The organism is Roseomonas sp. AR75, from assembly GCF_005222815.1.
In the GTDB taxonomy this organism is placed as follows: domain Bacteria; phylum Pseudomonadota; class Alphaproteobacteria; order Acetobacterales; family Acetobacteraceae; genus Falsiroseomonas.
Window position 1 is genome coordinate 1 of sequence record NZ_STGB01000006.1, and the last position, 53,106, is coordinate 53,106.

General features: G+C 71.5%; 59 protein-coding genes (1 of these 59 only partly in view). 21 read left to right on the forward strand and 38 right to left on the reverse strand.

Going from position 1 to position 53,106, the window contains the following annotated elements; genetic code table 11:
• The first annotated feature begins 306 nt into the window (after nucleotides 1-306).
• From rbfA to rpsO, 5 genes are all read left to right on the forward strand, one after another.
• The gene (gene rbfA / locus E4T13_RS24600; protein WP_137181015.1) at nucleotides 307-738 is read left to right on the forward strand and encodes a 30S ribosome-binding factor RbfA; all 432 of its coding nucleotides are present in this window, start codon (nucleotides 307-309) and stop codon (nucleotides 736-738) included.
• Between the two features lie 44 nt (nucleotides 739-782).
• Nucleotides 783-1,055 carry a type II toxin-antitoxin system Phd/YefM family antitoxin gene (locus E4T13_RS24605; protein WP_137181016.1) on the forward strand — a complete coding sequence of 91 codons (273 nt, stop codon included), beginning with the start codon at nucleotides 783-785 and terminating at the stop codon, nucleotides 1,053-1,055.
• Nucleotides 1,056-1,058: 3 nt separating this feature from the next.
• Nucleotides 1,059-1,508, forward strand: coding sequence for a PIN domain-containing protein (locus E4T13_RS24610; protein WP_137181017.1), 450 nt, complete (start codon nucleotides 1,059-1,061; stop codon nucleotides 1,506-1,508).
• Between the two features lie 73 nt (nucleotides 1,509-1,581).
• On the forward strand, nucleotides 1,582-2,622 hold the full coding sequence (gene truB / locus E4T13_RS24615) for a tRNA pseudouridine(55) synthase TruB (protein WP_137181018.1): 1,041 nt from the start codon (nucleotides 1,582-1,584) through the stop codon (nucleotides 2,620-2,622).
• A 22-nt stretch (nucleotides 2,623-2,644) separates the two neighbouring features.
• Nucleotides 2,645-2,923 (forward strand): 30S ribosomal protein S15, encoded by a 279-nt coding sequence (gene rpsO, locus E4T13_RS24620; RefSeq protein ID WP_137181019.1) that lies wholly within the window; start codon nucleotides 2,645-2,647, stop codon nucleotides 2,921-2,923.
• Nucleotides 2,924-2,997: 74 nt separating this feature from the next.
• On the opposite strand, the gene E4T13_RS24625 is transcribed toward rpsO, so the two are convergent.
• The 8 genes from E4T13_RS24625 to E4T13_RS24660 all read right to left on the reverse strand — a co-directional run bounded on the left by E4T13_RS24625 (nucleotide 2,998) and on the right by E4T13_RS24660 (nucleotide 10,590).
• A complete protein-coding gene (locus tag E4T13_RS24625; protein WP_137181020.1) occupies nucleotides 2,998-3,192 on the reverse strand; it encodes a CsbD family protein in 195 nt (64 codons plus the stop codon).
• Nucleotides 3,193-3,332: 140 nt separating this feature from the next.
• Nucleotides 3,333-4,592 (reverse strand): hypothetical protein, encoded by a 1,260-nt coding sequence (locus tag E4T13_RS24630; protein ID WP_206030302.1) that lies wholly within the window; start codon nucleotides 4,590-4,592, stop codon nucleotides 3,333-3,335.
• Between the two features lie 123 nt (nucleotides 4,593-4,715).
• Nucleotides 4,716-6,059 (reverse strand): aspartate aminotransferase family protein, encoded by a 1,344-nt coding sequence (locus E4T13_RS24635; RefSeq protein WP_137181021.1) that lies wholly within the window; start codon nucleotides 6,057-6,059, stop codon nucleotides 4,716-4,718.
• Nucleotides 6,060-6,090: 31 nt separating this feature from the next.
• Nucleotides 6,091-6,471, reverse strand: coding sequence for a RidA family protein (locus tag E4T13_RS24640; RefSeq protein ID WP_170985229.1), 381 nt, complete (start codon nucleotides 6,469-6,471; stop codon nucleotides 6,091-6,093).
• A gap of 155 nt (nucleotides 6,472-6,626) precedes the next feature.
• Complete coding sequence (locus E4T13_RS24645) at nucleotides 6,627-7,871, reverse strand: nucleoside transporter C-terminal domain-containing protein (RefSeq protein ID WP_137181023.1); 1,245 nt, start codon at nucleotides 7,869-7,871, stop codon at nucleotides 6,627-6,629.
• Nucleotides 7,872-8,007: 136 nt separating this feature from the next.
• Nucleotides 8,008-9,033 (reverse strand): DNA recombination protein RmuC, encoded by a 1,026-nt coding sequence (locus E4T13_RS24650; protein ID WP_240791279.1) that lies wholly within the window; start codon nucleotides 9,031-9,033, stop codon nucleotides 8,008-8,010.
• Between the two features lie 43 nt (nucleotides 9,034-9,076).
• Nucleotides 9,077-9,688 carry a carbonic anhydrase gene (locus E4T13_RS24655; protein ID WP_137181025.1) on the reverse strand — a complete coding sequence of 204 codons (612 nt, stop codon included), beginning with the start codon at nucleotides 9,686-9,688 and terminating at the stop codon, nucleotides 9,077-9,079.
• A gap of 38 nt (nucleotides 9,689-9,726) precedes the next feature.
• Entirely contained in the window at nucleotides 9,727-10,590 is an 864-nt protein-coding gene (locus tag E4T13_RS24660) for a LysR family transcriptional regulator (protein WP_137181026.1), read from the reverse strand.
• A 100-nt stretch (nucleotides 10,591-10,690) separates the two neighbouring features.
• Here E4T13_RS24660 and E4T13_RS24665 point away from each other — a divergent pair, with 100 nt between their 5' ends.
• Together E4T13_RS24665 and E4T13_RS24670 are read left to right on the forward strand one after the other, a co-directional pair.
• Nucleotides 10,691-12,229, forward strand: a complete 1,539-nt coding sequence (locus tag E4T13_RS24665; RefSeq protein ID WP_137181027.1) for a proton-conducting transporter membrane subunit — start codon at nucleotides 10,691-10,693, stop codon at nucleotides 12,227-12,229.
• 17 nt (nucleotides 12,230-12,246) lie between these two features.
• A complete protein-coding gene (locus E4T13_RS24670) occupies nucleotides 12,247-14,625 on the forward strand; it encodes a YbcC family protein (protein ID WP_137181028.1) in 2,379 nt (792 codons plus the stop codon).
• Nucleotides 14,626-14,695: 70 nt separating this feature from the next.
• Here the strand turns inward: E4T13_RS24670 and purH are convergent, their stop codons facing one another.
• The 5 genes from purH to E4T13_RS24695 form a co-directional block, all read right to left on the reverse strand.
• Nucleotides 14,696-16,270 (reverse strand): bifunctional phosphoribosylaminoimidazolecarboxamide formyltransferase/IMP cyclohydrolase, encoded by a 1,575-nt coding sequence (gene purH / locus E4T13_RS24675; RefSeq protein WP_137181029.1) that lies wholly within the window; start codon nucleotides 16,268-16,270, stop codon nucleotides 14,696-14,698.
• A gap of 57 nt (nucleotides 16,271-16,327) precedes the next feature.
• A complete protein-coding gene (locus E4T13_RS24680) occupies nucleotides 16,328-17,440 on the reverse strand; it encodes a glycosyltransferase family 4 protein (RefSeq protein WP_137181030.1) in 1,113 nt (370 codons plus the stop codon).
• Nucleotides 17,441-17,576: 136 nt separating this feature from the next.
• On the reverse strand, nucleotides 17,577-19,235 hold the full coding sequence (locus E4T13_RS24685) for a heparinase II/III family protein (protein ID WP_170985230.1): 1,659 nt from the start codon (nucleotides 19,233-19,235) through the stop codon (nucleotides 17,577-17,579).
• Nucleotides 19,235-19,909 (reverse strand): ribulose-phosphate 3-epimerase, encoded by a 675-nt coding sequence (gene rpe, locus E4T13_RS24690; RefSeq protein ID WP_137181031.1) that lies wholly within the window; start codon nucleotides 19,907-19,909, stop codon nucleotides 19,235-19,237. The genes E4T13_RS24685 and rpe overlap by 1 nt, the downstream gene beginning before the upstream one ends.
• Nucleotides 19,910-20,003: 94 nt before the next feature.
• Complete coding sequence (locus E4T13_RS24695) at nucleotides 20,004-20,474, reverse strand: Lrp/AsnC family transcriptional regulator (RefSeq protein ID WP_137181032.1); 471 nt, start codon at nucleotides 20,472-20,474, stop codon at nucleotides 20,004-20,006.
• Nucleotides 20,475-20,563: 89 nt separating this feature from the next.
• On the opposite strand from E4T13_RS24695, the gene E4T13_RS24700 reads away from it, so the two are divergent.
• The 3 genes from E4T13_RS24700 to E4T13_RS24710 all read left to right on the forward strand — a co-directional run bounded on the left by E4T13_RS24700 (nucleotide 20,564) and on the right by E4T13_RS24710 (nucleotide 23,173).
• Nucleotides 20,564-21,559 (forward strand): tripartite tricarboxylate transporter substrate binding protein, encoded by a 996-nt coding sequence (locus E4T13_RS24700; RefSeq protein ID WP_137181033.1) that lies wholly within the window; start codon nucleotides 20,564-20,566, stop codon nucleotides 21,557-21,559.
• Between the two features lie 175 nt (nucleotides 21,560-21,734).
• Nucleotides 21,735-22,625 carry a LysR family transcriptional regulator gene (locus tag E4T13_RS24705; RefSeq protein WP_170985231.1) on the forward strand — a complete coding sequence of 297 codons (891 nt, stop codon included), beginning with the start codon at nucleotides 21,735-21,737 and terminating at the stop codon, nucleotides 22,623-22,625.
• Nucleotides 22,622-23,173 (forward strand): globin domain-containing protein, encoded by a 552-nt coding sequence (locus E4T13_RS24710; RefSeq protein WP_137181035.1) that lies wholly within the window; start codon nucleotides 22,622-22,624, stop codon nucleotides 23,171-23,173. The genes E4T13_RS24705 and E4T13_RS24710 overlap by 4 nt, the downstream gene beginning before the upstream one ends.
• Before the next feature lie 16 nt (nucleotides 23,174-23,189).
• Here E4T13_RS24710 and E4T13_RS24715 read toward each other — a convergent pair whose 3' ends face one another.
• From E4T13_RS24715 to E4T13_RS24725, 3 genes are all read right to left on the reverse strand, one after another.
• Complete coding sequence (locus tag E4T13_RS24715) at nucleotides 23,190-24,203, reverse strand: cytochrome d ubiquinol oxidase subunit II (protein WP_137181036.1); 1,014 nt, start codon at nucleotides 24,201-24,203, stop codon at nucleotides 23,190-23,192.
• A gap of 151 nt (nucleotides 24,204-24,354) precedes the next feature.
• A complete protein-coding gene (locus tag E4T13_RS24720) occupies nucleotides 24,355-25,692 on the reverse strand; it encodes a cytochrome ubiquinol oxidase subunit I (RefSeq protein WP_137181037.1) in 1,338 nt (445 codons plus the stop codon).
• Nucleotides 25,692-26,258 carry a GbsR/MarR family transcriptional regulator gene (locus tag E4T13_RS24725; RefSeq protein ID WP_137181038.1) on the reverse strand — a complete coding sequence of 189 codons (567 nt, stop codon included), beginning with the start codon at nucleotides 26,256-26,258 and terminating at the stop codon, nucleotides 25,692-25,694. The genes E4T13_RS24720 and E4T13_RS24725 overlap by 1 nt, the downstream gene beginning before the upstream one ends.
• 172 nt (nucleotides 26,259-26,430) lie before the next feature.
• Between E4T13_RS24725 and E4T13_RS24730 the strand changes: the two genes are divergently transcribed.
• On the forward strand, nucleotides 26,431-27,261 hold the full coding sequence (locus E4T13_RS24730) for a CoA ester lyase (RefSeq protein ID WP_137181039.1): 831 nt from the start codon (nucleotides 26,431-26,433) through the stop codon (nucleotides 27,259-27,261).
• 190 nt (nucleotides 27,262-27,451) lie between these two features.
• Here E4T13_RS24730 and E4T13_RS24735 read toward each other — a convergent pair whose 3' ends face one another.
• The 5 genes from E4T13_RS24735 to E4T13_RS24755 form a co-directional block, all read right to left on the reverse strand.
• Nucleotides 27,452-29,044 carry an ABC transporter substrate-binding protein gene (locus E4T13_RS24735; protein ID WP_170985232.1) on the reverse strand — a complete coding sequence of 531 codons (1,593 nt, stop codon included), beginning with the start codon at nucleotides 29,042-29,044 and terminating at the stop codon, nucleotides 27,452-27,454.
• A gap of 64 nt (nucleotides 29,045-29,108) precedes the next feature.
• Nucleotides 29,109-29,801, reverse strand: a complete 693-nt coding sequence (locus E4T13_RS24740; protein ID WP_137181041.1) for a glutathione S-transferase family protein — start codon at nucleotides 29,799-29,801, stop codon at nucleotides 29,109-29,111.
• Nucleotides 29,802-29,819: 18 nt separating this feature from the next.
• Nucleotides 29,820-30,401: a VOC family protein gene (locus E4T13_RS24745; protein WP_137181042.1), complete on the reverse strand. Its 582-nt coding sequence runs from the start codon at nucleotides 30,399-30,401 to the stop codon at nucleotides 29,820-29,822.
• Between the two features lie 64 nt (nucleotides 30,402-30,465).
• The gene (locus E4T13_RS24750; RefSeq protein ID WP_137181043.1) at nucleotides 30,466-30,831 is read right to left on the reverse strand and encodes a hypothetical protein; all 366 of its coding nucleotides are present in this window, start codon (nucleotides 30,829-30,831) and stop codon (nucleotides 30,466-30,468) included.
• A gap of 57 nt (nucleotides 30,832-30,888) precedes the next feature.
• Entirely contained in the window at nucleotides 30,889-31,683 is a 795-nt protein-coding gene (locus E4T13_RS24755) for an IclR family transcriptional regulator (protein WP_137181044.1), read from the reverse strand.
• A 73-nt stretch (nucleotides 31,684-31,756) separates the two neighbouring features.
• Between E4T13_RS24755 and E4T13_RS24760 the strand changes: the two genes are divergently transcribed.
• Nucleotides 31,757-32,710, forward strand: a complete 954-nt coding sequence (locus E4T13_RS24760; protein WP_137181045.1) for a cupin domain-containing protein — start codon at nucleotides 31,757-31,759, stop codon at nucleotides 32,708-32,710.
• 98 nt (nucleotides 32,711-32,808) lie between these two features.
• Here E4T13_RS24760 and E4T13_RS24765 read toward each other — a convergent pair whose 3' ends face one another.
• The 13 genes from E4T13_RS24765 to E4T13_RS24825 are packed head-to-tail and all read right to left on the reverse strand — an operon-like array spanning nucleotide 32,809 to nucleotide 44,160.
• On the reverse strand, nucleotides 32,809-33,165 hold the full coding sequence (locus tag E4T13_RS24765; protein ID WP_137181046.1) for a hypothetical protein: 357 nt from the start codon (nucleotides 33,163-33,165) through the stop codon (nucleotides 32,809-32,811).
• Nucleotides 33,165-34,115: a VOC family protein gene (locus tag E4T13_RS24770; protein ID WP_137181047.1), complete on the reverse strand. Its 951-nt coding sequence runs from the start codon at nucleotides 34,113-34,115 to the stop codon at nucleotides 33,165-33,167. The genes E4T13_RS24765 and E4T13_RS24770 overlap by 1 nt, the downstream gene beginning before the upstream one ends.
• Before the next feature lie 11 nt (nucleotides 34,116-34,126).
• Complete coding sequence (locus tag E4T13_RS24775) at nucleotides 34,127-35,095, reverse strand: tripartite tricarboxylate transporter substrate binding protein (protein ID WP_137181048.1); 969 nt, start codon at nucleotides 35,093-35,095, stop codon at nucleotides 34,127-34,129.
• Between the two features lies 1 nt (nucleotide 35,096).
• Nucleotides 35,097-36,263 (reverse strand): FAD-dependent monooxygenase, encoded by a 1,167-nt coding sequence (locus E4T13_RS24780; protein WP_137181049.1) that lies wholly within the window; start codon nucleotides 36,261-36,263, stop codon nucleotides 35,097-35,099.
• Nucleotides 36,260-37,327, reverse strand: coding sequence for an aromatic ring-hydroxylating dioxygenase subunit alpha (locus tag E4T13_RS24785; protein WP_137181050.1), 1,068 nt, complete (start codon nucleotides 37,325-37,327; stop codon nucleotides 36,260-36,262). Before E4T13_RS24785 ends, E4T13_RS24780 begins: the two co-directional genes overlap by 4 nt.
• Before the next feature lie 4 nt (nucleotides 37,328-37,331).
• On the reverse strand, nucleotides 37,332-37,559 hold the full coding sequence (locus E4T13_RS24790; RefSeq protein WP_137181051.1) for a recombinase-like helix-turn-helix domain-containing protein: 228 nt from the start codon (nucleotides 37,557-37,559) through the stop codon (nucleotides 37,332-37,334).
• A gap of 15 nt (nucleotides 37,560-37,574) precedes the next feature.
• A complete protein-coding gene (locus tag E4T13_RS24795) occupies nucleotides 37,575-38,549 on the reverse strand; it encodes a PDR/VanB family oxidoreductase (protein WP_170985233.1) in 975 nt (324 codons plus the stop codon).
• Nucleotides 38,549-39,364 carry an aspartate dehydrogenase gene (locus tag E4T13_RS24800; RefSeq protein ID WP_137181052.1) on the reverse strand — a complete coding sequence of 272 codons (816 nt, stop codon included), beginning with the start codon at nucleotides 39,362-39,364 and terminating at the stop codon, nucleotides 38,549-38,551. Before E4T13_RS24800 ends, E4T13_RS24795 begins: the two co-directional genes overlap by 1 nt.
• On the reverse strand, nucleotides 39,361-41,028 hold the full coding sequence (locus E4T13_RS24805) for a thiamine pyrophosphate-binding protein (RefSeq protein ID WP_137181053.1): 1,668 nt from the start codon (nucleotides 41,026-41,028) through the stop codon (nucleotides 39,361-39,363). Before E4T13_RS24805 ends, E4T13_RS24800 begins: the two co-directional genes overlap by 4 nt.
• 10 nt (nucleotides 41,029-41,038) lie before the next feature.
• Complete coding sequence (locus E4T13_RS24810) at nucleotides 41,039-41,821, reverse strand: SDR family oxidoreductase (protein WP_137181054.1); 783 nt, start codon at nucleotides 41,819-41,821, stop codon at nucleotides 41,039-41,041.
• Nucleotides 41,821-42,606 carry an IclR family transcriptional regulator gene (locus E4T13_RS24815; protein ID WP_137181055.1) on the reverse strand — a complete coding sequence of 262 codons (786 nt, stop codon included), beginning with the start codon at nucleotides 42,604-42,606 and terminating at the stop codon, nucleotides 41,821-41,823. Before E4T13_RS24815 ends, E4T13_RS24810 begins: the two co-directional genes overlap by 1 nt.
• Entirely contained in the window at nucleotides 42,599-43,378 is a 780-nt protein-coding gene (locus E4T13_RS24820; protein WP_137181056.1) for an alpha/beta fold hydrolase, read from the reverse strand. The genes E4T13_RS24815 and E4T13_RS24820 overlap by 8 nt, the downstream gene beginning before the upstream one ends.
• Nucleotides 43,375-44,160 carry an SDR family oxidoreductase gene (locus tag E4T13_RS24825; RefSeq protein WP_240791280.1) on the reverse strand — a complete coding sequence of 262 codons (786 nt, stop codon included), beginning with the start codon at nucleotides 44,158-44,160 and terminating at the stop codon, nucleotides 43,375-43,377. The genes E4T13_RS24820 and E4T13_RS24825 overlap by 4 nt, the downstream gene beginning before the upstream one ends.
• 251 nt (nucleotides 44,161-44,411) lie before the next feature.
• On the opposite strand from E4T13_RS24825, the gene E4T13_RS24830 reads away from it, so the two are divergent.
• Nucleotides 44,412-45,371, forward strand: a complete 960-nt coding sequence (locus tag E4T13_RS24830) for a tripartite tricarboxylate transporter substrate binding protein (RefSeq protein ID WP_137181057.1) — start codon at nucleotides 44,412-44,414, stop codon at nucleotides 45,369-45,371.
• A 77-nt stretch (nucleotides 45,372-45,448) separates the two neighbouring features.
• On the opposite strand, the gene E4T13_RS24835 is transcribed toward E4T13_RS24830, so the two are convergent.
• A complete protein-coding gene (locus E4T13_RS24835; protein ID WP_137181058.1) occupies nucleotides 45,449-46,141 on the reverse strand; it encodes a hypothetical protein in 693 nt (230 codons plus the stop codon).
• 264 nt (nucleotides 46,142-46,405) lie between these two features.
• On the opposite strand from E4T13_RS24835, the gene E4T13_RS24840 reads away from it, so the two are divergent.
• From E4T13_RS24840 to folE, 3 genes are all read left to right on the forward strand, one after another.
• Nucleotides 46,406-47,014: a LysE family translocator gene (locus tag E4T13_RS24840; RefSeq protein WP_137181059.1), complete on the forward strand. Its 609-nt coding sequence runs from the start codon at nucleotides 46,406-46,408 to the stop codon at nucleotides 47,012-47,014.
• A gap of 54 nt (nucleotides 47,015-47,068) precedes the next feature.
• The gene (gene apaG / locus E4T13_RS24845) at nucleotides 47,069-47,476 is read left to right on the forward strand and encodes a Co2+/Mg2+ efflux protein ApaG (RefSeq protein ID WP_137181060.1); all 408 of its coding nucleotides are present in this window, start codon (nucleotides 47,069-47,071) and stop codon (nucleotides 47,474-47,476) included.
• 142 nt (nucleotides 47,477-47,618) lie between these two features.
• Nucleotides 47,619-48,260 carry a GTP cyclohydrolase I FolE gene (gene folE / locus E4T13_RS24850; RefSeq protein ID WP_137181061.1) on the forward strand — a complete coding sequence of 214 codons (642 nt, stop codon included), beginning with the start codon at nucleotides 47,619-47,621 and terminating at the stop codon, nucleotides 48,258-48,260.
• Between the two features lie 71 nt (nucleotides 48,261-48,331).
• Here the strand turns inward: folE and E4T13_RS24855 are convergent, their stop codons facing one another.
• On the reverse strand, nucleotides 48,332-49,573 hold the full coding sequence (locus tag E4T13_RS24855; RefSeq protein ID WP_137181062.1) for an FAD-binding oxidoreductase: 1,242 nt from the start codon (nucleotides 49,571-49,573) through the stop codon (nucleotides 48,332-48,334).
• Between the two features lie 328 nt (nucleotides 49,574-49,901).
• On the opposite strand from E4T13_RS24855, the gene E4T13_RS24860 reads away from it, so the two are divergent.
• Complete coding sequence (locus E4T13_RS24860) at nucleotides 49,902-50,426, forward strand: transposase (protein WP_170985234.1); 525 nt, start codon at nucleotides 49,902-49,904, stop codon at nucleotides 50,424-50,426.
• 45 nt (nucleotides 50,427-50,471) lie between these two features.
• Here the strand turns inward: E4T13_RS24860 and E4T13_RS24865 are convergent, their stop codons facing one another.
• On the reverse strand, nucleotides 50,472-51,251 hold the full coding sequence (locus E4T13_RS24865; RefSeq protein WP_137181064.1) for a DpnI domain-containing protein: 780 nt from the start codon (nucleotides 51,249-51,251) through the stop codon (nucleotides 50,472-50,474).
• A 162-nt stretch (nucleotides 51,252-51,413) separates the two neighbouring features.
• Between E4T13_RS24865 and E4T13_RS24870 the strand changes: the two genes are divergently transcribed.
• The 4 genes from E4T13_RS24870 (at nucleotide 51,414) to E4T13_RS24885 (ending at nucleotide 52,957) form a co-directional block, all read left to right on the forward strand.
• Complete coding sequence (locus tag E4T13_RS24870) at nucleotides 51,414-51,719, forward strand: hypothetical protein (protein WP_137181065.1); 306 nt, start codon at nucleotides 51,414-51,416, stop codon at nucleotides 51,717-51,719.
• Nucleotides 51,716-52,147, forward strand: coding sequence for a type II toxin-antitoxin system VapC family toxin (locus E4T13_RS24875; RefSeq protein ID WP_137181066.1), 432 nt, complete (start codon nucleotides 51,716-51,718; stop codon nucleotides 52,145-52,147). The genes E4T13_RS24870 and E4T13_RS24875 overlap by 4 nt, the downstream gene beginning before the upstream one ends.
• Before the next feature lie 280 nt (nucleotides 52,148-52,427).
• Entirely contained in the window at nucleotides 52,428-52,694 is a 267-nt protein-coding gene (locus E4T13_RS24880) for a type II toxin-antitoxin system Phd/YefM family antitoxin (RefSeq protein WP_137181067.1), read from the forward strand.
• Nucleotides 52,691-52,957 carry a Txe/YoeB family addiction module toxin gene (locus tag E4T13_RS24885; RefSeq protein WP_137181068.1) on the forward strand — a complete coding sequence of 89 codons (267 nt, stop codon included), beginning with the start codon at nucleotides 52,691-52,693 and terminating at the stop codon, nucleotides 52,955-52,957. Before E4T13_RS24880 ends, E4T13_RS24885 begins: the two co-directional genes overlap by 4 nt.
• Before the next feature lie 17 nt (nucleotides 52,958-52,974).
• Here E4T13_RS24885 and E4T13_RS24890 read toward each other — a convergent pair whose 3' ends face one another.
• Nucleotides 52,975-53,106, reverse strand: partial view of a hypothetical protein gene (locus tag E4T13_RS24890; protein WP_137181069.1) — the 3' portion only. Its footprint extends 432 nt past the window's final position; only the last 132 of its 564 coding nucleotides appear in the window; the start codon falls outside the window, past its right edge; its stop codon occupies nucleotides 52,975-52,977.

Below are 53,106 nucleotides of genomic sequence, written 5' to 3' on the forward strand. Positions count from 1 at the left end.
GCCACCGCCAGCAGCACGACGCCGGTGACGAAATAGGCCAGGAAGCCCGGCAGGGTGGCGAGGCTGGTCATGCGGAGATCCCCCATCCTGAGGTGGAGCGCGGGGGGGCCCCCCCCCCCCCCCCCCCCCCCCCCCCCCCCCCCCCCCCCCCCCCCCCCCCCCCCCCCCCCCCCCCCCCCCCCCCCCCCCCCCCCCCCCCCCCCCCCCCCCCCCGTGCCGGTTGCGGAGCGCGTTCCGCAGCCTGCGCGTCCCCCTCACCCAACCCTCTCCCCCATGAGGGGGAGAGGGCTTGATGGAAGCCCACCCATGGCCCGCAAGAACGACCCCAAGGGCGCCGACACCCACGGCCCCAGCCAGCGCCAGCTTCGCGTCGCGGAGGAGGTGCGCCACGCCCTCGCCGCCGTCTTCACGCGCGAGGAATTCCGCGATCCCGACCTGCATGGCCTGCATGTGACGGTCACGGAGGTGCGCGCCTCCCCCGACCTCAAGCACATGACCGCCTTCGTCAGCGGCCTCGGCCGCGACCTCACGGCGGCGCAGTTCGCCGGTCTCAAGCGCGTCTCGCCCTTCCTGAAGCGCCAGGTGGCGCATGCCGTACGCCTGAAATTCGCGCCGGAACTGCATTTCCAGCCGGACACCGCGCTGGACTACGCGATGAAGATCGACGCCGTGCTGAAGCGCCCGGAAGTGCAGCGCGACCTCGGCCCGAAGCCTGCCGCCGCGCCGGACGAGGATTGAACCCGGCGCGCGGCCATCCCTAGATTGGGGCCGGAGGTGCCGCCATGGACGGCGTGACGCTGCGCGAGGCCAGCGAGACCCTGCCTGAACTGGTCGCCCGGGTGGAGCAGGGCGAGGATGTGGTGATCCTGCGCGACGGCGTGCCCGTGGCCCGCCTTGTGCGCGAAGCGCCGCAGCCCGCGGCGCCCGCGAAGCGGGTGCTGACGCCGGAACAGCGGAAGGCGTTGGATGAGAGCATCGCCTGGGCTATGCAGCCGCGCCAATTGGCGCCCTGGGCTTTCGACCGCGACGCCTTGTACGACGACCGTGGGGGGTAGTCGGTGGCATCGGTCACCCTCGACAGCAACATCCTCATCTATTGCGTCGACAGCGGCGACGAACGCCAGCAGGCCGCAAACGCCATCGTGGCGGGACTGGCGCAGTCTGGTGGCGTTCTGACGCTGCAGGCCCTCGCTGAGTTCTTCCATGCGGCGCGTCGCAAGCGAAAGATGCCTGCGGCGGATGCCGCCGCGCAGGTTCGGCGGTGGCTGACAGCCTTCGGTACGCCTGCCGTAGCTTCGGCAAGCTGTCTCGATGCCGCCCTCGCGGCCGCGCTCGCCGGTCGCTTCCAGTTCTGGGACGCCATGCTCCTCGCCACCGCCGGCGCCGCCGGCTGCACGGGCATCATCTCCGAGGACATGGCGCACGGCGCGCGCCTTGGCGCGGTCACCGTCGTGCGTGCCTTCGATGGCGCCGCCGTCTCGCCCGAAGCCGCTGCACTGCTGGCCTGACGCCATCGCGCATCCCGCGGCCTGACGCCGCCCGCGTTCCGTGCTAGCCCCCGCGCCTTCCCCGGAGTTTCGCATGAGTGAGCGTAGAGGCGACGGCCGCGGCCGTCCCAGCGGACATGGCGGTGGCGGGCAGCGCGGCGGCCATCACGGCCATCGCCGCCAGAACCGCAAGCCGAAGGGCCGGCCGCTGGATGGCTGGCTGATCGTGGACAAGCCCTCCGGCATCGGCAGCACCGATGTGGTGAACAAGGTCAAGCGCCTGTTCGACGCGCAGAAGGCGGGCCATGGCGGCACGCTGGATCCGCTCGCCACCGGCCTGCTGCCGGTCGCCTTCGGCGCCGCCACCAAGACCGTCCCCTATGTGATGGACGGCACCAAGACCTACGATTTCACGCTGCGCTTCGGCGAGGCGCGCGACACCGACGACGCCGACGGCAAGGTGATCGAGACCAGCGACATCCGCCCGACGGACGAGCAGATCAACGCCGCGCTGCCACGGTTCCGCGGCGACATCATGCAGGTGCCGCCGATCTATTCCGCCATCAAGATCGCCGGCGAACGCGCCTATGACCTGGCACGCGAAGGACAGGCGGTGGAGATCGCGCCGCGCCCCGCGCGCGTGGACCGCTTCGAACTGATCGCGCGCCCAGACGCCGACACCGCGATCTTCCACGTGCAATCCGGCAAGGGCGTCTACATGCGCAGCCTCGCGCGCGACCTGGCGCGGGCCTGCGGCACGGTCGGCCATATCGCCGCCCTGCGCCGGCTGCGGGTCGGACCCTTTCGCGAGGAGCACGGAATCAAGCTGGACAGCCTGCTCGGTTCGGGCGATACCCCGCCCCCTTCCCCGGACCTTCTGCTTCCGGTCACGACCGCGCTGGCCGACATCCCGGCACTGGCCGTTTCCGAAGCCGAGGCCGCCCGCCTCTTCCAGGGCCAGGCGCTGAGCCTGGTGGACCTGATGGGACGGGTTCCCGACGCAGCCGATCCGAATGGCGGGTTGGTGCGCGCCATGGCGGGGGGGCGCCTGATCGGCCTCTGCCGGCTCGAGGACGGATGGATGCACCCCGAACGGGTGCTCACCGGCGAGCGTGCGGAGGGCGGGGGCGAATAACCCCTGTCTCGAAGGATGGACGATGTCGACCACGACCACCGGCGCCGAGAAGCGCGCCGAGATCATCAAGAATTACGCTACCAAGCCCGGTGACACCGGCAGCCCCGAGGTGCAGGTGGCGCTGCTGTCGGACCGCATCTCCGGCCTGACCGATCACCTCAAGACGCATCCGAAGGATTTCCACAGCCGGCGCGGCCTGCTCGTGCTGGTGGGCCAGCGGCGCGGCCTGCTGGACTACCTGAAGAAGAAGGACCAGGCCCGCTACGAGAGCCTGATCGGGCGCCTCGGCCTGCGCCGCTGAACGCGCGAACGACGCCATGAAAAAAGGCCGGGAGGGTCACCCCTCCCGGCCTTCTTCATGCGATCAGGGCCTGATCAGGTGCGGTTGCCGCCATCCACGGCGTCACGCACACCGTCCTTGGCCTCGCCCACCTTCTCCTGGACCTTGCCCTTGGCCTTGTCGACATGGCCTTCGGCTTCCATCCGCTCATTCCCGGTCATCTCGCCGACGGTCTTCTTGACCTCGCCCTTGACCTGATTGCCCATGCCCTTCAGGCGGTCCTTGTCCATCTGGTCCTCCGATCGTTGGGCGGCGTGATTGCCGCGCTGATGGGAGAACGCCCCGACGCAAGCCGGGTTCACCGCCACCGGATCGCGATTGTATCAATGGGTGACGCGACGCCGACGCAACGCGTGGCATGACAACGGCTTCAGGCCGCTGCCACCGCGTCGAACCACGCTTTCCATTCCGGTACGGCCCTGGCGAAGGTGCCGCGATGAGTGGTCGCCCCGGTCGACACCGCCGTGACCGTATCGTTGTTGATCGCCTGCTGGAAATGCATCGCGAGCGTCCCGGCGCCGAGGCTGATCACCTCGTCCTGCTCGCCGTAGTAGTTGCGGGTCGGCGTGCGGATCACCCAGCGATAGGCCTGGTTCGCCGCGATCAGCCGGCCGAAGGCGGAGCGGCGGAAGAACGCCGCGTCGAAATACTCCGCCTGCACCAGGCTGCGGACACTCGTCGGCACCGTCGCGGGATCGATCGGCTCGTCCTTGTACGCCGCCAGCGAGACATCGTAGAATTCGGGCCGCAGCAGCGACCGGGCGAGCCCCGGCACGCTGTAGTAGGTCTCATAGGAGAAGCCGCAGAGGATGAAGAGCGTGGTCACCCAGCTCGCATCGATCGGGCGCGGGAAGTTCAGGAAGCCGTTCAGGCTGCACCAGGGATCGACCGGCGCGCTGGCGGTGGCGGCGGCGCGCACGGGCACGCCCAGCTGCTCCAGCCGCTCCAGCATCGCCATCGTCACATAGCCACCCTGCGACCAGCCCGCGATCATCAGCGCCGGCGCCGTCTTGCCGAGGTCGGCCAGCACGGCGTGCGCGGCGGGCAGCAGGTCGGCCGTTGCCTGCTGGTGGCTGCCCTTCACCATGTAGCCCTGCGGCTCGCGCGAATCGCCCATGCCGATGTAGTCGGCGCCGATCAGCGCGTAGCCCTGCCCCGCGAACTGCGCGATCATCAGCTGCGTCTCCGGCGAGTTCTCCGGCGCCGAGGGAACCTCGTTCTTCCGGTACACCGTGCCGTGCTGATAGGAGACCAGCGGCAGGCGCGGCGCATCCGTCTCCGGCACCGCGACCAGGCCGCTCAGCGTCACCGGGCGGTTGTCGCGCTCCGGCACGACGGAGGGATAGGCCACCTTGAACAGCCGCACCGCCTGCCGCGCCGGCGTATAGGCGACGGGAAGCTGCGCGAAGGCGGGCGTGTCCACGGCAAGGATGCGGTTCAGTCTCTCGACATCCCACCGTCCGATCTGCGTGTAGCTGACGCCGCCGCCAAGCTGGCGCGTGCCGCCCTGCGCGGCGGTGCCCTGCGCCAGCGCCGGCGCGACGGCCGAGGCGTGGACCAGCGCGCCGGCCGTCAGGCCCAGCGCCCCGCCGGCGAGGTGACGGCGGTTCAGGTTGGGTGTCGCAGCCACGGCACGTCCTCCGGTCACGCTTGCAACGGCCTGCCTGTGTAGGAGGCGGCCTGCGCGCGGCCTACGCCCGGCCTGGCCTTCCGACGATGACAATCTGTCAAGAGTTGTGCCGCGCCCGCGCCATTATCCGCACGGCAAGTTGGCCAGCGCCGCTTCCACCGCATCGCCGAAGCGTTCGACAATCGTCTCCACCTGCTCCCGCGTGACGATATAGGGCGGCGCCAGGATCACGTGGTTGCCCTGCCGCCCGTCGATCGTGCCGCCCATCGGGTAGCAGGCCAGGCCGCGCGCATAGGCTTCCGCCTTCACACGCTCATGCAGTTGAAGGGCGGGATCGAAGGGCGTCTTCGTCGCGCGGTCGGTGACGAATTCCGCCGCCCAGAACAGCCCTCGGCCGCGGATGTCGCCGACATGGCGATGGTTGCCGAGCCGCTCCGTCAGCCGCTCGCCGAGCAGCGCGCCCATGCGGCGCACGTTGTCCAGCAGTCCCTCCTCCCGGATCACCTGCTGCACGGCGAGCGCCGCCGCGGCCGCGACGGGATGCGCCTGGTAGGTGTGGCCATGCATGAAGGCGCCGGAGCCCGCGCGGATCGCCTCCACCACCTTGCCGCCGATCAGGATGCCGCCCACCGGCTGGTAGCCGCCGCCCAGCCCCTTCGCGACCACCTGGATGTCCGGCGCGACACCCTCCTGTTCCCACGCATGCATCGTGCCGGTGCGGCCGATGCCGCACATCACCTCGTCCAGGATCAGCAGCGCGCCATGCCGGTCGCAGATGGTTCGGACGGCCTCGAAATAGCCGGGCAGGGCAGTGACGCAGCCGAGCGTGGCACCCACCACCGGCTCCGCGATGAAGGCGGCGACGGTGTGCGGGCCAAGCCGCTGGAATTCCGCTTCGAGTTCCGCGGCCAGGCGCGCGACGTAGTCGGCTTCGGATTCGTCGTCGCGCCGGTCTCGATAGGCGTAGCAGGGCGAGACATGGGAGAAGGCGTCGCTCAGGATCGGCGCATAGGGCGCGCGGCGCATGGCGTTGCCGCTGGCCGCCAGCGCGCCGAGCGTGTTGCCATGATAGCTCTGCCGCCGCGCAATGAATTTCGTTCGTTGCGGCTCGCCACGTTCGAGGTGGTATTGGCGCGCCAGCTTCAGCGCGGCCTCGGTGCCCTCGCTGCCCGACGAACAGAGGTAGAGATGGGTCAGCCCGCCCGGCTCGCCTTCCAGCACCAGATCGGCCAGCGCCTCCGCGCTCTCGCAGGAATAGAGCGCGGTGTGCGCGTAGCAGAGCTTGCCCTGCTGGGCGCGCATCGCGGCCAGCACGCGCGGATGCCCGTGCCCCAGGCACGCCACCGCGGCGCCGCCCGATCCGTCGATGACCGTGTTGCCGTTCGAATCCCGGACGAAGATGCCCTCGCCGCTGAGGGCGAGCGGCGGATCGCTGCGCAGACTGCGCTGGAGCAGGCGGCTTCGCATGGCGCGATGCAATCCCCGCCTCCTTGCCGCGTCAAGCTGCCGCGATGGCGATGCAGGAGAAGCCGACCTTCGCCTCGGTCGGCACGCCGAAGCGCACCGTGTGGCGCGCCGGCAGGCCGTTCGGGAAGTGCTTCACGTATTCCGCGTTGCAGTCGTGGTAGTCCGCTGGGTCGGTGATCAGCATCGTCACCATCACCACGCGATCCATCGAACTGCCGGCCTCGTGCAGGATGCGCGCCATCTCCGCCAGCGCTTCCCGCACCTGCTCGGTGGCGGTCGCGCCGCGATGGATGCCGTTGTGGGGATCGTGCGGCGCGGAATGCCCCGAGACGAACACCAGCCCGCCCGCCCGCGTCGCATGGCTGAACGGCCGGTGCGATCCGGGATGCGGCTCGCCGAAGATGTCGATCATGCGTTTTCCTTCGTGCCGAAAGAACCCTCTCCACCCGCAGGGGGGAGAGGGAAGGGTGAGGGGGGGCATGCAGAACCATACGCGCGTCACCCGCCTTCCACGTCCCCCTCACCCAACCCTCTCCCCCATAAGTGGGGGAGAGGGCTTGTCTGGCGTCATGGCCCCGTCAGCAGCCCCACCACCGCCCCCGTCATGCAGCAGGCGATGGTCGCGCTCACCAGCGCCGGCAGGCCGAGCTTCACGATATCCGCGCGCCGCTCCGGGCACATCGCCACCATGCCGCCCAGCATGATCCCGACCGAGCCGAAATTCGTGAAGCCGCACAGCGCATAGGTGAGGATCAGGCGCGAGCGCGGATCGAGCCCGAGCCCGCCCGACATCCCCAGCTCCAGGAAGGAGACGAACTCGTTCACCACCACCTTCACGCCGAGCGAATTCGCCACGGTCATCGCCTGCTCCGCCGGCACGCCCATCGCGTAGGCGAGCGGCCAGAACAGGAAGGCGACCAGCCGTTGCAGCGTGAAGCCGGTCAGCGGCTCGACCGCGGCATTCACCAGCGCGACCAGCGCGACGAAGACGATCAGCATCGCCATGATGCCCAGCAGCAATTGCAGCCCGTCCATCGTGCCGCGCACCACCGCTTCCATCGCGCTGTCGTAGATGCGCGGCGTCTCCGGCTCGCGCTCCGGCGCGACCGCCTCGGCTTCGGGCGGGATCATCAGCAGCGCGACCAGCACCGCGGCGGGGGCCGAGATCAGGCTTGCGGTCAGCAATTGCCCCGCCGCATCCGGCACCACCGGCGCGATGAACAGCGCATAGACCACCAGCATGTTGCCGCTGATCGTGGCGAGGCCGGCCGTCATCACCACGAACAGCCCGCTGCGCGACATGCCGCCGATCCAGTGCCGCACCAGCAGCGGCGCCTCCACCATGCCGACGAACACATTCGCGGCCGTCGCGAAGCCGGTGGCGCCGTCGATGCCGAAGGCGCGGCGCAGCAGGCGCGACAGCGCGCGCACCACGAAGGGCAGCACGCGCCAGTGGTACAGCAGCGCGGAGAGCGCACCGACCACCAGCACCAGCGGCAGCGCCTGGAAGAACAGGATGAAGCTCGATCCCGGGGTCTTCTCGTCGAAGGGCAGCGGCCCGCCGCCGAGATAGCCGAAGACCAGCGACGTGCCCTGCCGCGTCGCCGCGGCCAGCGCATTCACCGCGTCGCCGAACAGCGCGAAGACGGCACGCAGCGCCGGCACCTGCAGCAGCAGCACGGCGATCAGCAGTTGCAGCCCCAGCCCCGCCACCACGATCCGCCAGGACACGCGCCGGAACCCGCCCAGCGCCCAGGCCAGCAGGCACAACGCCAGGAGTCCGATGCCGGACTGGATCTGCAGCGCGCTCACGCCGAGCGGACGAAGGTTTCACCTTCGTCCCTCAGACGCCGGCGCTTCGCTTGGCTCCGCGCCACCTGGCGCGGGCAGCTTTCGCGGCCTCGGCCGGCTTGTGCCGGCCGCAGGTCGCTCCCTGCTCCGCTCGGTATCATTCGGCGGCACTCCGTGTCTCGTCGGGGATGTCCAGCGCGCGGATCGCCTCGCCACGGCGCGCGATCTTCTCCGCGCTCGTCTCGATCTCGCGCATGTCCTGCCCCATCGCGGCGTGATGCGTGCGCAGCGCGGCGACGCGCCGTTCCAGCCGCGCCGTCTCCTCAGCCAGCTTCTCCACCTCCGCCCGGATGCGCCGCGCCTCCGCCTGCAGCCGCGCATCGCGCAGCAGGCCGCGCATCGTGTTCAGCACCGCCCACAGCGTGGAGGGGCCGACGATATGCACATGCAGCCGCGCCGCCTCCGCCACCAGATCGGGCAGCTCCGCATGCAGCGTGGCGTGCACCGCCTCGGACGGCACGAACATCAGCGCGCCTTCCGCCGTCTCCCCCGCGATCAGGTATTTCCGGGCGATGTCACCGACATGCCGGCGGACGTCCTGCGCGAAGCGCCGGCGCGCGAGGTCACGCGTGGATTGGCTCGGCGCATCCTGCCAGGCGGCCCAGGCTTCCAGCGGAAACTTCGAATCCACCGCGATCGGCCCGGGCGGGAAGGGCAGCAGCACCAGGCAGTCGCAGCGCGTCCCGTTCGACAGCGTGTGCTGCCACCGGAATCCCTCGGCCGGCAGCCGGTCCGCCACCAGTTCGCGCAGCTGCACCTCGCCCAGCGCACCGCGCGCCTGCTTGTTGCCGAGCATCGCGGCCAGCGAGGTCACCTGCCCGCCCAGCGCCGCGATGTTCGCCTGCGCCGCGTCGATCACCGCCAGCCGCTGCTGGATCGCCCCCGCCGTCTCCTGCGTGCGCGTCGCCGCCGCGTCCAGCCGCTCCGCCAGCGCGCGCTCCTGCGCGCGCAGCCGGTCCTCGGTGCGCGCGGCCAGCCGTTCCTGCGCCGCCGCCATCGCCTCCATCGTCGCGGCGAGCCGCCCGAACGCCTCCGCCTGCCGCCCACGCCGCGCCGCGAGCAGCAACAGCCCGGCCAGCAGCACGGCAGCGGCGATCACGGCGGGCGGCAACCACTCGGGCAACGGAATCGAAACTCCCCGATTCGCGGGGCGAGTCTGGCACGGATCAGGCCGGCGTGAAGGCGCCCGTCGCCGCGTCCAGCAGCAGCAGCCGCCCGGTGGCCACGCCGAAATGCGCGCCATGCAGCCGAAGGCCGCCGGCCTGCACCGCCTCCGCCACCCAGGGAAAGGTCATCAGGTTCGCCAGCGAGATGCGCACCGCCTCATGCTCGCCCGCTTCCTGCTGCGCATCCGGCGTATCGCAGCGCAGCGCCGCAGTGCGGGCGCCGGCGGCGATGCCGATCCAGCCCGCGACGAAATCCGTCGCCTCGGGCGGCGTGCCGCGCAGCAGCGCGCCGATGCCGCCGCATAGCGCATGCCCCATCACCACCAGCCGCCCCACCCGCAGCACCCGCACCGCGAACTCCACCGCCGCGCTGGTGCCGTGGAAGGCCGCATCCGGCATGTAGGGCGGCACCAGGTTCGCCACGTTCCGCACCACGAACAGCTCGCCCGGCCCGGCCGAGAAGATCATCTGCGGGTCCACCCGGCTGTCGGAACAGGCGATGATCATGGTGTGCGGCGTCTGTCCCTGCGCCGCCAGACGCTCGAACCGCGCGCGCTGCTGCGGCCAGGTCTCGTTGCGGAAGCGGCGATAGCCGTCGAGGAGCGGGTCCATCCACGGTCACTGCCACGCCGCCCTGTCGTGGTGAAGCATCAGGCCGCGCGCAGCAGTGCCTGCAGCAGCGGATTCGGAAAGCGACGCGGCACGGTCACGGCATGGAAGGGCTGCACCAGCCCCGGCAGCCGATCCGCCTCCTGCAATTCGCCCGAGGCGAGCTCGTCCCGCACCACGATCGGCGGCAGCACGGCCAGGCCGACGCCTTCCCGCGCCAGCAGGCGCATCATCGCCATGTCGTCCACCTCCGCCGCGATCTCGAGCGTGAGGCCCAGCCGCTCGCGCAGCGCCTCGAATCCCGCGCGCAGGCCGGATTCCGGCGCCGGCAGGATCAGCGGCGCCGCGGCCAGGCGCTCTGCCAGCGTCACGCGCCCGGCGAACAGCGAGGGCTTCCCCACCAGGCTCACCGGCTGCTCCGCCAGGCGATGCGCGACGAAGGCGCCGCCGGAAGGCGGCTCGCTCGTCAGCACCACGTCCAGCGCCAGCGATCCGAGATCGCGCAGCAGCTCCGCCATGCTGCCGGAGCGCAGGATCACCTCGACGTCCTTGCGACCCAGCACCGGGCGCAGGAAGCCGAGCTGGAAGTTGCGCGACAGCGTCGCCAGCGCGCCGACGCGCAGCACGCGCTGGCCGCGGCCGGCCTCGCGCAGCGTCGCCACCAGCTCCTCCCCGGCGGCGAAGATCGTGTCGGCATGGGCCAGCGCGATGCGCCCGGCCTCGGTCAGCACCATGCGCCGCCCCTGCCGGTCGAACAGGTCCTGGCCCAGCCGCTGCTCCAGCGCGCGGATCTGCGCCGACAGGGCGGAGGGGGCGAGGTTTAGCGCCTCTGCCGCGCGGGTCAGGCTTTCGGCCCGGGCGACGGCGCGGAAGTAGCGCAGATGGTGGTAGTTCAGCTCCGGCATGTCGTTCGCTTTATCCGAACGAAATGCGCGAAACAATGTCATTCCTTGGCATGGTCCGGGCTGCTACCCGGCGCGGCACCGACCCGGACCGAAAGCCCCGATGCCGAGCCACCTTCTGCCCCTGCTGGCGCCCCTGGCGCTGGTCGCCGCCGCCGCGTTTGCCTTCCGCGGCCCGGGCCTGCGCCCCGCCGCCACCCTGCGCGCGGCGAACCTGGCTGCCGGCACGGCGCTGGCCGTCGCGCTGGGCAGCGTCGCGCTGCTGGCGTTGCAGGGCGCGGGCAGCGCGCCGCTTGCGCTGGTGCGACTGGATGCCGTCTCCGCCACCATGCTGCTGCTGGTCGCCTTCGTCGGCTGGGTCGTGCTGCGCTACGCCGCCACCTACCTGGATGGCGAGGCCGGGCAGGGCCGCTTCACCGCGTGGCTCTGCCTGACGCTGGCCGCCGCGCTGCTGCTGGTCACCGCCGGCAACCTGCTGGTGCTGGTGCTCGCCTGGGGCCTGGCCGGCTTCGGCCTGCATCGCCTGCTGCTGTTCTACCCCGAGCGTCCCGCCGCGCAGCGCGCCGCGCGCAAGAAGGCGATCTTCGCGCGCGCCGGCGATGCCGCGCTGGCCGGCGCCGCGCTGCTGCTGCTGGCCGGCTTCGGCACCGCCGACATCGCCGCCATCAACGCCGCCGCCCGCGACGGCGAGGCCCCCGGCTTCGCCACCGCCGCCGCCGCGCTGCTTGCGCTCGCCGCGCTGCTGAAATCGGCGCAGTTCCCGACGCATGGCTGGCTGACCGAGGTGATGGAAACGCCCACGCCGGTCTCCGCCCTGCTGCATGCCGGGCTGATCAATGCCGGCGGCTTCCTGCTGATCCGCTTCGCCGACGTGATGCTGGAAGCGCCCGGCGTGCTGGCCGCGCTGGCGATGCTCGGCGGCTTCACCGCGCTGTTTGCCGGGCTGGTGATGCTGACGCAGCCCGCGGTGAAGACCGCGCTGGCCTGGTCCACCATCGCGCAGATGGGCTTCATGATCCTGCAATGCGGCCTGGCGCTGTTCCCGCTGGCGCTGCTGCACATCGTCGCCCACTCGCTCTACAAGGCGCATGCCTTCCTCGCCTCGGGCACGGCGGTGGAGAAGGTCGCCGCGATCCGCCGCCCCGGCCCGGTCGCGGTGCCGGATGCGCGCGCCGTCGGCCGCGCCTTCCTCGCGGCGCTGCTGCTCTATGCCGTGATCGGCGCGGCCTTCGGCATCGAGGGCAAGTCGCCCCAGGCGATCGCGCTCGCCGCCATCCTCGTGCTCGGCGTCGCCTACCTGCTGGCGCAGGGCTTCGCCGATGCTGCGCCCGGTCCGCTGACCCTGCGCATCTCCGCCGCGGCGGGCGCTGCCGCCATCGGCTACTTCGCCCTGCAACGCGGCGCGGAGGCGCTGACCGCCGGCGTGCTGCCGCCGGCACCCGCGCCGGGCGCGCTGGAATGGGTGCTGATCGTGGTGGCGGTGCTCGGCTTCGGCCTGACCGCCTTCGCCCAGGCGACCTTCCCGCTCTGGGCGCAGCACCCGGCGGCCTCCGGCCTGCGCGTACACCTCGCCAACGGCCTCTATGTGAACGCCCTGACCGACCGGCTGCTGCGCGGCTGGGCCCTGCGCACGACCGCCTGACCGGAGTGTTTCCCGAGATGCCCTTCGACACGCCCCAGGCCGCCGCGATCCCCGCGCTCGACATCGCGCTGGACCGCGCCCTGAAGCACATCCCGCCGGCCTGGCCGCTCGCGGCGACCGTCGCGGTGAACCCGTTCCTCGGCCAGGCGGACGAGGACCTCGCCATGGCCGCGGCGCGGCTGCGCCGCGTCGGCGGCCTGCGCGCCACCATGCCGCGCGACTGGTTCGCGCAGCGCATCGCCGCCGGCGCCATCACGGAGGGCGACCTCGCCGCCGCGCTCGCCGCCGCGCCCGCGGCGCAGCGCCCGGCCGATCTCGCCGCGCTGCGCGCCGCGCTCGCAGCGCCCGAGGCGCCGCCGCGGGCGCTGCCCACTGTCGCGGATCTCGTCGCGGAGGCGACCGGAACCGACTGGCCCGGCATCATCGCCGAGCGCCTCGGCGCCTTCGCCGCCGGCTGGTTCGACGAGGGCCAGGCGCTGTGGCCCGCCACGCATCGCGGCGCGCTCTACGCCTCCTGGCGCGCCACCGCGCTGCGCGACCTGACGCCCGAGATCCTCGGGCTGCCCGGCTTCTGCGCCCATGTGGCCGCCGCGCCGATGGAGGCGGAGACCGCGACGCTGCGCGCCCTCGCCGCGCTCGGCGTGCCGGGCGATGCGCTGGAGACGCTGCTGCACCGGTTGCTGATGACGCTCGGCGGCTGGGCGCAGCTCGCCCGCCAGCGCGGCTTCGAGGCAGAGCTGGCGGGCGGCGCCGACACCACCCTGGCCGAGCTGCTTGCCGTGCGCCTGGTGTGGGAGGAGGCGCTGCTGGCGCAGCATGCCGCCGCCATCGGTCCGCGCTGGCGCACGGTGCTGGACGCGCATGCGACGCCGCTCGCGCCGACGCCCGACGATGCGCTGGCTGCCATCCTGCAGGACGCCGCGGACCGCGCCGCGCAGCGCGACATCGCGGCAACGATCACCGCGCTCGCGCCGGCCCCGGCGATGCCGGCGCGCCCGGCGCTGCAGATGGCCTTCTGCATCGATGTCCGCTCCGAGGTGTTCCGCCGCGCGCTGGAATCGCTCGATCCCGGCATCCGCACGCAGGGCTTCGCCGGCTTCTTCGGCCTGCCGCTGGCACACCGCCCCTTCGCCTCCGATGTGGTGGAGAACCGGCTGCCGGTGCTGCTGCGCCCGAGCCTGCTGAGCTGCGATGCCGTGCCCGGCGACGCCGCCGCGCAGCGCGCGCGCATCGGTGCGCGGGCGAAGCGCGCCTGGGGCCGCTTCAGCCAGGCCGCCGTCTCCTCCTTCGCCTTCGTGGAATCGGCGGGGCTGCTGCATGGCTGGGGGCTGCTGCGCGATGCGATCGGCCTGCGTCGCGCCCGCAAGCCCGACCCGACCCCGCACTTCGCCGCCACCTTGCCGCTGGCGCAGCGCGTCGCGACCGCCGAGGCGGTGCTGCGCGCGATGTCGCTCACCACGGGTTTCGCGCCGCTGGTCATCCTGGCGGGGCACGGTGCCGGCGTGGTCAACAACCCGCATGCCAGCGCCCTGCATTGCGGCGCCTGCGGCGGGCACCAGGGCGATGTCAGCGCGCGGCTGCTCGCCGGACTGCTGAACGATGCGGCGGTGCGCGAGGGCCTCGTCGCGCGCGGCATCGCCATCCCCGACGACACGCTGTTCCTCGGCGCGCTGCACGACACCATCAGCGATGCGGTGACGCTTCACGCCGCCGATCATCCCTCCGCCGCGCATGACGCCGCGCTGCGCCAGGCGCAGTCCTGGCTCGCGCAGGCCGGCGCGCTGGCGCGGGCGGAACGCGCGCTGCGCCTGCCCGGCGCGCAGGCCGCCGCCGTCGCGCAGCGCGGCCGCGACTGGTCGCAGACGCGCCCCGAATGGGGCCTGGCCGGCTGCCGCGCCTTCATCGCCGCGCCACGCGCCATGACCAGCCGCAGCGACCTCGGCGGCCGCGCCTTCCTGCACGACTATGACTGGCGCGCGGACGAAAACTTCGGCGTGCTGGAGCTGATCCTGACGGCGCCCGTGGTCGTGGCGAGCTGGATCAGCCTGCAGTACTACGGCTCGGTCGTGGCGCCCGAGGCGTTCGGTGGCGGCAACAAGCTGCTGCACAACGTCGTCGGCGGCGTCGGCGTGGTCGAGGGCAATGGCGGCACGCTGCGCACCGGCCTGCCCTGGCAATCCGTGCATGACGGCGAGGCGCTGGCGCATGAGCCGCTGCGCCTGAATGTCTACATCGCCGCGCCGCGCGAGGCGATCAGCGCCATCCTCGCGCGTCATCCGCAGGTGGCGGCGCTGTTCGACAACGCCTGGCTGCACCTCTTCGCCCTCGCCGAGGATGGCCGCTGCGCGCGCTATGGCGCCGGTGGCGCCTGGGCAGCCTGCGCGCGGCACACCTGAATCGGCACCAAGCTGCTCCCTCTCCCGCTGTTGCGGGGAAGGGTCGGGGTGGGGGTACTTGCGCCGAAGCTCAGTGCCGGAAGTGCCGCATCCCCGTGAACACCATCGCCAGCCCCGCCTGGTCCGCCGCCGCGATCACCTCCTTGTCGCGGATCGAGCCGCCGGGCTGGATCACCGCCGTCACGCCCGCCGCCGCCGCCGCTTCCAGCCCGTCCGCGAAGGGGAAGAACGCGTCGGAGGCGACGACACTGCCCTTCGCCAGGCTTTCGGGCAGCCCTGCCTGCTTCGCCGCCGCCTCCGCTTTCCACGCCGCGATGCGCGCGCTCTCCAGCCGGTTCATCTGCCCCGCGCCGATGCCCGCGCTCGCCAGCCCCTTCGCATAGACGATCGCGTTGGACTTCACGTGCTTGCAGACCCGGAACGCGAAGATCAGGTCGGCGACCTCGGCCGGCGTCGGCGCGCGCTGCGTCACGACGCGCAGCATCGCCTCCGTCACGCGGCCATTGTCGGCGGTCTGCGCCAGGAAGCCGCCGGCAACGGACTTCACCAGCATGCCTGGCGCGGCGGGGTCCGGCACGCCGCCGGTCAGCAGCAGGCGCAGATTCTTCTTGCGCGCGAACACCGCCTTGGCGCCGTCATCCGCGTCCGGCGCGATGACGACCTCGGTGAAGATCGCGGCGATGCGCTCCGCCGCCGCCGCATCCAGCGTGCGGTTCGCCGCGACGATGCCGCCGAAGGCGGAGACGGGATCGCAACGCAAGGCGAGGTCCCAGGCCATGGCAAGATCATCGGCTTCCGCCACGCCGCAGGGATTGGCGTGCTTCACGATCACGATGGCGGGCCGGTCGAATTCCGCCACGCATTCGAACGCCGCGTCCGTGTCGTTCAGGTTGTTGTAGGACAGCTCCTTGCCCTGCACCTGCTGCGCGGTGGCGATGCCGCGCCGATGCGAGCCGTCGGTGTAGAACGCCGCCTGCTGATGCGGATTCTCGCCGTAGCGCAGTTCCTGCCGCAGCACGCCGGTCACGCCCATGCGGCGGGGAAAGGCCTCGCGGTTCTGCCGCGCGAACCAGCTCGAGATCATGCGGTCATAGGCCGCGGTGCGCGCATAGGCGGCGTGCGCCAGGCGGCACCGCAGCGCCAGCGTCGTGCCGCCTTCCTCCAGCTCAGCCCGCACCTCCGCAAGCTGGTCGGGTTCCGTGACGACGACGACGGACGCAAAATTCTTGGCAGCGGAGCGGATCATCGCGGGTCCGCCGATATCGATGTTCTCCACCACGTCCTCGAAGGGCGCGCCGCGCGCGACGGTCGCCTCGAACGGGTAGAGGTTCACCACCACGAGGTCGATCGGCGCGATGGCGTGCTCTTCCATCTGCGCGCGATGCTCCGGCAGGTCGCGCCGTCCGAGCAGCCCGCCATGCACCTGCGGCACCAGCGTCTTCACCCGCCCGTCCAGGATCTCCGGGAAGCCGGTGTGGTCCGACACGTCCTTCACGGGAATGCCCGCCGCACGGATCGCCGCCGCGGTGCCGCCGGTGGACAGGATCTCGGCGCCCTGGCCGGCGAGGAAACGCGCGAACTCCACGATGCCCGCCTTGTCGGAGACGGAAAGCAGCGCACGGTGGACGGGAAGGCGGTCGGTCATCGGATGAACACCCGGAGGAAGAAGTCGCGCGCCGTATGAACCCGCGCGCGCCGCGCTTCAACCTTCCAGCAGTGCCACCGTTCGCGCCACCACCTTCGCCTCGTCGAACCGATCCAGCGCCCGCGCCCGCGCGGCCGCGCCCATCCGTGCCCGCAGCGCGGGGTCGCGCGCGAGCGCCGTCAGCGCCTCGGCCAGCGGCGCAACGGTCATCGGCGGCACCAGCAGCCCGGTCTCGCCCGCCGAGACCATCTCGCGCGGGCCACGGATATCGGTGGAGACCACGGGCAGTCCGGCCAGCATCGCCTCGATGGCCGACATCGGCAGCCCCTCGAAATGCGAGGGCAGGCAGAACGCATCGGCCGCGGCCAGCACGCGGTTCACGTCGTGGCGATAGCCCAGCCGCACCAGGCGCCGCCCCAGCGCCTGCGCGGCGCGTTCGAAATGCGGCTCCATGTCCTCGCCATGGTCGGTCGGCAGGCGTTCGCCCACCACCCACAGCACGCAGTTCTGCGGCGTGTCGCGCATCGCCGACAGCAGCTCGGGATAGCCCTTGTGCCGCACCATGCGGGAAACGGCGACGACGACGCAGTCCTCCTCGCGCGCGCCGAGTTCCGCGCGAATGGCTTCGCGCGCTGCGGGGTCGGGATGGAAGCGCGCGGGATCGCGCCCGTTCAGCACCGCCGTCGCGCGCGGATGGATGCCGAGGCGGCGCGCATCCGCCGCCTCCTCCTCGCTGACCGTCAGGTAGACATCCGTGATCCGTCCCGCCGCGCGTTCCAGGAACAGCGAGAGGCGCCGTCGCCACCACGGCCCCGGCTGGTTGAACAGGAATCCGTGGCAGGTATAGGCGATGCGCGGCACGCCCGCGATCTTCGCCGCCAGCCGCGCCAGCAGCCCGCTGATCGGCATATGCGCGTGCACCAGGTCGGGCTTCTCCCGCCGGAACAGCGCGACCAGCGCGACCAGGCAGCGCGCCTGCGCCAAGGGGTTCATGCTGCGCGCCATCGGCACATGCACGATCCGAAAACCCTCGGCGCGCGGCGCGTCGAGCAGCGGGCCATCGGCGCAGGCGCCCACCACCTCATGCCCGCGCGCGCGCAGCCCGCGCATCAGCGGCACCAGGAAGTGGCGCAGCGAGAAATCCACGTTGATGACTTCGAGGATCTTCATGCCGGACTCTCCCTCCCCCGTTCACGGGGGAGGGTCGGGGTGGGGGCCGCGCTACCTCGGGCCGAAGCCTGTGCCGCCCCCACCCAACCCTCCCCCGCACGCGGGGGAGGGCTAACGAGGCGCGGGACGGAAGGAATCACTTCTCCTCAGCGGGCTCCCCGCTGGCCGGCGCCGGCATGCTCACGCGGCTGATCGCCCATTGGATGCTGCCGGTCCCGGCCTCGGTATGCAGCGCCACCTGCTGGCTGCGGCGTGCCTCCGCCGCCAGCGAGATGCTCTCCTCGATCGCGACGCGCGCGCCCTTCGCCCGCAACCGCCAGCCGACGCCGGAGGGCAGGCGCAGGAGCACGCCCGCCTCGTCCTGCTGAAGGCTGGCGACGACCGCCGGATGCAGGTGGAAGCGCACGGCGAAGCCGGGCACCTGCACCTCCCGCTCCGGCTCCAGTACGTCCTCGCCGCGCAGATCGTCGCCGGATTCGGAGAGATAGAGCCGCCGCCGGTGGCGCAGCCCGAACTGCTTCACCCAGCCGTCATGCGCGGCTTCCAGCCATTGCGCGCCGTTCGATTCCTGCCGGTCGGCCTCCACCGCGTCCACCCGCCGGCCGAGTCCCTCGGGCCGCAGCTCGCTGGAATTGGTGTCGGCCAGCACCAGGGTGGAATGCGCCGCGGTGGCGCGCAGGGCGTCGCGCCACTCGCCTTCCGCCGCCGGCGCGGCGCCGCAATTCACGATCAGCCGGTCGCGGCCGACCGACATCTCGAAGCTCAGCGTGCCGGCATGCGCGAAGCGGTCGGCGCCGCGCGGCAGGCCGCCCGGTGCCGCTTCCCGGCGGCCGGCGGGCGGCGAGCCGCAATCCACCAGCACCAGCGTGCGGCTCGCCGCCAGGCGATGGAAGCCGCTGTCAGGCAGCGCGGCCGGCGCCCGCCCGCGCGACTGCGCCTGGGTCAGCACCAGGTCGAGCATCGCCGCCGGCTCCTCCCGCGTGCCGTTGAACAGCGCGAGCCCGCCATCGGCATGGCGCATGAGCCGCAGTGCCGGCGCGGCGCGGTCCAGCACGACCGGCAGCAGCGTCGGCGTGTCCACGCCCGCGCCATGCAGCAGGTTGCGGATCTCGATCAGGTCCTGGATCGCCGCCAGAAGCTGGGAGGGGCTGCGCTCCACATGGCCGCCATCGGGGTTGAACTGGCGTTCCAGCTCCTGCGGCAGGAAGCGCACGCAGCGGGCGAGCCAGGTCTCCTCCTCCAGCGCCACCGCCGCCGCCATGCCGCCCTTCAGCGCCACCAGCGCGCCGCGATGCGCCGCCTCGGCCGGCAGGCTCGCCACCACGTTGCGCGCATCCTGCGCCATCCGCTGCATCATCTGCTTGCGGAACGCGTCCTCGGCCGTGGCGGCGAGGAAATCCCAGTGGCCGAGCCAGGCGGAGATGCGCGCGCCCGCCACTTCCGGCGCCTCGGTGAGCGGATCCTCGCGCAGCGCGAGCCAATCCGCGGTCAGCGCCCGCCCGCGCAGCCGCGCGGCATCGGTGCCCAGCGCGCGCAGGTCGCGCAGCCAGGCAAAGCCATGCGCCGCGGCCCGCCAGGCGGGGGAGCCCGCCGCCCAGTCCTGCGCGCCATCGGCCTCGGCCGGGCGCAGCGGGCGGACGGTGCCCATCACCTCGAACTCGCCGCGCAGCAGCCGCGCGCCGCGCGCCGCATCGCCCGGCCAGAGGTCGCGGAAGGCGCGCGCCGGGCTGTCCGGCACGCGGATCGGCTTCAGGTTCGCCAGGATGCGGCGGGCGCCGCGCAGCAAGCCTTCCATCAGCCTCCCCCCACGCCGCGCAACGCGTTGATCGCGGCACGGTAATCCTTCGCCCCGAACACCGCCGTTCCCGCCACCAGCACATCCGCCCCGGCGGCGACGCAATCCCGCGCCGTCTCCGCCGTGACGCCCCCATCCACCTGCAGGGCGATCTCCCGCCCGGTCCCGTCGATCATCGCGCGCAGCGCGGCGATCTTGCCGAGCTGGGACCGGATGAACCCCTGGCCCCCGAAGCCCGGATTCACCGACATCACCAGCACGAGGTCGCAGAGGTCCAGCACCGGCTCCACTGCCGCCACCGGCGTCGCCGGGTTCAGTACCACCCCGGCCTTCTTCCCCAGCGCCCGGATCGTCTGCAGCGACCGGTGCAGATGCGGCCCCGCTTCCGGGTGCAGGCTGATCAGGTCGGCCCCGGCCTCGGCGAAGGCGGCCAGGTACGGATCAACCGGGGCGATCATCAGGTGCACGTCGAAGGGCAGGCCGCAGTGCTTGCGCAGCGCCTTCACCAGGGCGGGCCCGAAGGAGATGTTGGGCACGAAATGCCCGTCCATGATGTCGAGATGCAGCCAGTCGGCGCCTGCGGCCTCGATGGCGCGCACCTCCTCCCCCAGCCGCGCGAAGTCGGCGGCGAGCAGGGAGGGCGCGATGCGGACACGGCGGGCCGGGGCTTGCATGGCGAATCGCTTCTAGCCGTCATGCCGCCACGACGAAACCGGCACGGCAGATCGATATTGGGACGGCAATGACCCGCGGGCGGAGGCCGACGCCTCAGATCGGCAGCGCCGTGGTGCCCTTCACCCGCTCCATCGCGAAGCGCCCGGTCACTTTCCGCAGCGCCGGCACCGCCGCCACGAAGCGGCGGTAGAAGGCGTCGTAGCCCGCCATGTCCGGCACCACCACGCGCAGCAGGTAGTCCACGTCGCCGCCGAGCCGCCAGCACTCCACGATCTCCGGCATGGATTCGACCGCCGCGGCGAAGCGGGCGATCCAGTCCGCCGAGTGATCGCCCGTCTCCACCGCCACGAACACCGAGATCGGCAGCCCCACCCGCGCCGCATCCACGATGGCGACGCGGCCGGTGATGACGCCCTGCTCCTCCATCCGCTTGATGCGCTTCCAGCAGGGCGTCGGCGTCAGCCCGACCTCCTGCGCGATCTCCGCCAGCGAACGGGAAGCGTCCTGCATCAGCAGGCGCAGGATCTCGCGGTCGATGCGGTCCAACTCCGCGGTGGCGGACATGGTGGAACTCCAGCCGTGTGAACTGGAGCGTTCGTAGCACGAAAATCTTTCGCTTGCAGGGTTTCGGCCGTCGTGCAGAAAACATTTCCATGAACACACCCCAGACCCCCGCGCCGGCGCTGTCCCGGCGATCCCTCCTCGGCCTGCTCGGCGCCGCCGCGCTGCCGCGTCCCGCCCTCGCCCAGCCCGCCTGGCCTGACCGCCCGGTGCGGATCGTGATCCCCGTCGCGCCGGGCGGCAGCCTCGACATCCTCGGCCGCACCTTCGCCCGCGCCATCACCCCCGCGCTGGGCCAGCCCGTGGTGGCGGAGAACCACCCCGGCGCCGGCAGCAACCTGGCCTTCGAGCTGGTGGCCCGCGCCCGGCCCGACGGCCACACCCTGCTGGTCGGCTCCGACCCGCTGGCGATCAACCCCTCGCTCTACCGCCGCATCGGCTACGATCCCGTGCGCGACTTCGCCCCGATCGCCGAGCTGGTCCGCGCGCCGCAGGTGCTGGTGGTGAATCCACGCCACGCCGCGACCGACCTCGCCTCCTTCATCGCGGCGGCGCGCGCGGCGGATGGGCGGATGACCATGGCCTCCCAGGGGAACGGCTCCATCGGCCACCTGGCCGGCGCCGTGCTGACGCAGCGGACGGGCGTGCGCTTCACCCATGTGCCCTATCGCGGCGGCGGCCCCGCCGTGATCGACGTCGTCGCCGGCCATGTGGAGGCGCTGCTGGTCACCCTGCCCGCCGCCATCGAGCATATCCGCGGCGGCCGCCTGAAGGCGCTTGCCGTCACCTCCCTGGCCCGCAACCCGGCGCTGCCGGAGGTGCCGACCGTGGCCGAACAGGGCCTGCCCGGCTTCGACGTGGTCACCTGGCAGGGCATCCTGGCGCCGGCAGGCACGCCGGAGCCGGTGGTCCGGCGGCTCAATGCCGCGCTGCTGGCGGCGCTGCGCGAGCCCGAGGTCGCCGACGGCCTCGCCCGCCAGGGCTTCGAGCTGCGCGGCGGCACGCCCGAGGAATTCGCGGCGCTGGTGCGGGCGGAAGCCGCGCGCTGGCCGGCCATCGTGCAGCTCGCCGGCGCGACGCTGGATTGAGGCGGGATGGCGGGGCGCCTTGGCGCGCCCCGCGCATCACGATCCCGCGCGCCGGTTTCGGAACGACGTCGCCGGGACCCCGCGCCGGCGCAACCGCGCGAAACAACCGAAACGGACGCCGCGACCGGCCGACGCCTATCCTGCCCCTGCCGCCCCGATGCGGCCGGAGGCCACGATGACCGGCAACTGGGACGACCTGAAGGTGCTGCTCGCCATCGGCCGCGCCGGCACGCTGACCGGCGGCGCGGCGATGCTGAACATCGACCAGTCCACCGCGGGCCGCCGGCTGGCCGCGCTGGAAGCCGAGCTCGGCGCCATCCTCTTCATCCGCTCGAAGTTCGGCTTCACCCCGACCGAGGCCGGCCAAGCCGCCATCGCCCGCGCGCAGGAGATCGAGGCGCGCACCCTGCAGCTCTCCGATGCCGTCGCCGCCGCCGACCGCGGGCCGTCCGGCCTCGTGCGCATCATCGGCAACCCCTGGACGATGGTGCGCCTGGTCGAGACCTCGCTGCCCGCGCTGCTCGCACGGCACCCGAATCTCGACATCCGCACCATCGGCGGCGCGCTGCGCCGCAGCCTGGCGCGCGGCGAGGCGGCGATCGCGCTGTGGTTCGAGATGCCGCCCGACCACACAGAATTCGCCATCCGCCTCGGCGAGGTGCCCTACGCCATCTACAAGCCGCGCGGCGCCGATGCGTCGAAACTCGGCTGGGCCGCCTTCTGGGACGACGAGGCACCGCGCCGCGCCCCCACCCGCTGGACCGAGCGCGCCCGCGGCGCCGAGGAACGCCTCGTGCTGACCGCGACCGATTCCAGCGTGATCCTCGCCGGCATCCGCGGCGGGCTCGCGAAGGGCCTGCTGCCGATGTGCCTCGCCGAGGGCGATCCGCTGCTCGAGCGGGTCGATCCCGGCCCGCCGGAACTCACCCGCGTGCTGCACCTGCACGCGCATCCCGACACGATCCAGATGGCCCGCATCCAGGCGACCATCGCCTGGCTGCGCGAGAGTTTCTCCCGCGCGTTCACTCCGTGCGCCGCGGCACCGCCGCTGGATCTCGCGGCATGACCGCGCTGGACGAGGATGAGCTGGACCTCGTCCGCGCCAGCTTCCGCGCCCTGGCCGCACTGGGCGAGGATGGCGCCGAGACCTTCTACGACCGCCTCTTCGCGATGCAGCCGGGCCTGCGCGCGCTGTTCCCCGAGGATATCGGGCCGCAATGCACGAAGCTGATGAGCATGCTCGGCGTGATCGTCGCGCGGCTGCACGACCATGCCGCGCTGCAGCCGCTGCTGTCGGACCTGGCGCGCCGCCATGTCGGCTACGGCGCGCAGCCGGAACACTACGCCGGCGTCGGCGAGGCGCTGCTGTGGACCCTGGACCACCGCCTCGGCCCCGCCTTCACCCAGGCCCACGCCGCCGCCTGGGACCGCGCCTACGCCGCGCTTGCGGAGATCATGCTGGCCGCGCTTCCCGCTCCAGCCCCTTCTCCCTCCCCCGCCAGTGCGGGGGGGCCGACACTGAAGGCGTCGGACGCCGGAGTTGCGGCGGCAGGCCGCCGCTTACGAAGGCAGGCCGGGGTGGGGGCAAGACCAACCGAACAGGCATGGCCATGACCCCCGCGCAACGCCCTCAATCGTAGCGCAGATCCATCGCCTTGCCCCCGAACACCCGCCAGGCCAGCACCGTGTAGGCCAGGATCACCGGCAGCACGAAGGCCGCGCCCACCAGGATGATCGTCAGGCTCTCCGGCGCGCTCGCCGCCTGGAACAGCGTCAGCCGCTCCGGCACGATGTAGGGGAAGAACGACCAGGCGAGCCCCGCGAAGGACAGGCAGAACAGCCCCACCGCCACCCAGAAGGGCAGCCGCCGCAGCGCGTCGCCCGGCAGCGGCATGTGCCGCAGCAGCGCAGCCAGCCCGGCGATCAGCGCGAAGGTCGCCAGCGGCAGCGGCGCCAGCAGCAACAGGTTCGGCATCTCGAACCAGCGCGCCATGATCCGTGCCGAGGCCAGCGGCGTCGCGACCGACACGCCGACGATCCCCGCTGCAACCACCCACAGCGTCCGCCGCGCCCAGGCGACCGCGCGCTTCTGCAAGTCACCCTCGGTCCGCCAGATCAGCCAGCAGGCGCCGATGAAGGCATAGGCCGCCGCGACGCCGAGGGCCGACAGCGCCGCGAACAGCAGCGCGCCGAAACCCTCGGCGAAGCCCAGCACGTAGCGCCCGAGCATCCAGCCCTGGGTCAGCGCCGCCAGCGCCGAGCCGCCGATGAAGGCATGGTCCCAGCGCCGCTTGTGCACGGGCGTCGCTGCCTTGGCGCGGAACTCGAAGGCGACGCCGCGCAGGATCAGCCCCGCCAGCATCAGCGCCACCGGCAGATAGAGCGCGGTCAGCACCATGCCATGCGCGGTCGGGAAGGCCACCAGAAGCAGCCCCACGCCCAGCACCAGCCAGGTCTCGTTGGCATCCCAGAAGGGGCCGATGGAGGCCACCATGCGGTCCCGGTCGCGCTCCTCCGGCACCGCGGGCATCAGCAGCCCGACGCCGAGGTCGAAGCCGTCCAGCACCACATAGGCCAGCACCGAGATCGCCATCAGCGCGGCGAAGACCAGCGCCAGGTCGTCGGCGGGAAGGAACGGCGTCATGGAGTCATCTCCTGCGTCGCCGCATGCGCGGCGCCGCGCTCAAGCGCCGGCGCCGGCCTTCGCCGGCTTGGCTCGCCGCACGAGCGGCGGCGACCATCCGGTCGCTCGGCCGGCGGCGCCGGCCGCTTGGGCGTGCGCTCGACGAAGCGCATCATGCGCTCGCCGGCAGCGGCTGGTTGCCCGGCAGGTGCTCCACGACATGCCCCTTCGCCGCCAGGCGGAACAGGGTGGCGATATAGGCCACCAGCAGCAGCACATAGAGCACCAGATACATCACGAGGGTGGAGGCGACCGCGCCCGCCGGCACCGGCCCCACAGCCTCCGCCGTGGTCAGCACGCCCGTGACCAGCCAGGGCTGCCGCCCGATCTCCGTCACATACCAGCCCGCCAGCGTCGCCACCCAGCCCGCGAAGGTCATCGCGACGAAGCCGCGCAGCAGCAGCGTCGGAAGCGCGCCGCGCCGCCACAGGAACCAGGCGCCGAGCAGCCCGAAGCCGATCATCAGCACGCCGACGCCGACCATGATGCGGAAGGCGAAGAACACCGGCGCCACAGGCGGATGCTTGCCCTCGAACTGGTCGAGACCGGGCACGACGCCATCCAGGCTGTGCGTCAGGATCAGGCTGGCGCCGTGCGGGATGGAAACCTCGAAGCGGTTGGACCGCGTCGCCTCGTCTGGGATGGCGAACAGGATCAGCGGCACGTTGCCGCCGGTGTGCCAGTGTCCCTCCATGGCCGCGACCTTGGCCGGCTGATGCTCCAGTGTGTTCAGCCCGTGCTGGTCGCCGACGAAGGCCTGCACCGGCGCCAGCACCGCCGCCATCACCACCGCCGTGCGCAGCGCCGCCGCGACCGCGGGCGCGCGGTCCCCGCGCAGCCAGCGGAAGGCGGAAATCCCGGCGATCAGGAAGGCGCAGGTCAGCCCCGACGCGATCAGCATATGCGTCAGGCGATAGGGCATGGAGGGGGTGAAGACGATCGCCCACCAGTCGGTCGCATGCACCACGCCGTCGCGCAGCTCGAATCCGGCCGGCGTCTGCATCCAGGAATTCAGCACCAGGATCCAGAAGGCGCTCATCGTCGTGCCGAAGGCGACCAGCACGGTGGCGGTGGTGTGGACCCAGCCCGGCACGCGGCGCCAGCCGAACAGCATGATCCCCAGGAAGGTCGCCTCCAGGAAGAAGGCGGTCATCACCTCATAGGCCAGCAGCGGCCCCGCGACATTGCCGACCTTCTCCATGAAGCCCGGCCAGTTGGTGCCGAACTGGAAGCTCATGGTGATGCCGGAGACGACGCCGAGCGCGAAGGACAGCGCGAAGACCTTCACCCAGAAGCGGTAGGCGTCCATCCACTTCCCGTCACCCGTGGCGTTGAAGCGCAGCTTGAAAAACAGCAGCACCCAGCCCAGCGCGATGGTGATGGTCGGGAACAGGATGTGGAAGGAGATGTTGGCCGCGAACTGGATGCGGGCGAGGGTGAGCGCTTCCATCATCTCGTGTCCTTCTTCCGGCGTCCGAGCGAGACGACCTTGTCCGTCGCCTCCACCAGGCGCGCGACGCGCGAGCCGAGCGCCAGAAGCTGCGCCAGCCGCTCCGTCTCCAGCTTCTTCACGTCCTCGTACCAGTTCGTCAGCTGCTCGATCAGCCCGTGCATCTCCGCCATGCGGGCCTGGGCGTGGCGCTCGGCCTCGCTCGCCGGCGCCTGCATCAGCAATTCGCGCAGCACGGAGAGGGTGGGGTCCACTTCCCGCTTCTTCCGCTCCTCCGCCAGCACGCGGAGGATCTCCCACACATCGCCGGGTGTCGCGAAATGGTCGCGCCGGTCATCCGGGATGTGGCGCACCTTCACCAGGTTCCAGGCCTGCAGCTCCCTGAGCCCCATCGAGACATTGGAGCGGGAGACGCCGAGCGCATCGACGATCTGGTCGGCATTCAGCGGCTGCGGCGAGACATAGAGCAGCGCGTAGATCTGCCCGACGGTGCGGTTGATGCCCCAGCGGCTACCCATCTCGCCGAAATGCAGCACGAAGGCCTGGATGAGGGGTGGAAGCTGCATTGTGTCCCGGTCGCTCGGCGCGCTGTCGTTGTCAGCCTTTTCGTTGCCAGCCACGAATTTCAGAAATTTCTGAAAGCGCAGTTAAGCCATCCTCCGACCATGTCAAGGTGGCAATTGTCGCGCTTGCGGGCGGGGGCTGCGCCGCGGCCGCAACTCTGGCACTCAACAGGCCATGAGCACGCCCGACATCGCCCTCGCCCGCAGCATCCTCTTCGTCCCCGGCCACCGGCCGGACCGCTTCGCCAAGGCGCTGGCCACCGGCGCCGACGCGGTGGTGATCGACCTGGAGGATGCGGTGCCGCCCGGCGAGAAGGCGGCCGCCCGCTCCGCCGTGCTGGACCGCCCCGCCCCGCCGGCCGGCGTTGCGCTCGGCATCCGCATGAACCCGCTGCCGACGCCCGAGGGCATCGCCGACCTCGCCGCGCTGATCGCCGCCGCCGCGCCCGACTTCCTGATGCTGCCGAAGGTGGAGGCGCCGGAGGAGCTTTCGGTCGTACGCCGCGCCTTCGCCCGCGCCCCGCGGCCGCCCCAGCTCATCGCCCTGATCGAGAGCGCGGAGGGCCTGGCGCGCGCCGGCGCCATCGCGATGGAGGAGGGCTGCGCCGCGCTGGGATTCGGCGGCGTCGATCTCTCCGCCGATCTCGGCTGCGCGGTGGCGTGGGAGCCGCTGCTGGTGCATCGCGCCATGCTGGTGGCCGCGGCCGCGCGGGGCGGGCGTGCGGTGCTGGACGTGCCCTTCCTCGACATCGCCGACGAGGCCGGCCTGGCCGAGGAGACGCGCCGCGTGCAGGCGCTGGGCTTCACCGCGAAGCTGGCGATCCACCCGAAGCAGGTCGCGCCGATCCAATCCGTGCTGACGCCGAGCGAAGCCCAGGTGGACTGGGCCCGCCGCATCGCCGCCGCGATGGACGCGGCCGCGGGCGGCGTCTGCGTGGTGGACGGCAAGATGGTCGACCTGCCGGTCCTCCGCGCCGCCCAGCGCGTGCTGGCCAGGGCGCGCTGAGCGGAAACCCGCGAACACTCCCTCCCCCGCCGTGCGGGGGCTTCGACGCCAAAGGCGTCGGAGGCCGGAGTTGCGGCGGGCTGCCGCCGCCTACGCAGGCTGGTCGGGGTGGGGGCCCGACCGACCTTCCCGTTTCCGCGCCGACAGCCCGCCCCCGATCAGCCGCACGCGCCGACAGCCTCCGCGCGAATCAGCCCTTCTTCACCGCCTGCGGCAGGAACGCCCCGTTGTAGTACGGCGTCACCGACAGCGGCTTGCGCGCGGCGTAGAGATACGCCGGGTGATAGATCATGTGGATGATCGCCTCCTCCCCGATCGCGACATCCGCCGCGCGCGCCAGCAGCGCGTTGCGCTTCGCCTCGTCCATCTCCGTCAGCGCCTGCGCCACCAGCGCATCCGCGCGCGGGCTGGAATGCCGCGTGCGGTTCGCGGTGCCGAGCCCCCGGTCGCGGTCGAAGGTGTGCACCAGCGCGCGATAGGCGTAGCTCACGTTGTCCGCGCCGTACTGCGCCGCCATCACGCTGAAGGTCTGTCGCGCGGCGGCCGGGAAATACGCCGCGTTCGGCATCGTCACCACATCCGTCCGCACGCCGATGCGCGTCCAGAACTGCGCGATCGCCTGCGCCACCTTCTCGTCATTCGGATAGCGGTCGTTGGTGGCGTGGATCGTCAGCTGGAAGCCGTTCGGATAGCCCGCCTCCGCCAGCAGGCGCTTCGCCTTGTCGGGATCGAAGGGCGTCACGCCGAGCGCCGAGGACGTGCCCGGCGTGCCCTCGGGCAGCAGGTTGGAGGCGACGGTCGCCGTGCCGTCCATCACCCGCTCCACGATCGCCTGGCGATTGATCGCCATCGACAGCGCCTGGCGCACCTTCGCATCCTTGAGCGGATTGCGGGTCATCGGCTGGCCATTGCTGTCCCGGACGAAGGGACTCGCATCGCGGTCCATGTCCATCGCCACATACATCACGCGCATGCCCGCGATCTGCGTGACGTTGAGCGCGGCGTCCCGCCTGAGCCGAGGCACATCCGCCACCGGCAATTCGTCGATGGCCTGCACGTCCCCGGCCAGCAGCGCCGCGACGCGGCTGGAATCGGTCGGGATCACCTTCAGGTTCGCCTGCGCGAAATCGGGCTTCGCGCCGAACCAATGCGGGTTGCGCTTCATCGCCACGAACTCGCCGAAGCGGTAATCCTCCAGCGTGTACGGGCCGGAGAACACCTTCACCTTCTGCGCGTTGAAATCCGCCGTCTTGAGATCGGGACCGAGCGCCTTCGACAGCACCGCGATCTCCGTCATGTCCTCGACCATGAAGGGGTAGGGGTTCGCCGTGTGGATGCGCACCGTGCGCGCATCCCGCACCTCCGTCCGCGTGATGGCGCGGACGAAGATGTGGTAGGCGCCGGCCGAGCCGGTGATCGTCGGGACCCGCGCCAGGCTGTAGGCGACATCGTCAGCGGTGATGGCGCTGCCATCGCTGAACTTCGCACCGTCGCGCACCCGGAAGTCCCACGCCCGGCCATCCTCCACCGGCTGCCAGGCATCCGCGACGCCCGGCTCCGGCTTGCCGTCCGGCGTCATGCCGACGAGGCGCGCATGCAGCGCGCGCAGCACGTTCTGCTCGCCCGACAGGCGGAAATGCGGATCCATCGAGGTGGGGCTGAGCTTGATGCCCGCGCGCAGCGTGTCCGCATCGGTCGATTGCGCACGCGCGACATGCGGCAGTCCGCCCGCGGCGGCCAGCGTGCCGGCCGCGATGCTGCGCAGGAATTCCGAGCGCTTCATTGCAAAGATCCTCCCTTGTCGTCCCGCGGCGATCATCCGCGCCGCGGGAGCAGGAGGCAAGCCGTCAGCCCTTCTGCGACTTCACCCAGCCGATATAGCCGCGCACATCCGCCGCGGGTTCGCTGTAGGCCGCACCGAGGCTGCTCTCCATCGCGTGCAGGAAGCCCTTCGCCCAATCCGGCAGCGGATAGTCGATGGCCGCAAGGAATTCGAGCGTCGCCGCCAAGCGGATATCGGCGATGGAGGGCGCGTCGCCGCCGATGAAGCGCTGCCCGCCGAGGTAGAAGTCGCGGAACACCTCCAGCGGCTTCGCCAGCGCCGCCACCGAAGCCTGCCGCGCCGCTTCCTTCGCCGCGTCATCGGCATCGCTCGCACCGACCTCGCCGGGATAGAGCGGGAAACCGAGCTTCGGATAGCAGGCGCGCGCGAGATAGGGGTACAGCGTGCCCGTCAGGTAGAACATCGCGCTGTCCACCATCGCGCGCTTTCCGGGTTCGGTCGGGTAGAGCCTCTCCAGCCCGTGCCGGTTCGCCAGGTACTGCATGATGGCGCAGCTTTCCCACAGCACGCCCTTGGGCAGCGCGGCATCCTCCAGCAGCGGCGTCAGATGCGACGGGTTGCGCGCCGAGAAGTCCGGCGTGCGCGTCTGGCCATAGGCGTCCACTTCCGTGAAGGGCAGCCCGGCCACGCGCAGGAACACGCGCACCGCCATGTTGTTCACGCTGGGCTTGATGACACTGAGCTTGAGCTCGGACATGGTTGCTGCTGTTCCTTCTCAGTACGGATGCTTCGGCGCGCGGTCCGCCGAAAGCGATTCCTGCCGCTGCGCCACCAGCGCCTCGATCGCGTCGGCCAGGTGGATCTCCGCGATGTTCGGGTCGCCGCGCGCGACGCGGATGCGATGCGCCTCGAACAGCACGTCCACATGCGTGGCACCCTGCGGCGGCTCAAAGCGGTAGCTGGCGAGTTCCACCAGCAGCCCCAGCGGATCCTCGAAATAGATCGAGTCCATGAAGCCGCGGTCCTTCACGCCGCTGTGGCGGATGCCGCGCTCGTCCAGCCGCTGCACCGCCTGCAGGAAGGTCGCGCGGGAGACGGCGAAGGCGATGTGGTGCACGCAGCCCGGCTCCGTCGGCGTGCGCCGCGGATCGGCCTTGCGCGATTCGTCGGTGAAGATGGTGATCAGCCGCCCGTCACCGGGGTCGAAATACAGATGGCTCTCGCTCGCGCGATCCAGGTTTGGCTGCTCGAAGATGAAGGGCATGCCGAGCACGCCCTCCCAGAAGTCGATCGAGGTCTGCCGGTCCGCGCCCACCAGCGTGATGTGGTGCACGCCCTGCGACTGCAGCTTGCGCATCGCCGCCTCCCAAGGATGGAAGGCAGCCTATAACAGCTTGCGCCGGCTGTGACCTCCCGCCGCGCTATCCGAACAGCGTCGCCATCAGGCCCAGCGCGACCAGCGCGCCGAACACCGCCGCGATCATCCCGCCCTTGCCGAGCGCCATCTCCCTGCCGGGATCGCCATGCGGCGCATCCGGCATGCGCTGCATCTCGCGGTCGCGGCGGATCATCTCCGGCGGGGTGGGGGTGCCGGCCGCCTCGGCGCCCGTGTCGCCATCCGCCATGCCGGGGTCGAACATGCCGACCTTGTCGCCCGCCACGCCCGCATCGATGTCCTGCTTGCGCTGCGCGCCGGCAGCCCCCGGCCCGCGGCGGGAGGCCGGTTGCGGCCGCGGATCGATCTCGGTCGGATCGTCGTGGCGGGGCAGTTCGTTGCGCTTGGCCATCGCCTGTCCTCCTCGCATCCAGGAGGCCAACGCGCGGGCGTCGCTCGGGCTCCGCTGTCAGCCCGCGAAACCGAGGCTCCCCGAGATCTCCGCCGCCGCTGCCAGCAGCGCATCCCGCGTGGCGCGCCGCTTCGGCTCCGCCGCATCGGACAGCCGCGCGGAGAGGTTGATGGCGGCCACCACGCTGCCCGCCGCATCGCGCAGCGGGGCGGCGATCGAGGCGACGCCGGCTTCGAAGCTGCCGAGCTGCATCACATGGCCGCGCGCCTGGTCCGCCCTCGCCTGGCGCGCCAGCACCGCGAAAGCGGGCAGCGGCAGCCGCCGCGGTGGCGCCGCCCGCAGCAATGCGGCGAGCGCCGCCTCCTCCAGCCCGGCAAGCAGCACCCGCCCCATCGCGGTGGCGTGCGCGGGCAGGCGCGATCCGACATGCACGATGCTGCGCAGCCCCCGCCGCGCCGGCACGCGCAGCAGATAGACCACCTCCACCCCCTCCAGCACGCCGAGATGCGCGGACCAGCCGGTGGCGTCGCGCAGCGCCTCCAGCACCGGCAGCGCCACGCCGATCACGTCGCGCGCCGGCAGCACGCCATGCCCCAGCCGCAGCAGCGCCGGCCCCAGCGCGTATCGCCCGCTGGCGGGGTCATGCAGCAGGAAGCCGAGCTCGGTCAGCGTGTAGACCACGCGGAAGATGGCGGAGCGCGTGACGCCCAGCGCGGCCGCGATCTCGCCCTGCGTCAGCCGCGGCGCCGCCGGCGTGAAGGCCGCCAGCACCTCCATCCCGCGCACCAGGCCCGGCACCAGGTAGCGGTCCTGCGGATCCACGGGTGTCCTGGCCGGGGGTGTTTTGCCCATGAAACGCAGCCTACGCCGCAGCGCGGCCTGACGCTATGGAAACCCCAGCCCATCCACGCCGAGGAGACGCACCATGAACGTGATGACGAAGCCCACCCCCACGCCGCTCGCCGCCGCGCTGCGCGGCAATGTCGTGCGGCACACGCAGAAGAGCTTCGACTGGGACGCCTTCCCCTCCAACCGCGGCTACCCCGAACTCGCCCGCGCGCAGATGCGCTATGTCGGCGCCGGCGGCAGCCCGAAGGTCGGCGAGCCCGGCACGCTCGCGCCGGAGCACTTCACCGTCAGCCTGATCCACAAGCCTGTCGGCAACTACGCCGCCTGCCACGCGCATGAGATCGAGGAGAGCTTCCTCATCATCGCCGGCGTCATGACCGTGGGCTGGGAACGCGACGGCGAGGTGTGCGAGGTGAAGCTCGGCCCGAAGGACATGATCCTGAACGCCCGCGACGTCGGCCACGGCTTCCGCAACGACGGGATCGAGCCAGTGCTGATGAGCATCAGCGTCGATGTCGGCAAGCCGCTGCCGCCGCGCTATCTGTATCATCCGAAGCTCGGCACCGATCCCGCGCTGGCCCGCAGCTTCGGCGCCGCGCCCGGCAAGACCATCCCCTTCGATCCCAATGGCGATCATCCGCTGCAGCAGCAGATGGCGCGCAACGTGATCCGCCACACCGAGCAGGCGCCGATCCGCGAGGCCGCCGGCTTCCAGCGCCGCGTCTATGTCGGCCCCGGCGGCGTGGAGAGCGACACCTGCCGCAAGGAGATGTACGAGATCCCCGCCGGCGCCGGCGTCCGCCCCTATGTCCGCGACGTGGAAGACGCGCTGATGGTGCTCGAGGGCAATCTCGTCGTCGGCTGGGAGGAAAATGGCGCGACGGTCGAGATGGAACTCGGCCCGCGCGACCTCGTGCTGAATCCCGCCAGCCGCAGGCACTGGTTCCGCAACACCGGCATCGGCCCCTGCACCGCCTGGTGCGTGGTGGGCGATGCGGCCGCCGAGAGCGTGCAATTCGAAGCGGCCTGAGATCGGAGCAACCCTGCGCCGCTCAGAGCCTCCCTCCCCCGCAGTGCGGGGGAGGGATGGGGTGGGGGCCGCGCCATCCTACGCCATCGGCGCGCCGCCTACGCCCCCTCCCACTCCAGCATCGCGTATTGAAAGAAATCCCCCCGCGCATCGTAGATCGTCACCGAGGCGCCCGCGGCCCCGCGCCCCGTGAAGCGTTCGCGCGAGACCGGATCGTACCCCGCGAATCCCACATCCCCGTCCAGCGCGAACAGGATCGCCGTGCCATCCGGCAGCAGGATGCGATCCGCTTCCGAGCGCACCTCGATGCCACTCGCCGCATCCACGAACCCGTCCTCGCGTGCAACGAAGGAGAAACTCTCGCCCGTTCCCAGCGAATGCATCATTGCCGGGCAGCGCCCGTTGCGCCGGCGCTGCGCTTCCGCGGCAATGATCCGGCGCAGCTCAGGCCGCATCACGCATGCCCGCGCCCGCTGTTGTCCACCGCCACCACTTGCCGCCGCGTGGTGCCGTCGATGCCGCCCGCGATCGCCCATTCCGCGAACAGCTCCGGCTTGCGCGTCCATTCCTGCGCCTGCCAGGCTTCCGTGCAGAAATCGTCGTCGGCGTAGTATTCCAGCGGCGGCCCCAGCGGATTGTGGAAATACCAGAAATAGGCCGAGGAGATCGGATGCCGCCCCGGCCCGATCTCGGTCTTCCAGCCCTTCTGCGCCATCGCGATGCCGCCGCCGATCACCTCATGTACGTCCGTCAGCGTGAAGGCCACATGGTTCACGCCAGGCTTGCCGGGCCGGTTCAGGACGAAGACGTTGTGGTGCTCGCCGCGCCGCTTGCAGCGCAGGAACACGCCATGCCCGGGGTATTCGTCGGACACGATGAAGCCCATCGCCCGCGTGTAGAAATCGCGCATCGCCGCGAAATCGGCGGCGAACAGCACGATGTGGCCCAGCTTGATCGGGTCCGCATGGTCATGCACCGGGGATCGCCGGTCGATGCGGCCCGGATTGCCCGGCGCGTTCACCGGCGTCGGCGTCACCTGCACGGCGCGCCGCCGGCTCACGCGGAAGGCGTGATGCAGCCCGTTCGGATCCACCGCGGCCGGCGCGCCATCCGCGCCCATCACCAGCGCGCCCGCCTCCTTCAGCCGCCCGAGCGACTCCGCCAGCGCCGCCTCGTCCTCCGCGCCCCAGATCACCTGGCGCACCGTGTTGCCCGCCTCGATGGCCGGCGGCAGGTCGGGAGAATCCTTCGGCCGCACGATCACCTCGCCGCCGTCCCGCGTAGCATAGACCAGGCGGTCCGGCGCCACGGAGACGCGATGCAGCCCCCAATCCTCGCAGAAGCGCTGCGCCTCCTGCATGTCGGCGACGCCGAAGACCACGGCGTCCACGCCCGAGAATCCCATCGTCCTGCTCCTCAGCCCGCGGTGATGCCGCGGGCGCGGATGATCTCCGCCCACAGCGCCGTCTCGCGCTTCAGCCGCGCGGCGAAGACCTCGGGCGGCTCGCAAACGATCTCCAGCCCCTGGTTCGCCAGCGTGTTGCCAACCTCCGGCGCGCGCAGCACCGTCTCCGTCGTCGCGGTGATCGCGCGCACCGTCGCGTCCGGCGTCGCGCGCGGCACCAGCAGGCCGTACCAGGAGGTGACGTCGATGTCGAAGCCGCTCTCGGCAAGGGTCGGCACATCCGGCAGTTGGGGCACGCGCCGCGCCGTGGTCACGGCCACCGCATGCAGCCGTCCCTCGCGGATGCCCGGCAGCACGACCGGCAGGTTGCTCGACAGCAGCTGCACGCGCCCGCCCAGCAGATCGGTCAGCGCCTGCGTCGTGCCGCGATAGGGCACGTGCTGCAGCTCGATCCCCGCCTTGCTGCGGAACAGCTCCATCAGCAGGTGCAACTGGCTGCCGACGCCGGAGGACGCATAGGCGATGCTGTCCGGCCGCGCCTTCGCCGCCGCAACAAGCGCCTGTGGCGTGCGCAGCGGCGTGTCCGCGGGACCGACGATCACGTTCGGCGTGGTCGCCATCATCGAGACGGGCGCGAAGTCGCGCTCCACGTCATAGGGCAGGTTACGGATGATGGTCGGGCTGATCGTCAGGTTGCCCGCGGGGATCACCAGCATCGTCGTGCCATCCGCCGGTGCGCGGCGCACCAGGTCGATGCCAATCGTGCCGCCGCCGCCGGTGCGGTTGTCGACGGAGGCGACCACGCCGCTGCGCTGCTGGAAGCCCTGCGCCAGCACGCGCGCCAGCACGTCGATCGGGCCGCCCGGCGTGAAGGGCGCCACCAGCGTGATCGCGCGGTTCGGGAAGCCCGCGGGCACGCCCTGCGCATGCGCCGGCAGCGCGAAGCCCGCGCCGAGCGCGAGGAAGGTGCGACGCTTCATCTCAATTCTCCATCAGGGCCGGCACGCCCAGCGGCACCGACCACGCATCGTAGCCATAGACCCAGTCGGCATTGCCGCCTTCGCGCAGCCACTGGTTCTGCCGCGAGCCGATCTGGATGCGCCCGGTGCGCGCCAGGCGCATGCGCTCGTACTCCGCGAAGGCGGTGGGCAGATCCGGCGCCTGCTGCACGCAGCGCGCCAGCGCCACGCCATCCTCCACCGCCTGGCAGGCGCCCTGCGCCATGAAGGGCAGCATCGGATGTGCGGCATCGCCCAGCAGCGTGATGTGGCCGCGCGACCAGAAGGGCAGGGGATCGCGTTCCCACAGCGCGGTCTTCAGCACGGCGTCGCAAGCATCCAGCAGCGCGCGCGCTTCCGGGTGGTAATCGGCATAGAGGTCGCGCAACTCCTCCACGCTGCCCGGCTGCGTCCAGCCCTCGTGCCGCCAGCTTTCCTGCCCGATGGTCGCGAAGATGAAGATGTCCTCGCCGCGATTGAGCGGGAAGGTGACGATCTGGCTGTGCGGATTCGGCCCCCACCATTTGGTGAAGCTGTCGAGATTCGGCTGGCCCTCGAGCCTGGCGCGCGGCACCACCGCGCGGAACGCCACCACGCCGGTGAAGCGCGGATGCTCCGTTCCGTGCAGCGCCGTGCGCGCGACGGAATGGATGCCGTCCGCGCCGACCAGCGCCTGCACCCGCTCCTCCCGCCCATCGGCGAAGCGGATGCTGGCGTGGTCGCCTTCCTCCACCACTTCAACCGCACGGCGGCCGAGCTGGATCGCATCCTCCGGCAGCGCCGCTTCCAGCGCGGAGAGCAGGTCCGCGCGATGCAGGGTGAGCTGCGGCGCGCCGTATTTCTCCTCCGCCGCGTCCGCCATCGGCAGGCGCGAGGTCTCGGCGCCCGTATCCCACATGCGGCTGATTCGGAAGCGCGGCCGCGCCGCCGTCTCGCGCAGCGCGCCGCCGAGGCCGAGCCCGTCCAGCGCGCGCACGGCATTCGGCGTCAGGTTGATGTCGGCGCCGACGCGCGAGAAGCGCGAGGCCTGCTCGAACACCATCACCTCGCGCCCCGCCTTGCGCAGCGCGATGGCGGCGACGAGGCCGCCGATTCCGCCACCGAGGATCGCGATGGGGGCTTGCTGGCGCGATGGATGCGGCGCGCTCATGCCTTCCCCGCTTCCTTCAGCGCCATCAACTGCCCGCGCGCTTCCTTCGCCAGGTAGCGCCGCAGGCGGATCAGCCCGGCATCGTGCTGGTAGAGCATCTCGTGCTTCTCCAGCCCCAGGCCGCAGCCATCCATCATCTCGCGGTCCTGCTCCAGCACGTGCCAGTGCCGCGGCTCCAGCTTGGTGCGGTACAGGAAGCGCCAGACGTCGCGCTGCCAGCCCTCCACCTTGCGCACGCGGAAGAAGAAGCAGGCGGAGTTGGTCTCGTCGATCGGCGTGATGACGGAGACGATGCCGAAATTCCCGCCGGGGCCGCCGGTCTTCGGATAGGGGATCTCCAGCCGCACATACAGCGCGCCATCGTCCAGGAACTCCGACCAGTCGAAGTTCACGTCGCGCTGGCCCGCCTTCTCGAACACGAAGCCCTGCGGCGTGTCGCGCGTGACGAAGGTGGCCTGCGTGTCGCCCTGGTACATCGTGTGCGAATTGGCGTGCAGGAAGGTCCCGTGCATCGGGTCCATCAGGTTGTCGTAGATGTAGCGCCAGGACGCGTTCCAATCCGCATAGCAGCAGAAGCTGCCCCATTCGCCGCCGGCGAGCTGTTCCGGCGGGTTGAACGGTGCGGCCTCCGCATGCAGCGCATCGCCGAACCACACCCAGATGGCGTCGGCGCATTCCACGGCGGGGAAGGTCTTCACCGCCTTGCGCCCTTCCAGCGGGCAGCCCGGCTGGCCCGGCACCGCCAGCACCGTGCCATCCGGCCCCACTTCCACGCCGTGATAGGCGCAGCGAAGACGGTCGCCCTCGTTCATCCCGCGCGAGAGCGGCACCGCGCGATGCGGGCAGCGATCCGTCTGCACATGCACCGCCCCCTGCACGTCCCGCCACAGCACGATTCTCTCGTTCAGGCGCGTGAGACCGACGGGTCGCCCGCCCGTCTCCACGAAGCGGCTCGGCAGCACGGGATACCAGCGGTTCCGCAGGCCCGTGGCGAGCGCGGCCTGCACCTCCTTGTCGGTCGGCGTCGCGAGCCCCGCGGCGGGGCGTTCCAGCACGCTGCTCATCGCCTCACGCTCCCAATTCGCGCATCAGCGCGCAAAAGCTTTCCTCGGTCCAGGCGCCGCCGTCGCGCGGCCGCACGCGCGAGGCGTTGAGCGCCGCGACCAGCGCGGGCAATTCGTGATGCCCGTTGCCGAAGGCCTGCTCGATCGCGCCAGCCAGCGCCATCTCCCAGTCGGTCGGTTCGCGCATGCGGGACTGGTGCGGATCGAGATAGGGGAAGCGGTAGGTCGCCATCGTCCTGCTCCCTGTTCAGATGTCGAGGACCAAGCGCGCGCCCTTGGCGCGCGACACGCAGGTCATCATCACGTCATTCGCCGCGCGCTCGGAGGCCGACAGGATGGAATCGCGATGATCCACTCCGCCTTCCAGAACGCGGCATTCGCAGGTGCCACACACGCCCTGCTCGCAGGAGGAGGGCCGGTCCAGCCCCGCGTCGCGCAGCGCCTGCAGCACGGAGACGCCGGGCGCGACGGTGAGCGTCAGCCCCGACTGCGCGCAGACTACCTCGAACCCGTCGGAGCCCTCGCCTTCGGGACGGCTGCGCGGCGTGAACCATTCGAAGCGCACGCTGCCCTCGGGCCAGGCCGAGCTCGCCTGTTCCACCGCATTCATCAGCCGTTCCGGCCCGCAGCAATAGACCAGCGTGTCCGCTTCCGGCGTCGCGAGCCGCACCGCCACGTCGAGCCGCGTGCCGTCATCCGTGCAGTGCGTGACGACGTCGGTGAACTCACGCGCCTCGTCGAGGAACGGCGCCTCCGCCGCGCTGCGCGCGCAGAACAGCAGCGTCGCCTGCGCGCCCGCCTGCTTCGCGGCGCGCAGCATCGGCAGGATCGGCGTGATCCCGATGCCGCCCGCCACGAACAGGTAGCGCGGCGCGGGAACGAGCGGAAAATTGTTGCGCGGCCCTTCCGCCTCCACCAGCGCCCCCGGCCGCAGCGCCTTGTGCACCAGGCCGGAGACGCGCCCGCCCGCCACCTCCCGCACCGCAACGCGCCAGGTGTCCCGCTGCGCCGGATCGCCGCACAGCGAGTATTGCCGCACGGGCGCGCCCGGCAGATGCAGGTCGAGATGCGCGCCCGGCTCCCAGGCCGGCAGCGCCGAGCCATCCGGCGCGACAAGATCGAGTGAAACGACGCCCGGCGTCTCCCACGTCATGCGCCTGATGCGCAGCGGGCGGCGACCGGTCGTGGCGATGCTTGCGGATTGGGGCAGCGTGTCCGGCATCACACCACCACCACCGCGTCGCGGTTCAGCACCGCGCGCGCCATGCTGAGCCCCGCCGTCAGGGAGGTCTTGGGATTGCTCCGCGAGGGCACGCCCACAAGACGGATCGCGAAGCGCACGGCCTCGCTCTCCACGTCCAGTTCATGCACGTTGGCGCTGATGGTGGGATCGGCCACCAGCCGCACCCGCGTCGCCTCGAACCCCACGCCCGCCAGCGCGATGGTCGCCGCGACATTCGCGTTCTGCGGGAAGTCGCGCGCCGCCTCGCGCGCTGCGCCCTCATAGAAGGTCGTCGGCTCCGTCACCGCGGACAGATCGAGCAGCGCCTCCGCCTTGGTGCCCGTCCAGGTGCGCGGCGGTTTGCGCCCGATATAGGTGACGCGCGGCGTGCCGAGCAGCCGCGCCGCCGCCAGCGCGTCGATCCCGCCCACCGCGCCCGCCGGCAGCAGCAGCTGCGCTCCGCCCTGCACCGCGGCCGCCTTCAGCGCATCGAGCAGCGCCGCATCCGCCAGCGCGCCGGTGGAAGCGACGACGAGGTCGCGCCCCGCCGCCAGCACCGCCGCGCCGTGCTGCTTCACCGCGCCATGGCCCGCGCATTCGCACACCATCCCCGCGCCGCTGTGCAGGAAATCGTCGAGATCCGTGTGCACGCTCGTGCCCCGCGCGCAGCCGCCTTGCGCCGCGATCAGTGCTTCGCCCTGCGCGCGGTCGCGCACCAGCACCGCCAGGTGATCCAGGAGGCGCGGCTCATGGGCGCCGATGGCGTCCAGCATCGTCGCCGCCATGCCGCCCGCGCCGATCAGGCCGAGCTTCATCGCACGGACCCCGCCGCGCCGGCCGGCGGTCCCGCGAAGCTCTCGGCGAAGGGCCCGATCGCGACCATGTCCACCTCGATCATGCGCGGCCCCGCCGCCGCCAGCGCCGCATCCAGCGCCGCGCCGAACTCCTCGGCCCGCGCGACCCGCGCATGCGGCAGCCCGACCGCCTTGCAGACCAGCGCGAAATCGGGCGTGAGGATGGAGGCGTAGTGCTGCCGGCCGCCATACTGCGCATCCTGGATGTTCCGGATCACGCCATAGCCGCGGTCGTTCATCAGCACGAAGACGGCCTCCGTCCCGCTCTCCACCGCGGTGGCGAATTCGCCGAGCGACAATTGCGCCGCGCCGTCGCCCACCAGCACGATCGCCTTGCCCTTGTCGGCCATGCCCGCGCCGATGCCCATCGCGATGCCCTGCCCGATGCCGCCGCCCAGCGCATGCACGCCGTATTCCGGCGCCGCCAGCCGCACGAAACGGTTGCCGAAGGTGGAGTTGGAGATCGTCACGTCCCGCACCCAGGGCCGCCCTTCCGCGACGCGCGCCGAGATCGCCTCCGCCACAGCCGCATAGGGCCCGAGCATTGTCTTCAGTGCCGCCTCGCCCTTCGCGCGCGCCGCGCCGATGGCGTCGAGGAACGCAAAATCCGTGGCCAGCTTCGCCGGCAGCCGCGCCAGCAGCCCTTCCAGCACGAGCCGCGCATCGCCGCTGACGAACAGCTCGACCGGATAGTTGCGCCCCGCCTGCGTTGCATCCGCATCGGCCTGCAGCAGAGGCGGCAGGCGCATCGCGTTGTTGCGCGTCTCGTTGCCGCGCAGGCGCGAGCCCACCGCCAGCATCAGGTCGGCCGCGTCGTACACAGCCTGCGCATCCGGCGTCATGTTGAAGGCGCCGAGGCTCCAGCGATGCCCCTCCGGCACCACGGCGCGGCCATTGGTGCTGGTCACCGCGCCGATGCCGCGCTCCACCAGCGCCGTCGCCGCTTCCGCCGCGCCGCGCGCCCCGCCACCGAGCCACAGCATCGGCCGCTCCGCGCGCAGCACACGCTCAGCCAGCGCATCCAGCAGCCGCGCATCGGGCACCACCGCTTGCGGCGCGATCCGCGCCGGCATCGCGCGCCCGCGCATCGCCACGCGCTGCACGTCGACGGGAATCTCCAGCGAGACGGGCCCGCTCGGCGCGCTCAGCGCGGCCTGCGACGCGGCCAGCAGCGCATCCACCGCCTGGTGCGGCTCCCACACGCGCACCACCTGCTTGCTAATCGCACGCAGCATGTCCGGCTGGCGCGGCACGTCGTGGATCGCGGCGCGGTCGCGGTCCATGAAGGGGCGGTCGATCTGCGTCGTGATGTGCAGCACGGGGCTGCCCGCCGTCAGCGCCTCCACCTGCGCGCCCGCGGCATTGCCCGCCGCCGTGCCGGTGGAGGTGATGCACACGCCGAGCCCCCGCGTCACCCGCGCGAAGGCATCCGCCATGTTCATCGCGCCGGCCTCGCCGCGCGCGGGCACGAAGCGGATGCGCCCCTGGCGCGCGATGGCGTCCAGGATCGGCATGTTGTGGATGGAGATGACGCCGAAGGCATGCGTCACGCCGAGATCGGCCAGCGCCGCGGCGATGAGGTCGCCGACCGGCTGTTCCAGCGCAGTATCCACGATGGCGTCCATCGAACCCGTCCTAGATGTGCCGCGAGACGCCGCCCGAAACCTCGAGGCTGGCGCCGGTGATGTAGCTCGCCGCCGGCGAGCCGAGGAACAGGATTGCCCGCGCGGGCTCCTCCGGCTCCCCCAGGCGCGCCAACGGTATCTTCTTCTCGTTCGCGAGCGCGGCGTACCACTGATCGCGCGTCTGGCTCTGGTCCGCTCGCGCGGCGAAGCGGCGCTGCCACTGGCCGGAATCCACCAGGCCGAGCAGGATCGAGTTCACCCGGATGCGCGGCGCGAATTCCGTCGCCAGCGACTTCATCAGGCTCTGCACGCCCGCCCGCGCCGCGCTGGTGCAGACCATGTGCGATTCGGGCTGCAGCGCGAGCAGCGAATTCACCGCCACGATCGCCGGCGCCGCGGCCTTGTCCAGCATCGGCTTGAACGCACGGATCGGCAGGATCTGCGAGAAGAACTTCAGGTCGAGCTCCTGCCGCCAATCCGCATCGCTGGTGTTCCCGAAGGTCGAGACGCGCCCCTGCCCGGCATTGTTCACCAGCAGGTCCAGCGACCCGCCGCCCCATTCGGCGACGGCCTGCGCGAAGTCCGCGACCTGTGCCGCATCCAGCACGTCACAGCGCATCGCCAGCAGCCGCTCGGAACGCAGCGTGTCCTTCGCCGCGTCCAGTCGCGCCGCATCCCGCCCGCAGATCGCCACGCGCGCGCCTTCTGCCAGCAGCAGCTTCGCCGTCGCCAGCCCGATGCCGGATGTGCCGCCCGTCACCACCGCGACGCGGTTCGCATAACCCAGATCCATCACGCGACCTTCCGCAGGATGAAGCCGAGGCGCCCGGAAATCTCCGCCGCCGCCTCCGCCACCGCGGCGCCGATGCGCGCGCGGTTCGCCTCGAAACTCGCGGCCTGGCCGCTGACATTGATCGCCGCCACGGGCCGCCCCGTCGCGTCGCGCACGGCCGCGGCGACCGAGGCGATGCCCGGCTCGAAATGCCCGTCGCTCCAGGCCAGCCCCGCCTCCCGGTCCTGCACCAGCCGCGCCAGCAGCCCCCCGACCGTCGTCGCGGTGTGCGCGGTGGAGGCCGGCATCGGCACGCCGGCATACAGCGCCCGCACCTCCGCCTCCGGCAGATGCGCCAGCATGATCCGGCCCATATTGGCGGCATGCGCCGGCAGTCGCGATCCCACGCGGATGTTCGACACGAAGGACGCATTCGGCGTGCGCCGCACGAGATAGACCACCTCGCGCCCGTCCAGCACGCCGAGATGCGCGGACATGCCCACCTGCTCCGCCAGGCGCTGCAGCACCGGCTGCGCCGCTTCCGCCAGGTCGCCGGAGGCGAAGGCATGCGCGGCGATCCCGATCAGCCCCGCCCCGATCCGCCATCCGGCATCGCCCGCCGGTTCGATGAAGCGCTCGGCTTCCAGCGTGTGCAGCAGGCGCAGCAGGGTGGTGCGGCTGATCTCCAGCTCGCGCGCCGTGCGGGACATGTTGGTGACGCGGTCGCCCTCCGCGATGCGGCGCAGCAGCTTCGTCGCGCGCTGCACCGGCGGCGAGAGATAGGCGCCCTCGGCCAGTTCAGACATGCGCCGCCTCCTTCAGCAGAGGCGCCAGGGCGTCCGGCGCTTCCTGCGGCATCGCATGCCCGGCATCCGCGATCAGGCGCAGCGTGCTGCCCGCGGGCAGCACGGCATGCAGCCGGCGCGCATTATCGGGCGGTGTGACGAGGTCCTGCTCGCCGCAGGCCACCAGCGCCGGCATCACGAGCTTCGCCGCATCCGCCAGCAGGTCGCCCGCGCCCAGCGCGCGCACCGCCTGCGCGTAGCCCTCGGGCTTCACCAGCGCCATGGCGCGCTGCACCCCGGCCAGCGCCGCTTGCCGGTGCACCAGCCGCGCCGCGCGCTTCGCCGCGAACTCGGCAGGCCCCAGCGCAAGAAGATCGTCGATCCGCGCCTGCACCGCCGCCGGTAGCGCCGCACCCCGTGCCACGCCGTAGCCCAGTGCCGGCGAGAGCAGCGCCAGCGCCGCCACGCGGTCCGGCCAGCGCAGCGCGAAGCGCGCCGCGAACAGCGCGCCGAGCGAATGGCCCACCACCAGCGCCGGCGGCAGGCGCATGCCGAAGACGATCTCCGCCAGCCGTGCGGCGTAGTCCTCCGGCGTCGGCGACTCCGGCGAAACCGGCGCCGAGGCGCCATAGCCCGGCGCCCACCATGCCAGCAGGTTCCACGCCGCCGGCAGCGCCTCCATCAGCGGCAGCCAGCTTTCCGCGTCGCTGCCGATGCCGTGCAGCAGCACCAGCGTCGGGCCGGTGCCCGGGCGATGCAGCAGGGCGGTGCCGGCGACCGTCAGGCGGTTCATGCGAAGACGAAACCGTTGTTCACCGGCAGCACCTGCCCGGTCACCGCCAGTGCGCCCGGCGTCAGCAGGAACACGACGGTCGGCGCGATGTCCTCCGGCACCATCGCGCCCGGCGCCGCACGGCCCTTCTCGTAGAGTGCATGCCGCTCGGCCGGCACGTAGTCCGTCGCCTCGTTGCGCAGGATGCCCGGCGCCACGGCGGTCACGCCGATGCCGCGCGGCCCCATCTCCCGCGCCAGGCTGCGCGTCATGGAGATCACCGCGCCCTTGCTCGCGACATAGGCCAGCAGGCGCGGCGCGCCCCACAGCGCGGTGTCGGAAGCGAGGTTCACCACCCGCCCACTGCCGCTCGCCGCCAGCAGCTTTCCCACGTTGCGCGTCACGAGCCAGGTGCCGCGGACATTCACGCTCATCACGCGGTCCCAGGTGCCGATCTCGATCGCGTCGTAGTCCGGCCCGCCGATCCCCGTGGCGATCGCGGCGTTGTTCACCAGCCCGTGCAGCACGCCTTCGGTGCGCGCGATGCTGTCGGCCATCGCCGCGATGCTGTCGGGGTCCGCCAGGTCCACGGGCACGAAGCGTGCGCCGATCTGCGCCGCCGTCGCGCGCCCCGCCTCCTGCAGCACATCCGCGATCACCACCCGCGCCCCGGCGGCGAGGCAGGCTTCCGCCAGCGCGCGCCCGACGCCGCGGGCCGCGCCGGTGACCAGCACGGTGCGGCCTTCAAGCGCGCGCATCGCCGTCCCGCGCCTGTCGGCCTGCGCCCCATCCGGATCGTTCATATATGGACAGATCGTTCATATGAGAACAACGCTACGGGAACGGCCACGCCCAGGTCAAGCATGAAATCCGCGGTCGCCCGCGCCGCCGTTGCAATTCCGTCCTTGACGCGCCGGCAGCTTTGCGGGCTATCGTATCGCCAGATATGAACGATGCGTTCAAATATGAACGGATACAAGCATCAGCCCACCTGGCCGCCGCAGCCGATCCGCGGTGCGCCGCACAGCCCCTTGTCGCCGCGAAAGGCCCCTGCATGACCGCCACCCGCCGCTCCTTCACCCTCGGCATCGCCGGCGCCGCGCTCGCCCTGCCGGCGCTCGCCCAGGGCAGCCGCGCCGTCAGCATCGTCGTCGCCTTCCCGCCGGGCGGCGAGACCGACGTGCTCGCCCGCATCTACGCCGAGCGCCTGGCCCCGCGCATCGGCCGGAACGTGGTGGTGGAGAACCGCAGCGGCGCCAGCGGCACCATCGGCGCGGTCTACGTCTCGCGCGCCGCGCCCGATGGCGACACGCTGCTCTTCGCCCCCAACACCTTCGCGATCGCGCCGCATGTGATGCGCGCGCAGCAGCCTTACGATCCGGTCGCCGACTTCACCCCGATCATCCAGACCGGCACCAATGCGCTGATCCTGATGGCCAGCCGCCAGAGCGGGCTGCGCAGCCTCGCCGATGTCGTGGCGCAGGCGAAGGCCGGCCGCGTCGGGAATTACGGCTCGCCCGGGTCGGGCTCCCCGATGAATGTCCTCGGTGAGCTCTTCAACCGCACCGCCGGCATCTCGCTTGCCGAAGTCGCCTATCGCGGCACGGCGCCGCTCGTCGCCGACCTGCTCGCCGGCGTCGTGCCGGTCGGCTTCGTCACACCCGCGGTGGTGACGGAGCATGTGCGCGCCGGCACGATCACGCCGATCGCCGTGTCCTCGCGCGACCGCGCCGCGCTGGTGCCTGACGTTCCGACCTTCATCGAGAGCGGCTTCGACGTCGAGGTGACCGCCTGGTACGGCCTGTTCGGTCCGCGCGGCATGCAGGCCGCGCAGACCGAGGCGCTCAACACGCAGATGAACGCCATCCTGGCGATGCCGGAAGTGCGGGAGCGCATGCTCGGCATGGGAATCGCCCCGGCCGGCGGCACCGCCGCGCAATTCGCCGCCCTCGTCCGCGCCGAATCCGAGCGTTACGGCCGCCTGGTGCGCGAGTTCAACATCTCCGCGGGCTAGCGCCCCGCCGTCGCGCGTTGATCACCAGGAAAGCCCTCTCCCCCCGAGGGGGGAGAGGGCCGGGTCACGCGTGACTGCTACGTCCGGGCGGCGTCCAGGCTCTGGCGTTGCACCCGCGCCTCGAAAACCTGTTCCAGCCGGGTCGCCCACGCCACCGGCGCAGGCACGCGCTGCGTCCCGATGTCGCACATCCGGTCGAGCAGCCCGATCGCCATGTCCCACAACCGCTCCGCCTCGCGCGGGTCGTTCGCGTCGCGCGCCGCGCGCGCCAGCAGGCGGCCCACCGCGCCCGCGGCCGCCACCGCGCGCGCCATGTCGGCGCCATCGGCCAGCGCCACCGCGCGGTCCATCATCCATTCCGCCTCGCGCTCCAGCCGCCGCATGCCCAGCAGCGACCACACACGCCACAGCGGTCCGGCGAAGCGCCGAGACGGCGGCGGGTTGCGCCCGCCAAGCTTCGGCAGGATCTCCTCCGCCAGCGCCATGCGCAGCAGTTCCGCACGCGACGCATCCAGCCCGTCCTGCGTGCCGAGGATGCGTGGCGCGAAGGGCTTCAGCCGCTGCCGCACCGCATGCGGCATGTTGTCGTTCAGCGGGATGGCGAAGGCCCGGATCAGCGGCGAGGCGCAGCCCGGGCTGTCGCCATGCTCCTCGCCCGCGAGGCAGGCGACCAGCGACATCACGCACATTCGGCCGGCATCGCGCGTGCCGACGCCAGTGACCAGTTCGACGCGCTCGAGGGCCCTTTCGAGCCGGAGATCGAGGTGCATGCGGCGTTCCTCCATGCAGCCGAGGCGTGGTCGCGGGGCAGGGCGCCGACGGGGCGCTGCCGGGTTTGGCCACGGGTGCCTGCCGCCTCAATGCATGAGGACCGCTTTGCGTTCCCGTGCCTGCGCCGCTTGCGCGCAAGGGTGCGTCAGCGCGGCGGGAAGCGTACGTCACAACGCCGCGACGCGGCGCGCGCAGCGTGATGGCGGCCGGTCGCGCGCCATGCTCTATCCTCCCCGCGCAACGCCGTTCAAGGAGACCGCGCGATGGACCCCGCGCTCTGGCTCGCCTTCGTCGCCGCGGCGATGGCCGTCCTGCTCATCCCCGGCCCGACGATCCTTCTGGTGATCGGACAGTCGCTCGGCGGTGGCGCGCGCAACGCGCTGCCCCTCGTCGCCGGCGTCGCGCTCGGCGACCTCACCGCGATGAGCCTCTCGCTCGCCGGCATGGGCGCGCTGCTCGCGGCCTCGGCCGCCGCCTTCACCGCGCTGAAATGGGCCGGCGCGGCCTATCTCGTCTGGCTCGGCGTGAAGCTCTGGCGCGCCCCCGTGGACCCCGAGGCCGCGCCCCCGCTCCCGGCCGGTCGCGCCATGCGGGAGGCCTATGTCGTCACCGCGCTGAACCCGAAGAGCATCGTCTTCTTCGTGGCCTTCGTGCCGCAGTTCCTCGATCCCGCGCGGCCCTTCCTGGCCCAGGCCGCGGTCCTCGTCGCCACCTTCGTCGTCCTCGCCGCGCTGAATGCCGCGATCTACGCGCTGCTCGCCGCGCGGCTTTCCGGCGCGGTGCGCCGCCCCGGCCTGCGCCGCGCGCTGAACCGCACCGGCGGCGCCGTCCTCGTCGGCGCGGGCGTGGCGGTCGCGCTCAGGCGCGCGTGAGGCTTGATGCCGCGCGCGCCGCAGCCGACAGTGCCGCCAGGGAGTGGCGCCGACATGGCCGAGAACTACAGCACGAAGACCCGTTCGATCCGCGTCTCCGTCCGCGCCTTCTTCCTGGCCGACCAGTCGGAGCCCGAACGCGCGCATTATGTCTGGGCCTACCGCGTCACCATCACCAATGAAGGGAAGGAGACGGTGCAGCTTCTGCGCCGCACCTGGCAGATCACCGACGGCCAGGGCCGCACCCAGCAGGTGCATGGCGAGGGCGTGGTGGGCGAGCAGCCCGTGCTCGAGCCCGGCCAGAACTTCGAATACACCTCCGGCACGCCGCTCGCGACGCCCTCGGGCTTCATGCGCGGCAGCTACCACATGATCGTCACCGCGACCGGCGAAGCCTTCGACGTGGCGATCCCCGCCTTCAGCCTCGACAGCCCCCACCAGCCCACCAGCCGCGTGCACTGAGCCGCCGCGCCGCGCCGGATCGTTGCCGCCATTGCGCGATCCCGCCCCGCCCCCATCTGCCCTGCCGAGGAAGGCGCTGCGCGCGGACGGGATCAACCCGATCGCGCCCCCGCACCGGGCACAGGCCCAAGGACCCGAGACCGTGAACATCCAGACGCCCCCCCGCCAACTCGCGAAGGACAAGGCGAGCGCCGAACCGCCCCCGACCCGCGAGGAAGCGGAGGCCGCGATCCGCACCCTGCTCCGCTGGGCCGGCGACGACCCCTCGCGCGAAGGCCTGCAGGACACCCCCGCCCGCGTCGCCCGCGCCTATCGCGAATGGTTCTGCGGCTACGAGGAAGACCCCGTCGAGCTGCTCGCCCGCTCCTTCGAGGAGACGGACGGCTACGACGAGATGGTCCTGCTGCGCGACATCCGCCTGGAATCCACCTGCGAACACCACATGGCGCCGATCCTCGGCAAGGTGCATGTCGCCTACCTGCCGAACGGCCGCGTCGTCGGCATCAGCAAGCTCGCGCGCGTCGTCGAGGCCTATGCCAAGCGCCTGCAGATCCAGGAGAAGATGACGGCGCAGATCGCCAACACGCTGAACGACGTGCTGAAGCCGAAGGGCGTCGCGGTGGTGGTGGAGGCCGCGCACCAGTGCATGACCACGCGCGGCGTGCACAAGCCCGGCGTGACGATGATGACCAGCCGCATGCTCGGCGCCTTCCGCGACGACCCCAGCACGCGCCGCGAATTCCTCGCCATGATCGGCGCCCCGAGGCTCGGCGCCGAGGGCTGAGCCACGCGCATGCCCTCTCCCCCCTCAGGGGGGAGAGGGTCGGGTGAGGGGGGCCAGGCGGGTCACCACCCTCACACCGCAAACAGATCCTCATCCGGATCCCGCAGCCCCAGCACCATCCGCTGCATCATCTGCGCCGCGATCGCCGCGAAGGTGATCCCGTTCCCGCCGAAGCCCATCACCGCGTAGCAGCTCGGCGCGCCCGGCACCCGCCCGATCGCCGGCAGCCCCGTCGCGCTCTGCCCGAAACACCCCGCCCAGGCGAAGTCCGCTTTCGTGTCCACCCCCGGCAACAGCGCCTTCGCCTTCGCCTCCAGCCGCTTCACCTTCGCGGGGATCAGCGCATCGCGCTTCGCCTCGTCCTCGAATGCCGCATCCTCGCCGCCGATCAGCGCCCGGCCATCCGCCGTGGTGCGGATGTAGAGATACGGGTCCGCCGCTTCCCAGATCAGGCAGCGGCTCGGCCACAGCGCGCGCGCCTGCGGCCGCGTCGCGATCGCCCAGCTCGAGATGATCGAATACCCCTTCGGGTGCAGCATCCGCGCCAGCTCGTACCCCGTCGCCAGCACCACCGCGCCCGCGCGGATCTCCGCGCCCTCCGCCGTGGTCAGCGTCACTCCCCGCCGCCCGGGCTCGATGTCCACGACATCCACCGGCGCATGCAGCATCGCCCCGCGCGCCCGCGCCGAGCGCCACAGCCCCCGCGCCAGCTTCACCGGATCCACCTCGGCATTGCCGCTCGACCAGATCGCGCCCGCCTTGCGCAGCCCCGTCCGCTGGCGCAGCTCCTCCCGCCCGATGAACGCCGAGCGCAGCCCGATCCGCGCCCGCGCCTCCGCCTCCGCCTTCAGCCCTGCCACATCCAGCACGTTGCCCGGCAGATACGCCGCCTCGCGCGCCCGGAAATCGCAATCCAGCCGGAGATCCTCGATCCGCCCGCGCAGCGCCTGCACCCCGGTCGCCGAGCGCCACCAGGCCCGCGACGCCTTCTCCTTCCCGATCCGGCGGGACAGCAGCGTCAGCGGCTGGTCGATCTCGAATTGCAGCAGCGCGGTGCTGGCGGGGGTGGAGCCCAGCACGAAGCCCCGCCGGTCGAACACCGCCACCTGCTTGCCCGCCTGCAACAGCGCATCCGCCACCAGCGCCCCGGTCACGCCCCCGCCGATGACGGCCACCTCCACCCGCATCCGCCGCGGCGCCGCCCCGCCCCGCACGCCATGCCCGGGCGGATCGAGCCAGACCGGTTCTCCCGTCCGCAGGTCGCGCGACTGGGTGGCGCCCCGCGCCGGGCGAGCATCAGCGGATCGTTCCATCGCCGCCCAGAAAGCGCGAGACCCCCCGAGGTTGCAGCCCCGTCTCCCGCCCCTCCCTTCGCGCCCTCTCCCCCGCCCTTCCTGCCCTCTCCCCCACCCCTCCTGCCCTCTCCCCCCTCAGGGGGGAGAGGGTTGGGTGAGGGGGGCCACCAACCGGAAAAAACCGAGCGGCTCCGCCCCGCAAAACTCCCCGCCGGGGACGATGATCGTCCCCGGACGCCTCCCTTCAGCAATTCCTTGCCAGAAACGAAAAGATTCCTATACACTCGCCGCCATGCCGCCCATCACCTTCCCTCTCCGTCCCACGCCGCGCCAGGCCTGGTCCCCGATGACGGACGCGGAATGGGCGCTGCTCCGCCCCCTCGTCCAGCCGCAGGCGAGCCGCCGCGGCCGCCCGCCCGCCGATGCCCGCCGCCTGTGGGACGCGATCTTCTGGGTCGCCTGCTCCCGCGAGCCCTGGCGCGCCCTGCCCGAGCGGCTCGGCCGCGCCGACACCGCCCACCGCGCGCTGCGCCGCCACGCCCGCAACGGCACGCTGGACCGCCTGCTCATCGCCGCCTCCCCGCACCCCTTGGCCGGCGGCGACTTCCGCTCGCTCGCCTGGCGCATCCTCCGCGCCTTCCGCCGCGTCGCCCGCCTGCTGACCATGGCCCAGTTGCTGATGGCGAAACGCCTCGGCCTGGCGACGGCGCTACCTTGCGCCCCCGAACACCTGCCGCGGCCGCATCTGTCGGCGGTGATCCACCGCCTGATGCCGCTCGTCCGCGGCGCCCGCCCCGCCCTGCTGCGCTGGATGATCGCGCTGCACGACGCGATCCCGGGAGAGAGGCGGCTTTGGCGGCTGAGAGACTAAAGAGGCAACCAAGACCCCGCCTCAACCCAAGAAATCAACGATGGTTCATATGATAGTGCGTCGATAGTAGCCGTGGCCCATGAACCGAATATACCCACCATCGCGCAATCGTTGTAGCTGCTGTCGAATTTTAGCGCGGATATTGGCGTTAGCCGGGTGAAGAGACTTGAGGTGAGCTTCAAAGCCGTAAACGTCGGTGAGGCTGAAGTCGGTTCTGCCAAGGCTGTCCAAGCATGCCATGACATCAACCAGCCATCCTCGTGCAACGGTAGCCGCCTGATGTCGCAGGAAGAGGCCAGACTGCCACGTGCTGAATACCTCCTCCCTATCAATGGCCATCCCCGCATTCACTATACAAATGCGCCCCGCAGCCGGTATACTGGTCAGCAAGATATTGCAGCCGACCCAACCTGCGCGTCGAGCATTCTGAGAAAGCGGCTTGCGAATTTCTATCGATGACTCCGTGATGAAATGTCGAGGAACAATAAATAGTTCAGTGACAGATATGCGTCGTAGATCATATCGTGCCAAAATTAGGTTGGGAGCTTGATCGCGCTGAATACGCTGTAGCATAGTCGAATAGGCGCCATCAATTACCTTAAAACCAATCCTTCTGCGCCCGCTCTTCAATTCGTACTGTTCACCACAATCAGGACACTCGAAATCGGCGCCGGGATTGTTGTTAGTGAATCTGCGCAGCTGCGGGCAACGGCAGTTTGGGCAGTAGCCCTGTTCGCCAAGCCAGTGCTCTGTCAATACGCGCGCGCGCTGAGACGGGCTGGTGTAGCGGTCAGCGAGATCGAACTTCAGTGTCAGCTTCACCATGACACTCTGCACCGAAGCCCCTGCGGCAGAAAGCGGTGCACGAGCCCTCAACGGCATCGATGCCAGATCGGCCGATCGCTCGCATACCGCCATGCCGCATCAGAGGCGTTCCATCAACTGCCATCACCGGCTATATAGCCAGCATAAGGAAAGGGGGCAGCCTTGCCGAGCAATGCCCAGAAGCGGGCCATCGACGCCCACCGCCGCCGCCTCGCGGAGCGCGGCCTCGGCCGTTTCGAAGTCCGCGGGCTCGAAGCCGACAAGGACCTGATCCGCGGCATAGCCCGCCGTTTGGCAGCGAACGACGACGCCGCCGGCGCGCTGCGAGCCGAACTCACGCGTCGCATCGCCTGCGGCGAACCGCCCCGCGTCGGCAGTGTCCTCGCGGCCTTGCGTCGCTCGCCGCTGGTCGGCGCCGACCTCGACCTGTCCCGCGAGGAGTCGCCTGGGCGGGACGCAGGGCTTTGACGGCGCGCTACCTTCTCGACACGAACGTCGTCAGCGAGGCGGTCAAGCCGCGCCCGTCGCCAGCCCTGCTCGACTGGCTCGGTGCGCAGCCCGACGACGCGCTGCACATCGCAACGCTGACGGTCGGCGAAATCCGTCGCGGCATACTGGAGAAGGCACCGGGCCGTCGCCGGCGCGAACTGGAAGATTGGTTCGCCGGTCCCGAAGGTCCGCAGCGCCTGTTCGCCGGCCGGGTGCTCCCCTTCGACGAGCGTGCAGCCGCGGAGTGGGCGCGGATCATGGCCGAGGGCACGGCGGCAGGACGGCCGCGCAGCGCTCTGGACATGGTGATCGCTGCCACGGCCGCCGCGTACGGGCTCACCGTCGCGACTGCGAACGAACGGCACTTCCGCGACACCGGTGTGCCTTGGATGAACCCAACCGCCTGACCTGCGTCCCTCTCGCAGTGGCTCCGACTCAGCGCGGCGACGATCACATGACCGGTCAAGTCGCGCACACCGCCCTTGCGCCACGCTATGAATGATGTCCTAATAGCCCACCGGCGGAGCGGCCCAGCCCGGCACGGGCGAAGCCGCCCGCCATTCGCTCTTTCACCCCGCAAATCCGCCCCCGTCCAAATCCACCGCCCACAGCGCAGGGCAATTTGTCCGAAATCATCCGGCTTGCCGTGGCCGCCCGTAACGCAAATATCTCTGTACGGAGGCACTGATGTCCGCGATCAACGACGCCGAGTTCCGCCAGAACCTCGCCAGCCATATGGATGCCGTCGTCGAAAGCCGTGCGCCCCTGCTGGTCACCCGCCAGGGCGACAAGGGCAATGTCGTGCTCCTCTCCGAAGCCGAGTTCGAAGGCTGGCGCGAGACCGTCCATCTCCTCTCCAGCCCGCGCAACGCAGCCCGCCTGCTCCAGGCGATCCGCGACGCCGATGCCGGCGCCACCGCTGAACACGCGCTGGTCGAGCCGCCGGCGCGGTGAAGCTGCTCTTCACGCCCGGCGCGTGGGACGACTATCAGCACTGGGTCGCAAGCGACCCCGACACCCTGCGCCGCCTGAACGACCTGATCCGGGACGTTCTCCGCTCGCCCTTCAGGGGCCTCGGCAAGCCCGAGCCGCTGAAAGGCGACCTGTCCGGCTGGTGGTCACGCCGGATCACCGCCGAGCATCGCCTCGTCTATCGCGTCGTCGGGCGCGAGGCCGAGCAGCGCGTCGAGATCGCAGCCTGCCGCTACCACGACTGACGCAGCGAACGAACGAATCACGTCGGCGGCGCGACGCCGTCCTTCTCCACGCTCACCCGCACCGCCGTCAGCGCGCCGTCCGTGCCGCGCGTCGCCAGCACGAACACCGCCGCGCCCTCGCGCAGGTCGGCGCGCGTCGCCGGCACCGG

What these genes read in the sequence shown, in the direction of transcription:
- rbfA (WP_137181015.1), top strand. Translation starts at nt 307, where the DNA reads ATGGCCCGCAAGAACGACCCCAAGGGCGCCGACACCCACGGCCCCAGC.
- E4T13_RS24605 (WP_137181016.1), top strand. Translation starts at nt 783, where the DNA reads ATGGACGGCGTGACGCTGCGCGAGGCCAGCGAGACCCTGCCTGAACTG.
- truB (WP_137181018.1), top strand. Translation starts at nt 1,582, where the DNA reads ATGAGTGAGCGTAGAGGCGACGGCCGCGGCCGTCCCAGCGGACATGGC.
- rpsO (WP_137181019.1), top strand. Translation starts at nt 2,645, where the DNA reads ATGTCGACCACGACCACCGGCGCCGAGAAGCGCGCCGAGATCATCAAG.
- E4T13_RS24625 (WP_137181020.1), bottom strand. Translation starts at nt 3,192, where the DNA reads ATGGACAAGGACCGCCTGAAGGGCATGGGCAATCAGGTCAAGGGCGAG.
- E4T13_RS24635 (WP_137181021.1), bottom strand. Translation starts at nt 6,059, where the DNA reads ATGCGAAGCCGCCTGCTCCAGCGCAGTCTGCGCAGCGATCCGCCGCTC.
- E4T13_RS24640 (WP_170985229.1), bottom strand. Translation starts at nt 6,471, where the DNA reads ATGATCGACATCTTCGGCGAGCCGCATCCCGGATCGCACCGGCCGTTC.
- E4T13_RS24655 (WP_137181025.1), bottom strand. Translation starts at nt 9,688, where the DNA reads ATGGACCCGCTCCTCGACGGCTATCGCCGCTTCCGCAACGAGACCTGG.
- E4T13_RS24660 (WP_137181026.1), bottom strand. Translation starts at nt 10,590, where the DNA reads ATGCCGGAGCTGAACTACCACCATCTGCGCTACTTCCGCGCCGTCGCC.
- E4T13_RS24665 (WP_137181027.1), top strand. Translation starts at nt 10,691, where the DNA reads ATGCCGAGCCACCTTCTGCCCCTGCTGGCGCCCCTGGCGCTGGTCGCC.
- E4T13_RS24670 (WP_137181028.1), top strand. Translation starts at nt 12,247, where the DNA reads ATGCCCTTCGACACGCCCCAGGCCGCCGCGATCCCCGCGCTCGACATC.
- purH (WP_137181029.1), bottom strand. Translation starts at nt 16,270, where the DNA reads ATGACCGACCGCCTTCCCGTCCACCGTGCGCTGCTTTCCGTCTCCGAC.
- E4T13_RS24680 (WP_137181030.1), bottom strand. Translation starts at nt 17,440, where the DNA reads ATGAAGATCCTCGAAGTCATCAACGTGGATTTCTCGCTGCGCCACTTC.
- E4T13_RS24685 (WP_170985230.1), bottom strand. Translation starts at nt 19,235, where the DNA reads ATGGAAGGCTTGCTGCGCGGCGCCCGCCGCATCCTGGCGAACCTGAAG.
- rpe (WP_137181031.1), bottom strand. Translation starts at nt 19,909, where the DNA reads ATGCAAGCCCCGGCCCGCCGTGTCCGCATCGCGCCCTCCCTGCTCGCC.
- E4T13_RS24695 (WP_137181032.1), bottom strand. Translation starts at nt 20,474, where the DNA reads ATGTCCGCCACCGCGGAGTTGGACCGCATCGACCGCGAGATCCTGCGC.
- E4T13_RS24700 (WP_137181033.1), top strand. Translation starts at nt 20,564, where the DNA reads ATGAACACACCCCAGACCCCCGCGCCGGCGCTGTCCCGGCGATCCCTC.
- E4T13_RS24705 (WP_170985231.1), top strand. Translation starts at nt 21,735, where the DNA reads ATGACCGGCAACTGGGACGACCTGAAGGTGCTGCTCGCCATCGGCCGC.
- E4T13_RS24710 (WP_137181035.1), top strand. Translation starts at nt 22,622, where the DNA reads ATGACCGCGCTGGACGAGGATGAGCTGGACCTCGTCCGCGCCAGCTTC.
- E4T13_RS24715 (WP_137181036.1), bottom strand. Translation starts at nt 24,203, where the DNA reads ATGACGCCGTTCCTTCCCGCCGACGACCTGGCGCTGGTCTTCGCCGCG.
- E4T13_RS24720 (WP_137181037.1), bottom strand. Translation starts at nt 25,692, where the DNA reads ATGGAAGCGCTCACCCTCGCCCGCATCCAGTTCGCGGCCAACATCTCC.
- E4T13_RS24725 (WP_137181038.1), bottom strand. Translation starts at nt 26,258, where the DNA reads ATGCAGCTTCCACCCCTCATCCAGGCCTTCGTGCTGCATTTCGGCGAG.
- E4T13_RS24730 (WP_137181039.1), top strand. Translation starts at nt 26,431, where the DNA reads ATGAGCACGCCCGACATCGCCCTCGCCCGCAGCATCCTCTTCGTCCCC.
- E4T13_RS24735 (WP_170985232.1), bottom strand. Translation starts at nt 29,044, where the DNA reads ATGAAGCGCTCGGAATTCCTGCGCAGCATCGCGGCCGGCACGCTGGCC.
- E4T13_RS24740 (WP_137181041.1), bottom strand. Translation starts at nt 29,801, where the DNA reads ATGTCCGAGCTCAAGCTCAGTGTCATCAAGCCCAGCGTGAACAACATG.
- E4T13_RS24745 (WP_137181042.1), bottom strand. Translation starts at nt 30,401, where the DNA reads ATGCGCAAGCTGCAGTCGCAGGGCGTGCACCACATCACGCTGGTGGGC.
- E4T13_RS24750 (WP_137181043.1), bottom strand. Translation starts at nt 30,831, where the DNA reads ATGGCCAAGCGCAACGAACTGCCCCGCCACGACGATCCGACCGAGATC.
- E4T13_RS24755 (WP_137181044.1), bottom strand. Translation starts at nt 31,683, where the DNA reads ATGGGCAAAACACCCCCGGCCAGGACACCCGTGGATCCGCAGGACCGC.
- E4T13_RS24760 (WP_137181045.1), top strand. Translation starts at nt 31,757, where the DNA reads ATGAACGTGATGACGAAGCCCACCCCCACGCCGCTCGCCGCCGCGCTG.
- E4T13_RS24765 (WP_137181046.1), bottom strand. Translation starts at nt 33,165, where the DNA reads ATGCGGCCTGAGCTGCGCCGGATCATTGCCGCGGAAGCGCAGCGCCGG.
- E4T13_RS24770 (WP_137181047.1), bottom strand. Translation starts at nt 34,115, where the DNA reads ATGGGATTCTCGGGCGTGGACGCCGTGGTCTTCGGCGTCGCCGACATG.
- E4T13_RS24775 (WP_137181048.1), bottom strand. Translation starts at nt 35,095, where the DNA reads ATGAAGCGTCGCACCTTCCTCGCGCTCGGCGCGGGCTTCGCGCTGCCG.
- E4T13_RS24780 (WP_137181049.1), bottom strand. Translation starts at nt 36,263, where the DNA reads ATGAGCGCGCCGCATCCATCGCGCCAGCAAGCCCCCATCGCGATCCTC.
- E4T13_RS24785 (WP_137181050.1), bottom strand. Translation starts at nt 37,327, where the DNA reads ATGAGCAGCGTGCTGGAACGCCCCGCCGCGGGGCTCGCGACGCCGACC.
- E4T13_RS24790 (WP_137181051.1), bottom strand. Translation starts at nt 37,559, where the DNA reads ATGGCGACCTACCGCTTCCCCTATCTCGATCCGCACCAGTCCCGCATG.
- E4T13_RS24795 (WP_170985233.1), bottom strand. Translation starts at nt 38,549, where the DNA reads ATGCCGGACACGCTGCCCCAATCCGCAAGCATCGCCACGACCGGTCGC.
- E4T13_RS24800 (WP_137181052.1), bottom strand. Translation starts at nt 39,364, where the DNA reads ATGAAGCTCGGCCTGATCGGCGCGGGCGGCATGGCGGCGACGATGCTG.
- E4T13_RS24805 (WP_137181053.1), bottom strand. Translation starts at nt 41,028, where the DNA reads ATGGACGCCATCGTGGATACTGCGCTGGAACAGCCGGTCGGCGACCTC.
- E4T13_RS24810 (WP_137181054.1), bottom strand. Translation starts at nt 41,821, where the DNA reads ATGGATCTGGGTTATGCGAACCGCGTCGCGGTGGTGACGGGCGGCACA.
- E4T13_RS24815 (WP_137181055.1), bottom strand. Translation starts at nt 42,606, where the DNA reads ATGTCTGAACTGGCCGAGGGCGCCTATCTCTCGCCGCCGGTGCAGCGC.
- E4T13_RS24820 (WP_137181056.1), bottom strand. Translation starts at nt 43,378, where the DNA reads ATGAACCGCCTGACGGTCGCCGGCACCGCCCTGCTGCATCGCCCGGGC.
- E4T13_RS24825 (WP_240791280.1), bottom strand. Translation starts at nt 44,160, where the DNA reads ATGAACGATCCGGATGGGGCGCAGGCCGACAGGCGCGGGACGGCGATG.
- E4T13_RS24830 (WP_137181057.1), top strand. Translation starts at nt 44,412, where the DNA reads ATGACCGCCACCCGCCGCTCCTTCACCCTCGGCATCGCCGGCGCCGCG.
- E4T13_RS24835 (WP_137181058.1), bottom strand. Translation starts at nt 46,141, where the DNA reads ATGCACCTCGATCTCCGGCTCGAAAGGGCCCTCGAGCGCGTCGAACTG.
- E4T13_RS24840 (WP_137181059.1), top strand. Translation starts at nt 46,406, where the DNA reads ATGGACCCCGCGCTCTGGCTCGCCTTCGTCGCCGCGGCGATGGCCGTC.
- apaG (WP_137181060.1), top strand. Translation starts at nt 47,069, where the DNA reads ATGGCCGAGAACTACAGCACGAAGACCCGTTCGATCCGCGTCTCCGTC.
- E4T13_RS24855 (WP_137181062.1), bottom strand. Translation starts at nt 49,573, where the DNA reads ATGGAACGATCCGCTGATGCTCGCCCGGCGCGGGGCGCCACCCAGTCG.
- E4T13_RS24860 (WP_170985234.1), top strand. Translation starts at nt 49,902, where the DNA reads ATGACGGACGCGGAATGGGCGCTGCTCCGCCCCCTCGTCCAGCCGCAG.
- E4T13_RS24865 (WP_137181064.1), bottom strand. Translation starts at nt 51,251, where the DNA reads ATGGTGAAGCTGACACTGAAGTTCGATCTCGCTGACCGCTACACCAGC.
- E4T13_RS24880 (WP_137181067.1), top strand. Translation starts at nt 52,428, where the DNA reads ATGTCCGCGATCAACGACGCCGAGTTCCGCCAGAACCTCGCCAGCCAT.